At 68.2% G+C, this 56,200-nt stretch carries 51 protein-coding genes, 1 tRNA gene and 2 pseudogenes (2 of these 54 running past the window's edge); 34 read left to right on the top strand and 20 right to left on the bottom strand.

All coding sequences use genetic code 11. The features are described from left to right. Positions 1-5 carry the 5' portion of a 6,7-dimethyl-8-ribityllumazine synthase gene (gene ribH / locus NOW55_RS11840; RefSeq protein ID WP_256400298.1) on the bottom strand. Its footprint begins 397 nt before the window's first position, so only the first 5 of its 402 coding nucleotides appear in the window; the start codon lies at positions 3-5; the stop codon falls past the left edge of the window. A 403-nt stretch (positions 6-408) separates the two neighbouring features. On the opposite strand from ribH, the gene NOW55_RS11845 reads away from it, so the two are divergent. From NOW55_RS11845 to NOW55_RS11915, 15 genes and pseudogenes are all read left to right on the top strand, one after another. Further along, a complete protein-coding gene (locus NOW55_RS11845) occupies positions 409-2,487 on the top strand; it encodes a flippase activity-associated protein Agl23 (protein WP_256400299.1) in 2,079 nt (692 codons plus the stop codon). A gap of 27 nt (positions 2,488-2,514) precedes the next feature. Further along, on the top strand, positions 2,515-3,669 hold the full coding sequence (locus tag NOW55_RS11850; protein WP_256400300.1) for a 5-(carboxyamino)imidazole ribonucleotide synthase: 1,155 nt from the start codon (positions 2,515-2,517) through the stop codon (positions 3,667-3,669). A gap of 30 nt (positions 3,670-3,699) precedes the next feature. Further along, the gene (locus tag NOW55_RS11855) at positions 3,700-4,341 is read left to right on the top strand and encodes an AIR carboxylase family protein (protein WP_256400301.1); all 642 of its coding nucleotides are present in this window, start codon (positions 3,700-3,702) and stop codon (positions 4,339-4,341) included. A gap of 200 nt (positions 4,342-4,541) precedes the next feature. Further along, the gene (locus NOW55_RS11860; protein ID WP_256400302.1) at positions 4,542-4,952 is read left to right on the top strand and encodes an NADH-quinone oxidoreductase subunit A; all 411 of its coding nucleotides are present in this window, start codon (positions 4,542-4,544) and stop codon (positions 4,950-4,952) included. Further along, the gene (locus tag NOW55_RS11865; RefSeq protein ID WP_368407757.1) at positions 4,949-5,650 is read left to right on the top strand and encodes an NADH-quinone oxidoreductase subunit B; all 702 of its coding nucleotides are present in this window, start codon (positions 4,949-4,951) and stop codon (positions 5,648-5,650) included. The genes NOW55_RS11860 and NOW55_RS11865 overlap by 4 nt, the downstream gene beginning before the upstream one ends. Continuing rightward, positions 5,647-7,317, top strand: coding sequence for an NADH-quinone oxidoreductase subunit D (locus NOW55_RS11870; RefSeq protein ID WP_256400304.1), 1,671 nt, complete (start codon positions 5,647-5,649; stop codon positions 7,315-7,317). Before NOW55_RS11865 ends, NOW55_RS11870 begins: the two co-directional genes overlap by 4 nt. After that, complete coding sequence (locus NOW55_RS11875) at positions 7,317-8,387, top strand: complex I subunit 1/NuoH family protein (RefSeq protein ID WP_256400305.1); 1,071 nt, start codon at positions 7,317-7,319, stop codon at positions 8,385-8,387. Before NOW55_RS11870 ends, NOW55_RS11875 begins: the two co-directional genes overlap by 1 nt. Further along, entirely contained in the window at positions 8,384-8,845 is a 462-nt protein-coding gene (locus tag NOW55_RS11880; protein WP_256299415.1) for a NuoI/complex I 23 kDa subunit family protein, read from the top strand. Before NOW55_RS11875 ends, NOW55_RS11880 begins: the two co-directional genes overlap by 4 nt. A gap of 53 nt (positions 8,846-8,898) precedes the next feature. Then, positions 8,899-9,168 (top strand): NADH-quinone oxidoreductase subunit J, encoded by a 270-nt coding sequence (locus NOW55_RS11885; RefSeq protein WP_256400306.1) that lies wholly within the window; start codon positions 8,899-8,901, stop codon positions 9,166-9,168. After that, positions 9,165-9,296: pseudogene (locus NOW55_RS20800) on the top strand (proton-conducting membrane transporter); the annotation flags it as partial. The gene NOW55_RS11885 and the pseudogene NOW55_RS20800, both read left to right, overlap by 4 nt. 486 nt (positions 9,297-9,782) lie before the next feature. Then, positions 9,783-10,088 (top strand): NADH-quinone oxidoreductase subunit NuoK, encoded by a 306-nt coding sequence (gene nuoK / locus NOW55_RS11895; protein ID WP_256400308.1) that lies wholly within the window; start codon positions 9,783-9,785, stop codon positions 10,086-10,088. A gap of 2 nt (positions 10,089-10,090) precedes the next feature. Further along, positions 10,091-12,145, top strand: coding sequence for an NADH-quinone oxidoreductase subunit L (gene nuoL, locus NOW55_RS11900; protein WP_256400309.1), 2,055 nt, complete (start codon positions 10,091-10,093; stop codon positions 12,143-12,145). Next, complete coding sequence (locus NOW55_RS11905) at positions 12,145-13,707, top strand: complex I subunit 4 family protein (protein ID WP_390292972.1); 1,563 nt, start codon at positions 12,145-12,147, stop codon at positions 13,705-13,707. Before nuoL ends, NOW55_RS11905 begins: the two co-directional genes overlap by 1 nt. A 221-nt stretch (positions 13,708-13,928) precedes the next feature. Beyond that, complete coding sequence (locus NOW55_RS11910; RefSeq protein WP_256400416.1) at positions 13,929-15,383, top strand: NADH-quinone oxidoreductase subunit N; 1,455 nt, start codon at positions 13,929-13,931, stop codon at positions 15,381-15,383. A 60-nt stretch (positions 15,384-15,443) separates the two neighbouring features. Continuing rightward, complete coding sequence (locus NOW55_RS11915) at positions 15,444-16,913, top strand: DHH family phosphoesterase (protein ID WP_256400311.1); 1,470 nt, start codon at positions 15,444-15,446, stop codon at positions 16,911-16,913. A gap of 3 nt (positions 16,914-16,916) precedes the next feature. Here the strand turns inward: NOW55_RS11915 and NOW55_RS11920 are convergent, their stop codons facing one another. Next, positions 16,917-18,461 (bottom strand): ABC transporter permease family protein, encoded by a 1,545-nt coding sequence (locus NOW55_RS11920; protein WP_256400312.1) that lies wholly within the window; start codon positions 18,459-18,461, stop codon positions 16,917-16,919. Between the two features lie 102 nt (positions 18,462-18,563). On the opposite strand from NOW55_RS11920, the gene NOW55_RS11925 reads away from it, so the two are divergent. Continuing rightward, on the top strand, positions 18,564-19,364 hold the full coding sequence (locus NOW55_RS11925) for a CBS domain-containing protein (protein WP_256400313.1): 801 nt from the start codon (positions 18,564-18,566) through the stop codon (positions 19,362-19,364). A 1-nt stretch (position 19,365) separates the two neighbouring features. Here NOW55_RS11925 and NOW55_RS11930 read toward each other — a convergent pair whose 3' ends face one another. Continuing rightward, a complete protein-coding gene (locus tag NOW55_RS11930; protein WP_256400314.1) occupies positions 19,366-20,355 on the bottom strand; it encodes a DUF7351 domain-containing protein in 990 nt (329 codons plus the stop codon). A 111-nt stretch (positions 20,356-20,466) separates the two neighbouring features. Here NOW55_RS11930 and NOW55_RS11935 point away from each other — a divergent pair, with 111 nt between their 5' ends. From NOW55_RS11935 to NOW55_RS11950, 4 genes are all read left to right on the top strand, one after another. Then, positions 20,467-21,504 carry an ABC transporter ATP-binding protein gene (locus NOW55_RS11935; RefSeq protein WP_256400315.1) on the top strand — a complete coding sequence of 346 codons (1,038 nt, stop codon included), beginning with the start codon at positions 20,467-20,469 and terminating at the stop codon, positions 21,502-21,504. Further along, positions 21,501-22,313 (top strand): ABC transporter permease, encoded by an 813-nt coding sequence (locus NOW55_RS11940; RefSeq protein WP_256400316.1) that lies wholly within the window; start codon positions 21,501-21,503, stop codon positions 22,311-22,313. Before NOW55_RS11935 ends, NOW55_RS11940 begins: the two co-directional genes overlap by 4 nt. Positions 22,314-22,359: 46 nt before the next feature. Continuing rightward, positions 22,360-23,433 (top strand): PAS domain-containing sensor histidine kinase, encoded by a 1,074-nt coding sequence (locus NOW55_RS11945; protein WP_256400317.1) that lies wholly within the window; start codon positions 22,360-22,362, stop codon positions 23,431-23,433. Positions 23,434-23,556: 123 nt separating this feature from the next. Beyond that, complete coding sequence (locus tag NOW55_RS11950) at positions 23,557-25,257, top strand: methylmalonyl-CoA mutase family protein (protein ID WP_256400318.1); 1,701 nt, start codon at positions 23,557-23,559, stop codon at positions 25,255-25,257. Positions 25,258-25,281: 24 nt separating this feature from the next. On the opposite strand, the gene NOW55_RS11955 is transcribed toward NOW55_RS11950, so the two are convergent. Continuing rightward, positions 25,282-26,673, bottom strand: coding sequence for a UDP-N-acetyl glucosamine 2-epimerase (locus tag NOW55_RS11955; RefSeq protein WP_256400319.1), 1,392 nt, complete (start codon positions 26,671-26,673; stop codon positions 25,282-25,284). A 122-nt stretch (positions 26,674-26,795) separates the two neighbouring features. Between NOW55_RS11955 and acs the strand changes: the two genes are divergently transcribed. After that, complete coding sequence (gene acs / locus NOW55_RS11960; protein WP_256400320.1) at positions 26,796-28,775, top strand: acetate--CoA ligase; 1,980 nt, start codon at positions 26,796-26,798, stop codon at positions 28,773-28,775. 5 nt (positions 28,776-28,780) lie between these two features. Here acs and NOW55_RS11965 read toward each other — a convergent pair whose 3' ends face one another. The 4 genes from NOW55_RS11965 to NOW55_RS11980 form a co-directional block, all read right to left on the bottom strand. After that, positions 28,781-29,059: a DUF7520 family protein gene (locus NOW55_RS11965; protein ID WP_256400321.1), complete on the bottom strand. Its 279-nt coding sequence runs from the start codon at positions 29,057-29,059 to the stop codon at positions 28,781-28,783. A gap of 189 nt (positions 29,060-29,248) precedes the next feature. After that, positions 29,249-31,081: a cbb3-type cytochrome c oxidase subunit I gene (locus tag NOW55_RS11970; protein ID WP_368407758.1), complete on the bottom strand. Its 1,833-nt coding sequence runs from the start codon at positions 31,079-31,081 to the stop codon at positions 29,249-29,251. 131 nt (positions 31,082-31,212) lie between these two features. Beyond that, a complete protein-coding gene (locus NOW55_RS11975) occupies positions 31,213-31,599 on the bottom strand; it encodes a DUF6684 family protein (RefSeq protein WP_256400322.1) in 387 nt (128 codons plus the stop codon). A gap of 94 nt (positions 31,600-31,693) precedes the next feature. Next, positions 31,694-32,110, bottom strand: a complete 417-nt coding sequence (locus NOW55_RS11980; RefSeq protein WP_256400323.1) for a DUF7541 family protein — start codon at positions 32,108-32,110, stop codon at positions 31,694-31,696. A 160-nt stretch (positions 32,111-32,270) separates the two neighbouring features. On the opposite strand from NOW55_RS11980, the gene NOW55_RS11985 reads away from it, so the two are divergent. Together NOW55_RS11985 and NOW55_RS11990 are read left to right on the top strand one after the other, a co-directional pair. After that, positions 32,271-33,437, top strand: coding sequence for a thiolase domain-containing protein (locus tag NOW55_RS11985; protein WP_256400324.1), 1,167 nt, complete (start codon positions 32,271-32,273; stop codon positions 33,435-33,437). Then, a complete protein-coding gene (locus tag NOW55_RS11990) occupies positions 33,434-33,820 on the top strand; it encodes a Zn-ribbon domain-containing OB-fold protein (protein ID WP_256400325.1) in 387 nt (128 codons plus the stop codon). Before NOW55_RS11985 ends, NOW55_RS11990 begins: the two co-directional genes overlap by 4 nt. A 6-nt stretch (positions 33,821-33,826) precedes the next feature. On the opposite strand, the gene NOW55_RS11995 is transcribed toward NOW55_RS11990, so the two are convergent. Then, complete coding sequence (locus NOW55_RS11995) at positions 33,827-34,906, bottom strand: alpha/beta fold hydrolase (protein WP_256400326.1); 1,080 nt, start codon at positions 34,904-34,906, stop codon at positions 33,827-33,829. Between the two features lie 107 nt (positions 34,907-35,013). On the opposite strand from NOW55_RS11995, the gene NOW55_RS12000 reads away from it, so the two are divergent. After that, positions 35,014-35,952 carry an ABC transporter ATP-binding protein gene (locus tag NOW55_RS12000; protein WP_256400327.1) on the top strand — a complete coding sequence of 313 codons (939 nt, stop codon included), beginning with the start codon at positions 35,014-35,016 and terminating at the stop codon, positions 35,950-35,952. Between the two features lie 27 nt (positions 35,953-35,979). Here the strand turns inward: NOW55_RS12000 and NOW55_RS12005 are convergent, their stop codons facing one another. From NOW55_RS12005 to NOW55_RS12020, 4 genes and pseudogenes are all read right to left on the bottom strand, one after another. Beyond that, a complete protein-coding gene (locus tag NOW55_RS12005) occupies positions 35,980-37,062 on the bottom strand; it encodes a sugar ABC transporter permease (RefSeq protein WP_256400328.1) in 1,083 nt (360 codons plus the stop codon). Further along, complete coding sequence (locus tag NOW55_RS12010) at positions 37,059-38,015, bottom strand: carbohydrate ABC transporter permease (RefSeq protein ID WP_256400329.1); 957 nt, start codon at positions 38,013-38,015, stop codon at positions 37,059-37,061. The genes NOW55_RS12005 and NOW55_RS12010 overlap by 4 nt, the downstream gene beginning before the upstream one ends. Before the next feature lie 6 nt (positions 38,016-38,021). Beyond that, positions 38,022-39,353, bottom strand: coding sequence for an extracellular solute-binding protein (locus NOW55_RS12015; protein ID WP_256400330.1), 1,332 nt, complete (start codon positions 39,351-39,353; stop codon positions 38,022-38,024). A gap of 472 nt (positions 39,354-39,825) precedes the next feature. Further along, a pseudogene (locus NOW55_RS12020) lies at positions 39,826-42,201 on the bottom strand (glycoside hydrolase family 15 protein); the annotation flags it as partial. Between the two features lie 53 nt (positions 42,202-42,254). Here NOW55_RS12020 and NOW55_RS12025 point away from each other — a divergent pair. Further along, on the top strand, positions 42,255-43,376 hold the full coding sequence (locus NOW55_RS12025; protein ID WP_256400332.1) for an ABC transporter ATP-binding protein: 1,122 nt from the start codon (positions 42,255-42,257) through the stop codon (positions 43,374-43,376). A 69-nt stretch (positions 43,377-43,445) separates the two neighbouring features. Here NOW55_RS12025 and NOW55_RS12030 read toward each other — a convergent pair whose 3' ends face one another. Continuing rightward, entirely contained in the window at positions 43,446-45,479 is a 2,034-nt protein-coding gene (locus NOW55_RS12030) for a DUF7997 domain-containing protein (protein WP_256400333.1), read from the bottom strand. 230 nt (positions 45,480-45,709) lie between these two features. Here NOW55_RS12030 and NOW55_RS12035 point away from each other — a divergent pair, with 230 nt between their 5' ends. Further along, positions 45,710-46,768, top strand: coding sequence for a TrmB family transcriptional regulator (locus NOW55_RS12035; protein ID WP_256400334.1), 1,059 nt, complete (start codon positions 45,710-45,712; stop codon positions 46,766-46,768). Between the two features lie 65 nt (positions 46,769-46,833). Next, positions 46,834-47,607, top strand: coding sequence for an ABC transporter permease (locus tag NOW55_RS12040; protein WP_256400335.1), 774 nt, complete (start codon positions 46,834-46,836; stop codon positions 47,605-47,607). 3 nt (positions 47,608-47,610) lie between these two features. Here NOW55_RS12040 and nucS read toward each other — a convergent pair whose 3' ends face one another. Together nucS and NOW55_RS12050 are read right to left on the bottom strand one after the other, a co-directional pair. Continuing rightward, entirely contained in the window at positions 47,611-48,369 is a 759-nt protein-coding gene (nucS, locus tag NOW55_RS12045; protein WP_256400336.1) for an endonuclease NucS, read from the bottom strand. Between the two features lie 48 nt (positions 48,370-48,417). Next, positions 48,418-49,020 (bottom strand): DUF420 domain-containing protein, encoded by a 603-nt coding sequence (locus NOW55_RS12050; RefSeq protein WP_256400337.1) that lies wholly within the window; start codon positions 49,018-49,020, stop codon positions 48,418-48,420. Positions 49,021-49,179: 159 nt separating this feature from the next. Between NOW55_RS12050 and NOW55_RS12055 the strand changes: the two genes are divergently transcribed. The 3 genes from NOW55_RS12055 (at position 49,180) to NOW55_RS12065 (ending at position 51,130) form a co-directional block, all read left to right on the top strand. Beyond that, positions 49,180-49,596 carry a cobalamin B12-binding domain-containing protein gene (locus NOW55_RS12055; protein WP_256400338.1) on the top strand — a complete coding sequence of 139 codons (417 nt, stop codon included), beginning with the start codon at positions 49,180-49,182 and terminating at the stop codon, positions 49,594-49,596. Beyond that, complete coding sequence (meaB, locus tag NOW55_RS12060) at positions 49,593-50,627, top strand: methylmalonyl Co-A mutase-associated GTPase MeaB (RefSeq protein ID WP_256400339.1); 1,035 nt, start codon at positions 49,593-49,595, stop codon at positions 50,625-50,627. The genes NOW55_RS12055 and meaB overlap by 4 nt, the downstream gene beginning before the upstream one ends. A 71-nt stretch (positions 50,628-50,698) precedes the next feature. Next, positions 50,699-51,130, top strand: a complete 432-nt coding sequence (locus NOW55_RS12065) for a plastocyanin/azurin family copper-binding protein (protein WP_256400340.1) — start codon at positions 50,699-50,701, stop codon at positions 51,128-51,130. A 12-nt stretch (positions 51,131-51,142) separates the two neighbouring features. Here the strand turns inward: NOW55_RS12065 and NOW55_RS12070 are convergent, their stop codons facing one another. The 4 genes from NOW55_RS12070 to NOW55_RS12085 are packed head-to-tail and all read right to left on the bottom strand — an operon-like array spanning position 51,143 to position 53,667. Further along, entirely contained in the window at positions 51,143-51,802 is a 660-nt protein-coding gene (locus NOW55_RS12070; RefSeq protein ID WP_256400341.1) for a 30S ribosomal protein S3ae, read from the bottom strand. After that, positions 51,799-52,035, bottom strand: coding sequence for a KEOPS complex subunit Pcc1 (locus NOW55_RS12075; protein ID WP_256400342.1), 237 nt, complete (start codon positions 52,033-52,035; stop codon positions 51,799-51,801). Before NOW55_RS12075 ends, NOW55_RS12070 begins: the two co-directional genes overlap by 4 nt. After that, positions 52,032-53,198 carry an exonuclease RecJ gene (locus tag NOW55_RS12080; protein ID WP_256400343.1) on the bottom strand — a complete coding sequence of 389 codons (1,167 nt, stop codon included), beginning with the start codon at positions 53,196-53,198 and terminating at the stop codon, positions 52,032-52,034. The genes NOW55_RS12075 and NOW55_RS12080 overlap by 4 nt, the downstream gene beginning before the upstream one ends. Before the next feature lie 4 nt (positions 53,199-53,202). Next, positions 53,203-53,667 carry a 30S ribosomal protein S15 gene (locus tag NOW55_RS12085; protein WP_256400344.1) on the bottom strand — a complete coding sequence of 155 codons (465 nt, stop codon included), beginning with the start codon at positions 53,665-53,667 and terminating at the stop codon, positions 53,203-53,205. Between the two features lie 262 nt (positions 53,668-53,929). Between NOW55_RS12085 and NOW55_RS12090 the strand changes: the two genes are divergently transcribed. The 4 genes from NOW55_RS12090 to NOW55_RS12105 all read left to right on the top strand — a co-directional run. Next, positions 53,930-54,001, top strand: a tRNA-Ala gene (locus tag NOW55_RS12090). 154 nt (positions 54,002-54,155) lie between these two features. Further along, entirely contained in the window at positions 54,156-54,308 is a 153-nt protein-coding gene (locus tag NOW55_RS12095; protein ID WP_256400345.1) for a hypothetical protein, read from the top strand. Positions 54,309-54,399: 91 nt separating this feature from the next. Beyond that, the gene (locus NOW55_RS12100; RefSeq protein WP_256400346.1) at positions 54,400-55,161 is read left to right on the top strand and encodes a CehA/McbA family metallohydrolase; all 762 of its coding nucleotides are present in this window, start codon (positions 54,400-54,402) and stop codon (positions 55,159-55,161) included. Positions 55,162-55,272: 111 nt separating this feature from the next. Then, on the top strand, positions 55,273-56,200 hold the beginning of the coding sequence (locus tag NOW55_RS12105) for a PKD domain-containing protein (protein ID WP_256400347.1). Its footprint extends 2,570 nt past the window's final position; only the first 928 of its 3,498 coding nucleotides appear in the window; it begins with the start codon at positions 55,273-55,275; the stop codon falls past the right edge of the window.

Raw genomic sequence — 56,200 nt, forward strand, 5'->3', positions numbered from 1 at the left:
GTCATGCGAGAGTCGTCGGAACCGTCCGTCAAAGGTCTACCGTTATGGACAATGCGAGGCGGTAGCGAGGGGTTTGAATGGGGCCGGGCTTGGCGGTGTCGCGCCGACGGGAACGTGCCGGTAGCCCGGCCCAGGGTTTACGAGTATCGTAAACTACTGCCGGCCTCGACGGCTAGCCCAGCGGCTGGCCCGCGGCTGGTGAGACTGCACGAGCGGTGCGCGGTTCGAACAGCACAGCGAGTGAGGACCGCGACTGCGAACTGGGCGCGCCAGCGAGCGTGGGCTTTCGAGGAGGCGTTCCCACCCCTGGTGCATGGCGTTCGCACCCTGGGCGCAGCCGCGTGACACCCAGACAACTCGACACAGGAACGGAAAGCGTATGCCGGAGGGGTGGCCAGTTCGACAGCAATGGCAGACGCGGCGACGGCCTCGGCGACCGACGACGGCTCCGAACCCGGGGGCGACTCCGGACCGGAGTCCGAGTCGGTCGACCGTTCCCTCCTCGGTGCTGTCGTCGCCTTCTCCCTTCTCGCGACCGCCCTCCGGCTGGTCCACCTCGGTGTGCGGACCGCCCACTGGGACGAGGCTCGCCACGGCTACGCGGTGCTCCGGTACGGCGCGACGGGTGTCTGGGAGTACCGACCTATCCTCCACGGGCCACTGCTCGCGCACGCGAACGAACTGCTCTTCGGCGTCTTCGGGGCGAGTGACGCGGTCGCCCGGCTGTTCCCGGCGCTGCTCGGCGGGCTGCTCCCGCTGTCGGCGTGGCTGTTCAGAGAGCGGCTCCGCCGGAGCGAGGTCGTCGCGCTCGCGGCCCTGCTGGCGGTGAACCCCGCGCTGCTCTACTACTCGCGGTTCGCCCGGTCGGACCTGCTCGTGGCGACGTTCGCCTTCGTCACGGTCGGGCTGGTCGTCCGGCTGCTGGACACGCGCGAACCGGGCTATCTCTACGCCGCGAGCGTGTCGTTCGCCCTCGCGGTGGCGTCGAAGGAGAACGCACTGGTGTACCTCGCCTGCTGGCTCGGAGCCGGCGCGCTGCTCGTCGACCACCGGCTGTTCTGGAAGCGCTGGTCGCTCGTCGGCGACGGTGAGCGGCGGCTCGCCGCGCCGGACTGGCTCCGCGGGCGTGTCGACGAGGCCGTGGTCCTGTTCGCCGTGCTCAACCCGCTGGTCGTCGCACTGGTCCCCGGCGTCGGGCGGGTCGTCGCCATCGTGCTGTTGCTGGTCGTGTTGCGGTGTGCGCTCTGGGTCGTCCCCCGCGATGGGGAGGCGTTCCCGGCCATCGTGGGCGTCGGGGTCGCCGTGCTCTCGCTGCTCGTCTTCGTCGGCGACGCGGTCGTGGCGACGTATGCCGTCGCGTGGCTCGTCGCCGCCGCGTACGTGCTCGGGGTGCTCCTCCGGGGCACCGACGCGGGCCGGACGCTCGGCCTGTGGCGTGGGCCCGTACTCCTCTCCGGTGTCGTGTTCACCGTCGTCGTCACCGCGCTGTACCTCCCACGCGGTACCGGCGTCGGGGCGCTCGCGGGCGACCCGCTGCTGCTCGCCGACCTCGTCGAGTCGGCGCTGTTCGGGAGCTGGACCGCCGCCAGCGACCTCTGGTTCGGGTCCGTCCAGGACCAGTCCGTCCTCCCGTACACCATCTTCTTCGTGAAGACGCTGCTCGCCGGCGCGGCCGTGACCTGCGTGTTCGGCGTCGTCGGTCTCCTGCTCGACCGCTACCGCGACGGCGGTGCGCGCGACCTCGTCGCCTTCTGTGGCTACTGGGGGCTCGCGAGCGTCGTCGTCTACCCCGTCGTCATGTACGGGATGGGGCCGTGGCACGCGGTCCACGTCGCCGTCCCGCTCGCGGTGCCGGCCGCCGTCGCGCTCTCGCTGGTGTACCGCTGGGGCCGGGACGCTGTCGCCGACCGCCGCGCCGTCTCGGCCGCGCTCGCGGTGCTCGTCCTCACGGGTGGCGCAGGAACGGCAGTCGGCGCTGCGGTCGCGACCTCGTACCACTCGTCGGCGTCGCCTGACAACGGGCTCGTCCAGCCCGGCCAGCCCGGAACCGACCTCGACCCGGCGCTCGCCCACGTCTCGGCGGCCACCGCGGCCCACGACGACGGCCCCGACGTGCTCTACTACGGCGCGTACTTCGCGATGGACGACGAGTCCGCCGCCGACTCGCTTCCCGTGACCGACGAGTACGGCTGGCGCGACGACACCTACCGGCAGCTCGCCCGGAACGAGGCGTGGTACAACCGGCTGCCGCTGCCCTGGTACTTCGAACAGCAGGGCCTGGAGACGGCGAGCGCCCGGAACGCGACCGCGCTCCGCGCCGCGCTGGAGTCGCCGCCGCCCGTCGTCGTGACACGCGCCGCCCACCGGGACACCGTCGCCCGGGAGCTGGGTGGTGGCTACGAGCAGTACCCGGTACAGTTGACGGTGAACGGGACGAACACCGTCGTCTTCGTGAACGCGTCGGCCGGGCGAGAGAGCAAGCGTTAAGCGCGCGCCTTCGGAACCCCCGACCACATGCCCGCGAGCCTACCAGGCCCGACGGTCGGCGTGGTCGGCGGTGGCCAGCTCGGACGCATGCTCGGGGAGGCGGCTGCCCCCCTGGGCATCGAACTGGTCGTCCTCGACCCGACGCCGGACGCGCCGGCGGCCCAGGTCGCGACGGACCAGCTCGTCGCCGACTTCGACGACGCCGACGCCATCCGCGACCTCGCCGAACGGTCCGACTTCCTCACCTTCGAGATCGAGCTCGCAGACCAGGAGAGCCTCGACGAGGTCAGCGACGCGACCGGCGTCCCCTGTCACCCCGACCCGGCGACGCTGTCGCTCATCCACGACAAGCTCCACCAGAAGGAGGCACTCGCCGACGCCGGGGTTCCGGTGCCGCCGTTCCGCCGGGTCGACGACGCAGACGAACTGCGTGCCGCGCTGCACGAGCTCGGGACGCCGGCGATGCTGAAGGCCCGCACCGGCGGCTACGACGGCCGGGGGAACGTCCCGGTCGAGTCCGTCGACGACGCCGCCGACGCGATGGACGCCGTCGGCGGGCCGGCGATGGTCGAGGCGTTCGTCGACTACGAGCGCGAGATAAGCGTCGTCGCCGCGCAGGGCGACGGCGAGGTCTCGGTCTTCCCCGTCGGGGAGAACATCCACGAGGCGGAGATACTCCGCGAGATGGTCGTCCCGTCGCGCTCGTCCGACGCCGTGCTCGCGGCGGCCGAGCAGGTGGGACGTGACGTGCTCGAACTGCTCGACGGGCGCGGGGTCTACGCCATCGAGCTGTTCGAGACGACCGACGGGCGCATCCTCGTCAACGAGATCGCCCCGCGACCGCACAACTCCGGGCACTGGTCCATCGAGGGCGCACTCACCTCGCAGTTCGAACAGCACCTCCGCGCGGTCGTGGGCTGGCCGCTCGGTGCGACCGACCTCCGTGCGCCGACCGTGACGAAGAACGTCCTCGCCGACGGCGACGACTCCCGTCCCGCGCGGGTCGGCGGCGTCTCCGAGGTGCTCGCGACGCCCGGCGCGAACCTGCACTGGTACGGCAAACGGGAGGCCCGGCCGTTGCGGAAGATGGGCCACGTCACACAGGTCGCGACCGGCGACGAATCGCGCGAAGAGCTGCTCGCGAGCGCCCGCTCGCTCGTCGACGGCCTCGGCTTCGACTGACCACCTGCGACCCGCAACCACCGACATCACATGACCGACGAACTCGACGACCTCATCGACGACCTGCACGCGGAGGCACAGCGCGACCGACCCGACGAGGACACCCCGGACGTGGGCATCGTCATGGGCTCGGACTCCGACCTCGACGTGATGATGGGCTCGGAGACGGGCCGTCCCGGCGCGTACGACGCGCTCGTGGACGAACTCGGCTTCGCCGAGGTGACGGACTACGACGACCCGCCCGAGGAGCGGTTCACCTTCGAGACGTACGTCGTCTCGGCGCACCGCACGCCCGAACTGATGTACGCCTACGCGGAGACCGCCGAGGCCCGCGGCATCGACGTCGTCATCGCCGGGGCCGGCGGGAAGTCCGCCGACCTGCCGAACATGACCGCGTCCATCGCCTACCCGGTGCCGGTCGTCGGCGTCCCGGTGCAGGAGAAGTCCGTTGACTCGGTCATCGGGATGCCCCAGGGCGCGCCGCTGACCGCCGTCGACGCCGGGAAGTCATTCAACGCCGCGCTCTCGGCCGCACAGATCCTGGCACGGGAGCACACCGAACTTCGCGACCGGCTCGTCGACTACCACGAGGGGCTGAAGGGCGACGTGGCACGCACCTCGCGGGACCTCCACGAGCTCGGTACGCCCGGGTTCAAGGAACGGCGAGACTGACGAGGCCACTGCCCGACCCCGATTACTCTCCCGGCAGTCCGTCGGGGAGTTCCGCTGCCCGGAGCCTCACTTAAAAACTCCCGTACCCACTCGGCCGTGAACGTTTCCGGGACTGGAACCGGGGCAAACCTCGGGAAATCGCAAGAATCAACCCTTATATGGGTGCGCTTCAAAGCCCCGGATGTTACGGAGAATACGGCATGAATCCATGGATAGCCATTGGGGCGCTCGCGCTCGTCGGCGTGCTGATTCCGGTCGGCATGATGTCGGTCTCGGCACTGCTCAGGCCGAGCGTTCCTGAAGACAGCAAGCGCGCCACCTACGAGAGTGGTGAGGTCCCGACAGGAGGGACCCACATCCGCTTCAACATCCAGTACTACATGGTCGCACTGCTGTTCGTCATCTTCGACATCGAGACCGTCCTCATCTTCCCGTGGACGGTCATCTACGGCTCTGCACTCGAAGGTGGGACAGCACTCGGCCCCGTACTGGTCCCGATGCTGGTGTTCATCACCGTGCTCGTCGCTGGTCTGGCATGGGCCTGGCACAACGGCGCGGTGAAGTGGGCCAAGAGCGCGCGCTCGGAATCGCAGGTACAGGCAAAACGATGAGTAGCGACAACCCTATCGACGGCGGGAGTACAGACATGCTGACAGACACACGCGACGCCCGCATGGGCGAGGGGCTGGACGACCGCTTCAACTCGCGGCTCCGTGAGGCGTTCGGCTCGTCCCCGTTCATCCTCACCAAGTTCGACAAGTTCATGAACTGGGTGCGCGGGTCGTCGATGTTCATGCTGCAGTTCGGTATCGCGTGCTGCAGCATCGAGATGATCCACACGTACGCGATCAAGCACGACCTCGACCGCTTCGGGGCGGGCATCCCGCGTGCGTCGCCGCGACAGGCGGACGTCATCATCGTGCCGGGGACCATCGTCTCCAAGTTCGCCCCGCGCATGAAGCGCGTCTACGACCAGATGCCCGAGCCGAAGTTCGTCGTCGGCATGGGCTCGTGTACCATCTCCGGCGGCCCGTTCCAGGAGGGGTACAACGTCATCAAGGGCGCCGAGGAGGTCATCCCGGTGGACATCCACGTCCCCGGCTGCCCGCCGCGCCCCGAGGCGCTGGTCTACGGCGTCGCGAAGCTCCAGGAGCGCATCGCAAACGGCGAGTCCTCGCCCGTCGTGGTCAAGCCGTACGAGCTCGAACAGTTCGGCGACATGCCCAAGGACGAGGTCGTCGAGAAGCTCGCCGACCAGATCGACGAGGACACCCTCGCGATGCGGTACAACTGGGTTGATTCGCCATGAGCGTCGAGGAGACCGAGGAGACACCGGAGATCGAAGCCGGCTCCACCGTCGAGGACGAGGTGCTCGAGACGCTCGGCGACACCGTCCAGAACACCGAGGAACACCTGAACGCCGACGCGTCCGTTGTCGTCCGGCCGGACCAGGTGCAGGACGCGCTGTTCGCACTTCGGGACGACATGGGCTACGACCACCTCTCGTGTGTCACCGCCCAGGAGTACGAGGACCGCTACGAGTCCATCTACCACATGAAGCAGTACGACGACCCGACCCAGGAGGTCAGCGTCGTCGTCCCGGCCTCGAAGGACGAGCCAGTCAGCCAGACCGCGGAGCCGGTGTTCCGGACCGCCGACTGGCACGAGCGCGAGGCGTACGACCTCGTCGGCATCAACTACGAGGGCCACCCGGACCCGCGGCGCATCCTGCTGCCGGACACCTGGCAGGGCCACCCGCTCGGCCACGACTACGACCAGGACAGCCCGCAGATCGTCACGCTCGGCGAGTGGGACAACCCGCTCCGTGACGACCACATGGACAACGAGGCGGACACGATGTTCCTCAACATCGGCCCGCACCACCCGGCGACCCACGGTGTGCTGCACGTCAAGACGGTGCTGGACGGCGAGACCGTCGCGGACGTGGACCCGGACATCGGCTACCTCCACCGCTGCGAGGAGCAGATGTGCCAGAACGGCACCTACCGCCACCAGATCATGCCGTACCCCGACCGCTGGGACTACGTCTCCGCCGGCATCCTCAACGAGTGGGCGTACGCCCGTGCCGCGGAGGACCTCGCGGACATCGAGGTGCCGGAGTACGCGCAGGTCATCCGGACGATGTCCGCCGAGCTGTGTCGCATCGCCGCGCACATGCTCGCGCTCGGGACGTTCGCGCTGGACGTCTTCGGCGACTTCACGGCCATCTTCCAGTACTCGTTCCGCGACCGCGAGGTCATCCAGAACATCCTGGAGGACCTCACCGGCCAGCGGATGATGTTCAACTACTTCCGCCTCGGCGGTGTCGCCTGGGACCTGCCCGAGCCCCGCGAGGAGTTCTTCGAGAAGACGCGTGACTTCCTCGAGGAGATGCCCGCGAAGCTGGAGGAGTACCACGACCTCATCACGGGCAACGAGATCTTCCAGCTCCGCTGTGTCAACACCGGCATCCTCGAACCCGAGGTCGCAAAGAGCTACGGCGCGACCGGACCGGTCGCCCGTGGCTCCGGCATCGACTACGACCTGCGGCGCGACGACCCGTACGGCTACTACGACGAGCTCGACTGGGACGTCGTCACCGAGGACGGCTGCGACAACTTCTCGCGCGTCCTCGTGCGCATGCAGGAGGTCGAGGAGTCCGCGAAGATAATCGAGCAGTGCATCGACCTGCTCGAGGAGTGGCCGGAGGACGACCGGACCATCCAGTCCAACGTCCCCCGCACGCTCAAGCCGGACCCGGACACCGAGACCTACCGCGCCGTCGAGGCCGCGAAAGGCGAACTCGGCATCTACATCCGCTCGGACGGCACGGACAAGCCCGGCCGGTTCAAGATCCGGAGCCCGTGCTTCTCCAACCTGCAGACGCTGGGCGAGATGTCCGAGGGCGAGTACATCCCGGACCTCATCGCCTCGCTCGGTAGCCTCGACATCGTGCTCGGGGAGGTGGACCGCTGATGGTGACGGAGCAGATGCTCCCGGAGACACTCCGGACGATGATCGGCCTGCCCGACTCGGTGCTCGGCCAGGCCATCGCGGCGTTCATCGCCGCGTTCCTCGTCGGCAACGTGATGCTCGCGTACACGGGCGTCGCGGGCCCGTGGGCGAAGCGGAAGATCACCGCCGCGTTCACCGACCGCATCGCGGTCGACCGCATCGGACCGTTCGGGCTGCTCATCATCGTGGCCGACGCGGTCAGGCTCCTCGCGAAGGAGCTCATCATCCCCGAGAACGCCGACCGCCCGGCGTACGACCTCGCACCGGTCGTCGTCGCGGGCTCGGCGATGCTCGGCTTCGCGGTCATCCCGATGGGCGGACTCGGCCCGTTGAACATCCAGCTCGCCGACCCCGAGTCGGGGCTGGTGTACGTGTTCGCGGTCGCGTCCATCGCGACGCTCGGCCTGACGATGGCCGGCTACGCGTCGTCGAACAAGTACTCGATGCTCGGCGCCCTGCGCGCCATCGCACAGAACCTCGCGTACGAGATCCCGCTCGTCCTCACGGGCGCGTCCGTCGTGCTGTTCACGCAGTCGCTCCAGATGAGCGAGATCGTCGCCGTCCAGCAGGAGACGCTGGTGACCATCGCGGGGTTCTCGATCCCCTCGTGGTTCGCGTTCGTGAACCCGTTCGCGTTCGCGCTGTTCATGGTCGCGAACCTCGCCGAGGTCGGGCGTAACCCGTTCGACATCCCGGAGGCACCGACCGAGATCGTCGCAGGCTACCAGACCGAGTACTCCTCGGTCTACTTCGTCCTCATCTACCTGGGCGAGTTCCTGCACATCTTCCTCGGTGGCGCCATCATCGCGACGCTGTTCCTGGGCGGCGCTGCCGGCCCGGGTCCGGAGTCCATCGGCTTCCTCTGGTTCACGGCCAAGATCTGGGGCGTGTTCCTGTTCACGCAGTGGGCACGCTCGGCGGTCCCGCGTGTTCGCATCGACCAGCTCATCGAGATCGGCTGGAAGGGGATGCTCGTGCTCTCCTTCGCGAACCTGCTGCTGACCGCACTCCTTGTCGGGGTGATTGCATGATCGGCATACTCAAATCCATGGCGACCACGATGAAGCACGCGCTGGACGGTGAGACGTTCACCGTCGAGTACCCGGAGACACCGCCCGAGGTCTCGCCGCGGTTCCGCGGCATCCACAAGTTCAGCCAGGAACGGTGTATCTGGTGCCGTCAGTGCGAGAACGTGTGTCCGAACGACACCATCCACATCGTGACCGACGCACAGCGCAACGGCGAGGAGTACAACCTCCACATCGGCCAGTGCATCTACTGCCGGCTCTGTGAGGAGGTCTGCCCGGTGGACGCGATCCTGCTCACGCAGAACTTCGAGTTCACGGGCGACACGAAGGACGACCTCGTCTACAACAAGGAACAGCTCAAGAGCGTCCCCTGGTACAAGGACATCGACCCCCTCGAGTCCCGCGAACCGGACCGCGGTGCGTGGATCGGCGAGGGCGACGGCGAGGTCGATTACCAGTAGACGGTACGGCCGTCTCGAAATCTTCAACATACAGCGATAGGAGAACCCAAACAATGGCACTCGCAGAACTCGTCGCCTTCGCGCTCTTCGCCACCGTCACGGTGGCGAGTAGCGTCGGCGTCGTCCTCGTGGAAGACGTGTGGCACTCCGCACTCTTCCTGGGCGTCGCGCTACTCAGCGTCGCGGTACACTACGTGATGCAACAGGCCGAGTTCCTCGCCGCGATGCAGATTCTGGTCTACGTCGGCGGGGTACTCGTCCTGATCACGTTCGCCGTGATGCTCATGCGTGAAGACGACACGACGGAGGTGGTAGAGGCATGACAACACGCCCGGAACTACGACTCGGTGGCCATCTGGCCCCGGGACTCGTCGCGGTCGCCCTGTTCGTCATCATGGCGGTCGTGTTCGTCGGCGCGCCGCTCGGTGACCCCGTCGGCTTCGACGAGGCGACGGCGATCCAGAACGAGACGTTGCAGTCCGACTCGCCGACCGGCGACTACGGTACCGTCAGCGCCGGTGGCTCGACGTACGCGGTCGCGTACAACACGGAGGACGGCTCGGAGGCGGCGAACGTCTCCGTCGCGAACGACCCCGGTGTCGGGGTCGACTTCCGCGAGGTCGACACGAACGGTGACGGCGAGACCGACACCGTCTACGCGATCTCGCGGACGAGCATCACCGAGAACATCGGGTACCTGATGTTCGGCATCGACAGCGACCAGCGCTCGGCGCCCGGTGAGACGTTCCTCGTCGCGTTCGAGATCATCGACCTGGTGCTCGTCGCGGCACTGGTCGGCGCGGTCGTCCTCGCCCGCCGCGACGAAGGCGGCGAGGTCGTCACCGCACTCGGCCTGCGCGACGTGGACGAGCCGACCGGCACCGGTGCCGGACAGGTCGCCGCCGACGGCGGCACGGAAGACGGAGGTGACAACTGAATGGCAGTCGACACGACCTACTATCTCATCCTCTCGGCGGCGGTGTTCTGTACCGGCCTGTTCGGTATCCTGACCCGGCGGAACGCCCTGCTGTTCCTGATGTCGGTCGAGCTGATGCTCAACGCGGCGAACATCAACCTCGTCGCGTTCAGCCAGTACTACGGCAATCTCACCGGCCAGGTGTTCGCGCTCTTCACGATGGCACTCGCCGCCGCGGAGGTCGCCGTCGGTATCGGCATCATCCTCGTGCTGTATCGCAACTTCGAAGACATCGACGTGGCTGAGGCTGCAACAATGAGGTGGTAACGATGGCAGGAGAACTCGCATTCGAGCTCGCGCCCGCGATCGTGGCGCTCCCGTTCGCGTCGTTCCTCGTCGCGCTCGCCCTCGGCAACTACATGCCGAAGAAGGGGGCGTCGGCCGGTATCGCCGCGACGGGCGGTTCGCTGGTGCTCTCGCTGTTCGCGCTCGTGACTGTGTACGGCGGCGCAGCGCACCACCAGGACCTGTTCACGTGGTCCGGCGCCGAGGAGGTGCCGCTTCACTTCGGCATCCTCATCGACCCGCTGTCGGCGATGATGCTCGTCATCGTGTCGCTCATCGCCTTCCTCGTCCACGTGTTCAGTCTCGGCTACATGAACGACGAGGGCGAGACGGGACTGCCCCGCTACTACTCCGAACTGGGGCTGTTCACGTTCTCGATGCTCGCGTTCGTCATGGCGGACAACCTGCTGATGGCGTTCATGTTCTTCGAGCTGGTCGGGCTCTGCTCGTACCTGCTCATCGGCTTCTGGTTCCGTCAGGACGGCCCGCCGTCGGCGGCGAAGAAGGCGTTCCTGGTCACCCGCTTCGGTGACTACTTCTTCCTCATCGGCGTCGTCGGCATCGTCGCGACGTTCGGGACGGCCCGCTTCGTCGGGACCGAGGGACAGGAGTCCTTCCCCGTCCTCGCCCAGCAGGCGCTCGACGGCACGGCCGGTGCCGCGACGACGTTCCTCGGGTTCGGTCCCCAGGCGTGGTTCGGTATCCTCGGCCTGCTCGTCCTCGGTGGCGTCGTCGGCAAGTCCGCGCAGTTCCCGCTGCACACGTGGCTGCCGGACGCGATGGAGGGCCCGACGCCCGTCTCCGCCCTCATCCACGCGGCGACGATGGTCGCGGCCGGCGTGTACCTCGTCGCCCGGATGTACGGCTTCTACGCGCTGCTGCCCACCGTGCTCGCGGTCATCGCACTCACGGGCGGGTTCACCGCGCTCTTCGCGGCGACGATGGGCGTCGTCAAGCGGGAGATCAAGCAGGTGCTCGCGTACTCCACCATCTCCCAGTACGGGTACATGATGCTCGCGCTGGGCGGCGGTGGCTACGTCGCGGCGACCTTCCACCTGATGACCCACGCCTTCTTCAAGGCGCTGCTGTTCCTCGGTGCGGGGTCGGTCATCATCGCGATGCACCACAACGAGGACATGTGGGACATGGGCGGCCTCAAGGACAAGATGCCCGTGACCTACGCGACGTTCCTCGCCGGGTCGCTCGCACTCGCTGGCATCGTCCCGTTCGCGGGCTTCTGGTCCAAGGACGAGGCGCTCTACGAGACGCTCGTCCACGGTCTCGGCACGAGCGGCATGGTCGGCAACATGTTCCTCGCCGCCTACGCCATGGGCCTGCTCGCGGTGCTGTTCACCGGTTTCTACACCTTCCGGATGGTGTTCCTCACCTTCCACGGCGAGCCGCGGTCCGACACGGCTCGTGACCCCCACGGGGTCCGCTGGAACGTGAAGGTCCCGCTCGTCGTCCTCGGCGTGCTGGCCACCGTGGCCGGCTTCGTCAACGCCGTCCCGCTCGGCATCGAGGAGCTGCACCACTTCCTCGACAAGGGCGAGGAGGCACAGAACGAGGCCATCCACCTGCTGTCGGCGCACCACTACACCGGCAGCGAGAACGGGCTGCTCCACGAGTACGCCCACATCACGGCGGCGGACTTCCCGGTGTTCATCGCGGCCGGTGCGTCGCTGGCGCTCGCCGTCATCGGCGTCGGCGTCGCGTTCATGCTCTACACGGGTGAACCCGCAGAGCACACCGACAAGCTCGGGCCGCTGAAGACGCTCTGGTACAACAACTACTACCAGGACGAGTACCAGGTCTGGCTGGCCTCGGGACTGACGCTGCCCCTCGCGAAGGTGGCCGACCGGTTCGACCAGGGCATCGTCGACGGCGTCGTCAACGGCGTCGGTCGCACGAGTCTCACCGGTGGCTCGTACGTAAAGCGGATCCAGACCGGTGTCGTCACCAACTACGCCGCGCTGCTCGCGCTGGGCCTCGTCGCCCTGCTGCTCATCGTCGGCGTCACAGGAGGGTGGTTCGCATGATGAATGGAACGATAGAGGCGCTCATCGCAGTCACGCTGGTCGGATCGCTCGTCGTCATGGCTGGCTCCGACCGCTACGCGGCGAAGCTGGCGACGGCCTTCAGCCTGATTCCCCTCGTCGGGAGTCTGGGCATGTGGGCCACGTACGACGCAACAGGCAACGCGCTGCTCGGTGGCGACACCGCCTTCACGAGCCGGGAGACCTGGCTCGCGCTCGGTCCGCTGCCGGACATCGAGTGGTTCGTCGGCGTCGACGGCATCAGCATGCCGCTCGTCGTCCTGACGACCGTGCTCGTCACGCTCGCACTCGTGAGTGCGTGGACGCCCATCGACGAACGGCAGTCGCAGTTCTACGGGCTCGTGCTGTTCCTCGAGGCCGGGCTGCTCGGCGTCTTCACGGCGCTCGACTTCTTCGTCTGGTTCGTGTTCTGGGAGGCCGTCCTCGTCCCGATGTACATCCTCATCGGTGTCTGGGGTGGCCCGCGCCGGAAGTACGCGGCCATCAAGATGTTCGTCTACACCAACGTCGCCTCGCTGGTGATGTTCGTCGGCTACACCGCGCTCGTCTTCGGGCTCGGTGACGCCGTCTCGACGTTCGCGCTGCCGGAGACCGCACAGGCGCTCGTCGTCGACAACGTCCAGCCCGACGAGCTGGCGTTCGTCGGCGGCGAGACGCTGAAGGTCGCCGCGTTCGCGGCGCTCTTTGCAGGCTTCGCGGTGAAGGTCCCGGTCGTCCCGGTCCACACCTGGCTGCCGGACGCCCACGTCGAGGCACCGACGCCTGTGTCGGTGCTCCTGGCGGGTGTCCTGCTGAAGATGGGGACCTACGCGCTGCTGCGGTTCAACTTCACGATGCTGCCGGACGTCGCACGTGCGAACATCCTCATCATCGCCGCGTTCGCCGTCGTCTCCATCATCTACGGCGCGATGCTCGCGCTGGCACAGACGGACCTCAAGCGCATCGTCGCGTACTCCTCCGTCTCCTCGATGGGCTACGTCATCCTCGGACTCGCCGCCTACACGCTGTACGGCGTCGGCGGCGCGACGTTCCAGATGATCTCCCACGGCCTCATCTCGGGGCTGATGTTCATGGCGGTCGGCGTCATCTACAACACGACCCACACGCGCATGGTGACCGACATGTCCGGCATGGCGTCGAAGATGCCGTACACGGTCGGCATCTTCATCGCCGGCGCGTTCGGCTACATGGGCCTCCCGCTCATGTCCGGCTTCGCCGCCGAGTTCTACGTGTTCCTCGGCGCGTTCCAGGCCGGCGCGTTCGACGTGCCGAACTACGACCTGCTGCCGGCGTTCACCGCGGTGGCGATGTTCGGCATCGTCATCGTCGCCGGCTATCTGCTGTTCGCGATGCAACGCACGCTGTTCGGCGAGTACCGCCTCGAGACCGACTACGAGGTCGGTCGCGCACCGCTGCACGACATCGCACCGCTCGCGGTGCTGCTCGTGCTGATCATCGCGCTCGGCTCGCAGCCGGACATCTTCTTCGAGATGATCCGTGAGGCGAGTGGGCCGGTCGCGGACCTCGTCGGGGGTGGTGCCTGATGGCGGACACGACCTGGCTCACGCTGGCTCCGGCGTTCCTGCTCGGCCTGACCGGGCTGCTCGTGCTGTACGTCGACAGCATCGGTCGGTCGACGAAGGGCCCCATCGCCGCGCTGACGCTGGTCGGCTCGCTCGCGGTGGCGGGCGTCGCCATCGCGCTGCCCGACGCGCTCGGGCTCGGGCCCGCAGGCTGGTCGTTCGTCAGCTTCACGCTGCTCGCGATGTTCGGGATCGCGCTGTTCGTCGACCCGGCCACCGGCAACCGCCGCCTCATCGCGGGGCTGTCGACGGCGGGCGCGCTCGGCGCGCTCGGCGTCGCCGCCGCGTACCTGTTCACCTTCAGCGGTGAGGCCGTCCACCCGTTCGGCGACGCGCTCGTCGTCGACGGCATGAGCCTCCTGTTCGCGGTCATCGTCGCCAGCGTCACGGCGATGGTGACCCTCGCGAGCTACAACTACCTCGCAGAGCACAGCTACCAGGCGGAGTACTACGCGCTGGTGCTCCTGGCAGCGACTGGGATGACGCTGATGGCGTCGGCCAACTCGCTCGTCACCGTGTTCGTGGCGCTCGAGCTCGCGTCGCTGCCGTCGTACGCACTCGTCGCGTTCCTGAAGGAGAACAAGGGTAGCGTCGAGGCGGGGCTGAAGTACTTCCTCGTCGGCGCGCTGTCCAGCGCCATCTTCGCTTACGGTGTCAGTCTGGTGTACGCCGCGACCGGCTCGCTCCAGCTGACGGCGGTGCAAGAGGCCATCACCGGCGACTTCACGGGCCTGCTCGGCATGGGCGTGGTGATGGTCGTCGGCGGTATCGCGTTCAAGACCGCCTCCGTCCCGTTCCACTTCTGGGCCCCGGAGGCGTACGAGGGCGCACCCGCTCCCATCAGCGCGTTCCTCTCGTCGGCGTCGAAGGCCGCCGGCTTCGTCATCGCCTTCCGCGTGTTCACCGAGGCGTTCCTGCGCGTCGGCAGCGGCGAGTTCCTCGTGCTCGGTGCGGACTGGGTGCTCGTCTTCCAGATTCTCGCGGTCGTCACGATGACGCTCGGCAACCTCGCCGCCGTCACACAGGACAAGGTCAAGCGGATGCTCGCGTACTCCTCCGTGGGGCACGCGGGCTACGTCCTGATGTCGCTGGCGGCGCTCTCGGGTGGCGGCGCGTCCGCCACCGCGAAGATCGAGGCCGGCCAGTTCGTGCTCGCCGGCGGGATGATGCACCTGTTCGTCTACGGGTTCATGAACACCGGGGCGTTCCTGTTCATCGCGCTGGCGGAGTACTGGGACGTCGGCCGCACCTTCGAGGACTTCACCGGCCTCGGCCGGCAGGCACCCGTCGCCTCCGTCGCGATGACGGTGTTCATGTTCTCGCTGGCCGGGCTGCCGCCGTTCGGTGGCTTCCTGAGCAAGTACCTGCTGTTCGGTGCGGCCGTCAACAGCGGGTTCGTCTGGCTGGCCGCCGTCGCCATCGTCAACAGCGCCGTGAGCCTCTACTACTACTCGAAGCTCGTCAAGGCGCTCTGGTTCGACGAGCGGCCGGCGGACAAGAAGCCGCTCGAGATCTCGAGTCGCCCGGTCGGGCTGTACGCGGCCGTCATCTTCGCTGCGGTCGTCACGACCGCGATGTACGGCGTGTTCGGTCCGGTCTCGGACGCGGCCGTCGAGGCCGCCGCGGCCCTGCTGTAGGCCGGCCGACTCCTCTTTCGTGTCGATACGTTTTAGCCCGCGGAGTGGAACCACCGCAGTATGGTAACCCGGCTCTTCCTCGGTTGCGGGGCCGTCGGCCAGCGGTTGCTGGAGGCCACCGAGGGCTGGACCGGGACGGAGCGGGTCGTCTGCGAGGCCGAGAGTCGCGTCACCACGCTCCGCGAGGAGGGTGTCGACGCGACGGTCGGCGACCCGAGCGACCCCGAGACGCTGGCCGCGCTGGACGACGCGGGCGTTGTCGTGGTCGCGAGCGACGACGCTCGACAGAACCAGCGCGTCGCCGTCGCCGCACGGCGGCGCTTCCCCGGTGCCTTTCTGCTGGCGTACGCGGGCCCCGAGGGTGATGCCGAGGCACTCCGGTCGGTCGCCGACCGCGTCGTGGACCCGACCGATGCTGTGGCGACCCGGGCGGTCGACCGGGTCTCGGGCGAGGCGGCCGAGGACTCTCTCCGGCTCCGGCAGGTGCTCGCGGAGATCGACGGCACGCTCGCGGTCGTGATGCACGACAACCCGGACCCGGACGCGATCGCGAGCGGCGTCGCCATGTGTCGGCTGGCCGAGGCCACGGGCACCGACGCGGAGGCGTGCTACTACGGAGAGATCTCCCATCAGGAGAACCGCGCGATGGTGAACCTGCTCGACCTGGACCTGCGGACGCTCGGCCCCGATGACGACATCGGGGAGTTCGGCGGTTTCGCGTTGGTCGACCACGCACGTCCCAGCGTCAACGACCAGCTGCCCGAGGAGCTCCACGTCGACATCGTCATCGACCACCACCCGCCACGCGGGCCGGTCCAGGGCCGCTATCAGGACCTCAGGACGGACGTGGGTTCGACAAGTACGCTGCTGACAGATCACTTCAGTCGGCTGGGCGTCCCGCTCGACGAGTCCACCGCGACCGCGCTCCTGTACGGCATCCAGGTCGACACGAACGAGTTCAGACGGGAGGCCTCGCGGCTGGACTTCGAGGCCGCGGCCCGGCTGCTCCCGTTCGTGGACGAGGCGGTGCTCGACCGCATCGAGTCGCCGAGCGTCGACGGTGAGACCCTGGATACGCTGGCCCGGGCGATCGAGAACCGCGAGGTGCGTGGTTCGGTGCTCGTCACCGGCGTCGGCTCCATCTCAGACCGGGACGCGCTCCCCCAGGCTGCGGACAAGCTGTTGACGATGGACGGCATCACCTGCACGCTGGTGTACGGCTTCATCGACGACACGACCTACGTCTCGTCACGTGCCCGCGGGACCGACGTGGACCTCGGGGAGACGCTCCGGGCCGCGTTCGACCAGATCGGCAGCGCGGGCGGGCACGCCGACATGGCCGGCGCGCAGATTCCAGTGACACAGGCCTTCGGCGAGTTCGACGGCGACGACGAACGCGACGAGGCCATCCGCGACGTCATCACCGACCGCTTCTTCGACGCGTGGTACGAACGGCCGCGGGACAGCCCCCTCGTGACCGAGCCGAAGCCGGGTGGCATCCCGCTGGAGCCGGACGACGGCGGCGATTGACCGTCACGCGGTCGGCTCGTACCGGCGGAGCCCCTCGCCGAGCAGGAACAGCGTGACCGCGGGGACGGCCAGGACGCCGAGCCAGCTCCAGAGCCGTGACTCCAGGGTGACGTCGGTCGTGTTCAGCCAGAGGTCGCCGAGTCCGTACCCGAGGAAGCTCAGCTCGGTGACGGTGAAGACGACGAGTGCCGCTCCGCTGATCGCCACCCCTGTCGCCGCCAGTACGGCGGTCTCGCCCCGCCCCTCAGTCGCCTCGCGTTCGAACCGTCGGGCGACGATGGGGGCCACGGCCAGGCCGCCGACACCACCGAACAGGAGCTGTGTCACCAGGCGGTCGGGCGACTCCAGGTAGATGAGCCAGGCGACGAAGAACACCGCGAAGGGGAGGTTCGCGACGGGGTCGAGCACCCGATTCAGGTGGCGAGGGAGCGACGTCCCTGTTGCGAGCAGGCCGAGTCCGACGCCGACGGCCGCCGCGACCAGGAACACGATGACGGCGGTGAGCGTGACGGCGGCGAGGGCGTCGAACAGCTGGTACGGTTGGACCGTCTGCTTGTTCGCCCATCGGTCCGGGCGGCTAGTGAGCTGTGACCCGACGAGGCCCACCACGGAGAGCAGGCCGAACAGCCCGAGGGCCGCCTGCGTGACTCGGCTGTGGCGGACCGCGGAGAGGAGTGGTGGCAGTACCGAGGTGGTGCCACCGTCTGCAGCGACGCTCCGTGTGGGGGTGGACGACGTGCTCTCCGGAAGGATGACCGCGAGGAGGACGTCTCTCACGAACGCACAGAACAACACCGGCGCGACCAACACGGAGGAGAGCAGCGTAAAGAGCGGGAAGTCACCCTGGACGAGCGCCTGGAACCAGAGGTAGAAGACGCCGTTCACCGCGAAGACGGTCTCGACCACCACGAGTGCACCGGGAATCCAGACGACGTACAGCCATCCGTCGAGCAGGACGTCGCGGACCATCGTCCTGACATCGGTTACGTCGTAGCGGCTCACGATGCGTGTGAGTCCGAGGCCCAGCGGAATCGCCAGTGTCGCACCCGGCACGAGCATCTCGGCGTACGTCCGAGGCATGATGTGGCTGCCAGGGTGTTTCGCGAAGTCGAGCGCGAAGAGACACCAGATGAACGTCGGGATGCCACCGAGGAGACTGAAGCCGGCCACGGCCCGTCGGCCCACGTCCACCTGTGACAGCACGACGAGCGGAACGGCGATCAGGAGGGCGAGCACCAGCGCGACGACCACGAGTTTCATCGTCCGCCCGGCGGACTGGCCGACGAGTTCCCATCCAGGCGCTCCCTGTTGGATCACCCAGGACTGACGGCCGTCGAGTGTGAGCGTCCGCACGAACGTCCCCCAGTACCCGGGTATCTGTGGCCCGACGCGGTCGTACATCGCGGGCGTGGAGTTCGGCCCGAGTATCGCGGCTGTCGCCCGGTCTCCCGAGAACAGCGCCATCGTCGCGGAGAACACGACCCACGACCACAGCGTGGTGACGAACGCGACACCGACCCCGACGATTCTATCGTCTATATCAGACATGAACTTACGCAATGCAATGTGCAATATAATTGTTGTGGAAGGGTGACGTGAACGCCGTCGCGAGGACGCAGGTTTTTGCCCACGGAACGGTTACCGGGTGCTATGGACGAGGAGTCGAGTGAGCACGGGAAACCCCGGGTCAGGGACTACATGACCCAGGACGTGGTGACGGTGTCGCCTGACGCGACGGTACGGGAGATCGCCGAGCGGATCGACGAGAGCAACGAGCACAGCGGGTTCCCCGTCTGTGAACGTCGTCGAGTCGAGGGGTTCGTGAGCGCCCGCGACCTGCTGCTTGCCGGCGACGACGAACCGATCTTCAAGGTGATGACGACGGACCTCATCGTCGCCCACCCGGAGATGAAGGTGACCGACGCCGCCCGGGTCATCCTCCGGTCGGGCATCCAGAAGCTACCAGTGGTCGACGACGCGGGCAACCTCGTCGGTATCATCTCGAACGCGGACGTCATCCGCAGCCAGATCGAGCGCGCGACGCCGGAGAAGGTCGGGAAGCTGCGACGCACGCTGGAGAACATCCACGGCGTGACGCTGGACCAGAAGCACAGCCGGGTCGAACTCGACCGGCTCATCCCCACCCAGAAGAAGGTGTACGCCGACGAGCTGGAGGGACGCCGCTACGAGCTGGAGCGCGGGCTGGCAGAGCCGCTGGTGGTCATCGACAACGACGGCACGCTGCTGCTCGCGGACGGCCACCACCGCGTCATGGCGGCGGAGCGCCTCGACATGACCGAGATGGACGCCTACGTCATCGTCGTGGCGGAGGCGCTGGAGCTGGGCATGGCCGAGACGGCGCGCAAGGAGGGGTTGGAGTCGCTGGCAGACGTGCAGGTCGTGGACTACGCGCGACACCCGCTGGTCGAGACGACGAAACGGCTCCAGTGAGTCAGCCGGTCGGGGCGAGCCGCTGGTCGACGACCTCGGTCGCGGCGTCGAGCGTGAGCACGAGTCTCTCGTCGGCGTCGTCGACGACGACCTCGACCTCGATTCGGACTGGATTCTCGGAGACGACGGTGCCGTTCGAGCCGGTGGCGTGTGGCATGTCGAGGTAGCTGGCGTCCATCTCGACGCCGTGGTCGTGGTAGTACGCGACGACGGCGGGGTGGTGGGCCACGCAGACCGACACGGGAAGCCAGAACCGCATTCCGCAGTCCTCGCAGGAGCACTCGGCGAGGACGGCGTCCTCGTCGGGGTTGTGCTCGTAGTCGGCCGCATCCGCACAGTCGTCATCGTCGCCGACGACCGTCCGGAGGTACTCCTCGCTCGGGACCGCCGGCGCGGTCACGGTGCTCCGCCCCCAGCAGTGGGGGCACGCACCCGCGCGGACCCGCTGGACCTGGTCGCGGGTCCGGGCGTTGGCGAGGTCCACGACGGTCGACAGCTCGCGACCCCTGACGGCGGCCGGTGGAAGCGTCGTCGTCAGTATCCGTCCGTGATCCGGACACAGCACCCTGAGGTAGCCGTGTTCGTAGACGGCGTCGAGCGAGTCGGCGCAGATCGGACACGTGTGGTCGAGTTCGGCCCGGCGCTCGACCTGTCCGGCGGTCTGGTCGAACGTCCCCGCCCGGAGCGCCCCGGCCAGTTCGAAGCCGGCGTTCGTGAGGACGTACTCGTCGCCGAACTGGCTGACGAACGAGCCGCGGAGCTGGTCGAGGTGGTAGTTGAACTGTCCCGTGTCTCGAACCCCGACCGCCTCGCGGAGCTCCGAGAATCGCAGCCCGTGTGGGAGCCAGGACTCCCGGCGCTGTTCGGCCAGCGCCTCGATGGTCGCGAGGCGGATCTCGTGGCCGAGCCGCTCGAAGGCGTCGGCCGGCGGCGCGGGCTCGTCCGGTGGCACTGGCCGGTCGCCGGGGTCGGACTCGTCGGACTCTCCCATGGTTCCGTACCCGTGTTGCCCACCCCAAAACGTTTCGACCAAACGTATACGATTTCCTACAGAAAGGTCCTTCTGAAAATCGTTAATGGGTGGGTTCCACAACGAAGAGCCATGAGCACGAACGCGTCCCACGAAAGACGGCGGGAGGGGACAGCGGCGGCCGACACCGACGGACCCGAGTCCACGCCTGCCATCGCCGTCGAGGGTCTGACGAAGGTGTACGGCGACGGCGAGGACGCGGTCCGGGCCGTCGACGCTGTCGACCTCACCATCGAACGCGGAACGACGGTCGGCATCCTCGGCCCGAACGGGGCGGGAAAGACGACGACGATCAAGTCGCTGCTCGGACTCGTCCTCCCCGACGCAGGCACCGTCGAGATCGCCGGTATCGACGCTCACGAACAGCCCCGAGCGGTGTACCGCCACGTCGGCGCGATGCTGGAGGGCGCACGAAACGTCTACTGGAAGCTCACGGTGCGGGAGAACCTCGAGTTCTTCGCCGCTCTCGGCGGGCAGTCCGTCGCCGGGACACGGGACCGCCACGACCGGCTGCTCGACGCCTTCGACCTCGCCGGGAAAGCCGACCAGCCGGTGAACGGCCTCTCTCGCGGCCAGAAGCAGAAGGTGTCGCTGGCCTGCACCCTCGCCAGGGGGACCGACGTGGTGTTCCTCGACGAGCCGACCCTCGGTCTCGACGTGGAGGCGTCGCTCGAACTCCGACGAGAGCTCCGTCGCCTCGCCGACGAGGAGGACATCACCATCGTCCTCTCCAGTCACGACATGGACGTCGTCGAGGACATCTGCGACCGCGTCGTCATCCTCTCCGAGGGGTCGGTCATCGCCGACGACTCGGTCGACGACCTCGTGCAGGTGTTCGAGACACAGGCCTACCGGGTCACGGTCGAGGGGACGGTCAGCGGGTCGACGCGCAGCCGGCTCCACCGGGAGTTCGATGCCGGTGACTGGACCGAGACCGGTGATCGGACCGGGTTCGACGTCACTCTCACCGACGGCGACGCCCTCTACGACGTGCTGGACGTCCTCCGGGACGCCGGGCTGAGTCTCGTCGACATCGACGGCCACGACCCCGACCTGGAGGAGGTCTTCCTGGAGGTCACCGGGCGTGCGGACGGAGGTGACGAGTCGTGAGCACCGTCACCGACACCGGGACCATCGACAGCGGGCTCCGCGGCTACCTCGGCTTCCTCCGGCAGTCCGCCCGGAAGCGCCTCGTGTTGCTGTGGCGCTACCCGGTCAACACGCTCTCGATGCTCGGGACCATCTTCCTCGTGTTCCTGGTGCTGTTCTTCGGCGGGCAGGCGCTCGCGCCGGCGGCGATGGAGGACACCACCGGGGGGCTCGTCGTCGGCTACCTGCTGTGGAGTCTGGCCATCTCGGCGTACTCCGGGCTCGCGTGGAACGTGACTCGCGAGGCGCAGTGGGGGACGCTCGAACAGCTGTTCATGTCGCCGTTCGGCTTCGGCCGAGTGATGCTCGGAAAGACGCTCACGAACCTCGCCGAGGCGTTCCTGTGGGGCACGGCCACGCTCGCGTTCATGCTGCTGGTCACCGGACAGTCACTCGCCCTCGATCCGCTGACGGTGCTTCCGCTCGGCGTACTGGCCATCCTCCCGGCGGTCGGCGTCGGCTTCGTCTTCGGCGGGCTGGCCATCCGCTTCAAGCGCATCGAGAACGCCTTCCAGCTGGTCCAGTTCCTGTTCATCGGGCTCATCTCCGCCCCCGTCGGGGAGTACCCGCTGCTCAAGTGGCTCCCGCTGGCGCAGGGCAGCTACCTCCTCCGGCGCGCGATGGAGGACGGCATCCCCCTCTGGAACCTGCCTGCCGACGAACTCGGGGTGCTCGTCCTCACCGCCGCCCTCTACCTCGGGCTCGGCTTCGCCGCGTTCACCTACTGTCAGCGGTGGGCACGTCGCGAGGGCGTGATGGGTCACTACTGACCCGCCGGGCCGATACTTCTTACAACGGGAGCTACATGGAGGTGGTATGACCGACGGGATCGAACACCGCGTACTCGACGACCTGTACGATGCGCTGCAGGACACGGTGTACATCTTCGACGACGACCGGGTTCTGATAGACGCGAACGCTCGGGTCGGGGATGTGAGCGGGCGACCGCGCGAGGAGTTCATCGGTCGCCCCTTCGAGGACCTTCAGGAGCGCTACGTCGCCCTGGAGGACCACGAGCGATTGGCGGCCGCCTTCGACCGTATCGAGAGCCAGGACTCCGAGTCGGAGCGTCTCGACATCACACTGAAAGGCGAAGACGGGCCGGTCCCGGTGGATGCTCGGTTCGTCCGGTACGAGGGGAAGACGGTTATGGTGGTCCGGAACCTCACCGAACAGAAGGCACGCGAGCAGCGCCTCACCGAGCTCTCCGAGGAGCTCGACGTGCTCAACCGCGTGCTCCGTCACGACATCCGGAACGACATGAGCGTCGTCCTCGGCTGGGCCGAGGAGCTGGAGCCCCACGTCGACCCCGAGGGTCGCGAGGCCTTCGAGAACATCGTCGACGCCGTGGAACACACCGTCGAGCTCACGAGGGAGGTCCGCGACCTCGTCGAGGCGATTACCCGCGGCGAGGAGTTCCCGACCCGACCGACGCAGCTCGATCACGTGCTCGGCGACCAGCTCGCCAAGAACAGGAAGAAGTTCGGACACGTCACCTTCACGGTGAACGGCGACGTGCCGGCCGTCACCGTCAGCGGGAACGAGATGCTCTCGTCCGTCCTCGACAACCTCCTCAGCAACGCCGTCATCCACCACGACGACGACCACCCGACTGTCACGGTCCACGTCGAACTCGACGACGATGCCGCCATCGTCTCCGTCGCAGACGACGGCCCCGGCATCCCCGACTCGCGGAAGACACACGTCTTCGGTCGGGGTGAACGCGGCATCGACAGCCCCGGCACCGGCATCGGCCTCTTCCTCGTCGACAGCCTCGTCACCGGCTACGGCGGCACCGTCGCTATCGAGGACAACGAGCCGCGGGGCTCCGTCTTCGTCGTCACGCTGCCGCTGGCCGAGGCGGAGCGGGCCGAGGACGCCGGCGCGTAGCACCGCTGACGCTCCGGGCGGTCACGTCGGAACGGACTTCGAACCCGACTCCGGCACGGGCCGCGCCGACTGCGGGTGGCCGGGACCGAACCATTATTGCCCGGTCCGGCAAAAATTACGCGCATGTACGACGACGACGACCTCGCCGAGATCCGCGAGGCCCGGGAAGACTGGGAGTCCGAGACGCTGGACCCGGTACTGGACCGCTTCGGGGAGCGCAAGGACCGGTTCGCCACGGTGTCGAACATGGACGTCGAACGGCTGTACACGCCGGACGACGTGGCCGACCTGGACTACGAGGACGACCTGGGCTTCCCCGGCGAGGAGCCGTACACGCGGGGGCCGTACCCGACGATGTACCGCGGGCGGACGTGGACGATGCGGCAGTTCGCCGGCTTCGGCACCGCCGAGGAGACCAACGAGCGGTTCCACTACCTCATCGACGAGGGACAGACGGGGCTCTCGACGGCGTTCGACATGCCGAGCCTGATGGGGAAGGACTCGGACGACCCGCTCTCCGACGGTGAGGTCGGCAGGGAGGGCGTCGCGGTCGACACGCTGCGTGACATGGAGATCCTGTTCGACGGCATCGACCTGAGCGAGATCTCCACCTCCTTCACCATCAACCCGTCCGCACCGGTCATCTTCGCGATGTACGTGGCTCTCGCCGACCAGCGCGGCGTCCCCCGGGACGAGATCAGCGGGACCATGCAGAACGACATGCTGAAGGAGTTCATCGCGCAGAAGGAGTGGGTCATCCCGCCGGAGCCGAGCCTCGACGTGGTCACCGACACCGTCGAGTTCGCCACCGAGGAGACCCCGCGCATCCACCCCATCTCCGTCTCGGGCTACCACATCCGGGAGGCCGGCTCGACCGCGGTGCAGGAGCTCGCATTCACCCTCGCCGACGGCTTCGCCTACGTCGAGGACGCGATGGACCGCGGGCTCGACGTCGACGAGTTCGCGCCGCGGCTCTCCTTCTTCTTCAACTCCCACAACGCCATCTTCGAGGAGGTCGCGAAGTTCCGCGCCGCACGGCGCATCTACGCTCGGGTGATGGACGAGTGGTACGACGCCGAGAAGCCCGAGTCCAAGCGCCTGAAGTTCCACACGCAGACGGCCGGCCAGTCACTGACCGCCCAGCAGCCGCTGAACAACGTCGTCCGCGTCACCATCCAGGCGCTCGCTGGCGTCATGGGCGGCACGCAGTCGCTGCACACGAACAGCTTCGACGAGGCGCTGGCGCTGCCCTCCGAGCGCGCGGTCCGGGTCGCGCTGCGCACCCAGCAGATCATCGCCGAGGAGTCCGGCGCGGCCGACATCGTCGACCCGATGGGCGGGAGCTACGCCATCGAGGCGCTGACCGACCAGGTCGAACAGCAGGCGATGGAGTACATCGACGAGATTCGGGAGATGGGCGACGGCTCGGTCCGCGACGGCGTCCTCGAGGGAATCGACCAGGGCTTCTTCCTCCGCGAGATCCAGGAGGCCTCCTACGAGTACCAGGAGCGCGTCGAGGCGGACGAGGAGATCGTCGTCGGCGTGAACAAGTACACCATCGAGGAGGACACCGAGCCGGAGATCCTGAAGGTCGACGAGGAGACACAGCAGCGCCAGCTCGACCGGCTCGCGCAGGTCAAAGCGGAGCGCGACGACGAGGCAGTCGAGGACGCACTCGGCGACCTCGAAGCGGCCATCCAGTCCGACGAGAACGTCATGCCGTACATCGTCGCCGCCGTGAAGGAGTACGCGACGATGGGCGAGATAATGAAGGTGTTCGAGGCGGAGTACGGGGCGTACTCCGAGCAGATCGGTCTGGCCTGAGCCGGGCGGGTCTGCCAGCTGTTCTCAGAGGTAGTCTATCCCGGTCGTCTCGCCGAGCTCGAAGCCGGCGCGCTCGTGTGACCACTCCACGGGCTCGTCGCGGTGGTCGTCCATGAACGAGACCAGCTCCTCGCCCACGTTCTCGCCGTAGAGTGCGGGCCCGTCGCGCATCGTCTCCAGCAGCGCGTCGTCCTCGCAGACGCGTCGGATGGCGGTGGCGACGAACTCGCCGGAGACCGGCGGGACGAGCAGGTTCGTCTTCGCCTCGAACACCGTCTCCGGACGGTCGGTGTTGAAGCGCGCGGTGAGACAGGCCGTCTCCGTGATGTGGTTCAGCTCCTCCTGCATGCTGCCGGAGTCGGTGAACTCGGCGAGACACTGCCCGGATTCGAGGAACTCGTAGACGTGGGCGTGCTTCTTCCAGAGACCGGTGAACAGGAAGTTCTCGCGTGCTTCGTCGAGTTCGAGCAGCGTCTCGCGCAGCCCCGTCGCCTCCAGCGCGTTCCGGGTGGCGTTCAGCTCGACGAAGTTGACGTTGTAGCCGTCCTCGACGAGCGAGACGACGCCCTCGACGATGGCGCGGAACCGGCCGGGGAGCAGGTTCGCCCGGCGGTGGATGTCGACGCGGAGCCAGTCGTCGCGGGCTTCGAGTGCCGGGTACACGTCGAAGACGCTCTCGTCCAGTTCCGCCTCGCGCTTTGCCTCGATCGCGTCGACGACGCTGTTGCCGACGACCGGGATGCGCTCCTCGGGGTAGCCCTCGCGGACGAGGTGTTCACGGTTCAACTCGACGGGGGCGAAGTGATAGAGCGACGCTGCCGAGCCGACGAACGTGTCGTACTGCTCGGGGAACGGCTCGGAGCGGTCGACGTGCCAGTCGTCGTTCCACTGGGCGTCGACGAAGGCGTCGACGGCGTCCGCGTCGCCGACGGCCAGCGCGTCACGGTCCACGGCGTCGTAGTCGGGAGCCATGCCCCGAAGGCCGGCCTCGTTGTGGGCGACCTGCTGCCCGGTTGCGAACGCCCAGGCCTGGGGCACCGTCGCGGCGGCGTGCGTGTCGCCGTGGACGAGGGGGACGACCGTGGTGTCGGGGTAGTGCTCGTCGAGGTAGTCGGTGAACCGGTCGATGCGGCTGGTGACCTCGGCGGTCTTCTGGGAGAGGCCACCGCGGACGCCGAGGTCGACGCCGATGTGGTCCTCGACGCCGTACTCCGCCAGCCCGTGGCCGAGGAGGTCGTCGTAGTGCTGGCCGGTGTGGAGGATGAAGCAGGGTACGTCGAGTTCGTCGGCGGCAGTGACGACCGGGGCCTGCTTGTAGAAGTCGGGTTTCGTCGCCGTCACGACCGCGATGGCGAACTCGGCGTCGGCGAGGCGGGCGTCGAGTCGGTCCCCGTGGACCGTGTACGCTGAACTCATTGCGAGTTGCTCGTCGGTGGAGCACCGAGTAGCTGTTCTTTTCCACCGGGGAACCCGGCTAACCGGCCACCGGCACCGGGGGAACGCTTATCCCGGTTATGGTCGTCGGTCTACAACGAACTATGGCAGACGATACCGAGGACGGAGAGGTGGAACTGGAGGCCCGACTGGCGGAACAGGACACCTTCGAGCCCTCGGACGCGTTCGTCGAGCAGGCGAACGTGTCGGACGAGGGCATCTACGAGGAGTTCGAGGACCCGGAGGCGTGGGAGCGCGCCGCTGACCTGCTCGACTGGGACGAGGCGTACGACCAGGTGCTCGACGAGAGCGACGCACCGTTCTACGAGTGGTTCACCGACGGGAAGCTCAACGCCTCGTACAACTGCGTCGACCGCCACGTCGAGAACGGGCGCAAGAACCAGGCGGCCATCCGCTGGGAGGGCGAACTCGGCGAGACGAAGACGTACACCTACCTCGACCTCTACAACGACGTGAACGAGTTCGCGGCCGCACTGCGCGACCTCGGCGTCGGCGAGGACGACGTGGTCACCATGTACATGCCGATGGTGCCGGAGCTCCCCATCGCGATGCTGGCGTGTGCCCGCATCGGCGCGCCGCACTCGGTCGTGTTCGCCGGCTTCTCCGCGGACGCACTCGCCACGCGGATGAACGCCGCGGAGTCGGAGTACCTGGTGACCTGCGACGGCTACTACCGCCGCGGGGACGCGCTGAACCACAAGGAGAAGGCCGACGAGGGGCTCCGTGGCGTCGAGCACGACGTCGAGACGGTCGTCGTCGACCGCCTCGGCGACGAGCTGAAGGTCTTCCTCGGCGAGCACGCCCACGACTACGGCGAGCTGGTCGACGCCCACGCAGGCGAGCGGGTCGACCCCGTTCCACGTGACGCCGAGGACATGCTGTTCCTGATGTACACCTCCGGCACCACTGGCGAGCCGAAGGGCGTGAAACACACCACCGGCGGCTACCTGAGCTACGTCTCGTGGACCAGCCACGCGGTGCTCGACATCAAGCCGGAGGACACGTACTGGTGCTCGGCCGACATCGGCTGGATCACCGGGCACTCCTACATCGTCTACGGGCCGCTCGCGCTCGGGACGACGACGCTGATGTACGAGGGGACGCCGGACTACCCGGACCGCGACCGCATCTGGGAGATGGTGGACCGCTACCAGGTCGACCAGTTCTACACCGCGCCCACCGCGATCCGGGCGTTCATGAAGTGGGGCACGAAGTTCCCGGAGCGCCACGACTTATCGAGCCTGCGGCTGCTCGGCACGGTCGGCGAGCCGATCAACCCCCGGGCGTGGAAGTGGTACTACAAGCACATCGGCGACGAGGAGTGTCCCGTCGTCGACACCTGGTGGCAGACCGAGACCGGCGGCATGATGGTCACCACCCTGCCCGGGATCGGCGAGATGAAGCCCGGTTCCGCCGGGCCGCCGCTCCCGGGTATCTCCGCGGAGGTCGTCGACGTCTCCGGCGAGCCCGTCGGTGCGGGCGAGGCCGGCTACCTCACCGTGAACAGGCCGTGGCCCGGGATGCTCCGGACGCTGTACAACAACGACGAGCGGTTCGTCTCCGAGTACTGGAGCGAGTACTCCGACGAGGAGTCCAACCGCTGGGTGTACTTCCCGGAGGACGGTGCGAAGCTCGACGAGGACGGCTACATCACCGTGCTCGGGCGTGTCGACGACGTGCTCAACGTCTCCGGCCACCGGCTCGGGACGATGGAGATCGAGAGCGCCATCGTCGGCGTTCCCGGTGTCGCGGAGGCCGCCGTCGTCGGCGGCCACCACGACGTGAAGGGCGAGGCCGTCTACGCCTACGTCATCACCGAGGATGGCTACGACCCGAACGACGAACTCCGCGGGAAGATCATCGAGGGTGTCGAGGACGCCATCGGGCCCATCGCCCGCCCGGAAGCGGTCATCTTCACGCCCGAGCTGCCGAAGACCCGCTCGGGCAAGATAATGCGGCGGCTGCTCGAAGATATCGCGAACGGCGACGAGCTCGGGGATACGTCGACGTTGCGGAATCCGGATGTCGTCGAGGACATCGCGTCGCGCGTCGGCGGGGACTAGTTCTCCTAGACCGCTTCGTCGTCGAAGCGGGAGACGAACCGCACCGCGAGGAGGAGGAGGCCGAGACCGACGCCGACCATCACGATACCGTAGATGGCGAAGTTCAGCGGCGTCACCGCGAACTCGATGCCGGCGAAGCTCGCCTGCTGGATGTCCCGGCCGGACTCCACGGGCAGCAGCACGCCCACGGCCGCACCGAAGACTCCCGCGAGGGCGACGACGGCGAGGTAGATGCCGACGACGACGCGCCTGCCCCGGAGCCGGTCGCTGACGGTTGCTGTCACGTACGGGACTGGGGACCGGCCAACGATTAGCCTTTCCCTCTGTGCTCCATAGGGCTGGATATGAGCGAGAAGGAACTGATCGGTCTCGTCCTCGGCAGCATCGTCGTGCTCATGTTCGTCACCGGGTTCGTGCTCGTCCTGAGCTGACGCTCGACGTTCGGGAAGACGACGAAGGAGAGTCGAACCGCGTTACGCGTCTGCTTCTGTGTCCTGGGGCTCGCCGCCGTCAGTCAGTGCCGTGTCGAGGCGGTCGTCGAACCAGTCCCACTCGCGGGAGTCGACGCCGTCCTCCTCGAGGTTCCACGGGTCGGGACCGACGCGCGGGCCCTCCATGTAGGACTGGACCATGTTCCAGAGCCAGATGATCTGGGCGACCAGCAGGATGAACGCGCCGACGGTCGCGAGCACGTGCATCGTCTGGATGAGGTCGATGGGGCCGACCGTGATGAGGTCGTACGTCGCGTAGCGACGCGGCATGCCGGCGTAGCCCATCAGGATCATCGCGAAGAAGGTCAGGTTCGTCCCGACCATCGTGAGCCAGAAGTGGGCCTTGGCGAGCGTGACCTGGTACATCCGCCCGGTGACGAGCGGGAACCAGTAGTAGACGCCCGCGAACACCGCGAAGGCGATAGCGCCCATGATGACGTAGTGGAAGTGGCCGACGACGTAGTATGTGTCGTGGAGCAGGAAGTCGACGGGGATGGACGCCAGGAAGACGCCCGTGACGCCGCCGATGATGAAGTTGCCGACGAAGCCGATACAGAACAGCATCGGCGTCGTCAGGCGGATCTTCCCGTTCCACATCGTCGTGATCCAGTTGAACGTCTTCACCGCACTCGGGATGGCGATGGCCAGCGAGACCGCCATGAACGAGGCGCGGATGCGCGGGTCGATGCCCGTCGCGAACATGTGGTGCGCCCAGACACCGAATGAGAGCACACCGATGGCCAGCGTGGAGTAGACGACGAACTTGAAGCCGAACAGCTTCCGCCCGGAGAACCGGGGCAGCACGTAGCTGATGATACCCATCGGGGGCAGCACGAGGATGTACACCTCGGGGTGGCCGAAGAACCAGAACAAGTGCTGGTAGAGGATGGTGCCACCGCCGTCGGTGGTGAAGAACGTCGTCGCGAAGTTCCGGTCGAGCAGCAGCATGACCAGCGCGCTCCCCAGGAGCGGGAACGAGAACAGGATGAGCGCGGACTGGGTGAGGATGGTCCACGAGAAGATGTCGAGCTTGTCCCAGCCGACCTCGGGACCGCGCTCTGCGAAGATGGTCGCGATGAAGTTGATCGCACCCATCGTCGCCGAGACACCGGTGAGGTGCAGGCCGAGCAGCATCAGGTCCGTCCCGGCGTTGAGCTGGGCGATGCTCGACGCAGCGCCGCCCTGTGCGGTCTGGGAGACCGACTGCGGCGGGTACATCGTCCACGAGGCCATCGACGGCGCGACGCTGTCGACGAATGGAGCGATGAAGAAGCCGGCCCAGATGAGCACCGCGCCCGGCGGGAGCATCCAGAACGCGATGGCGTTGATGCGCGGGAACGCCATGTCGTCCGCGTCGATGAGGAGCGGGACGAGGTAGTTGGAGAAGGCGGCGAGGATGGGCGTCCCGAACAGGAACAGCATCGTGATGCCGTGACTCGTGAGAAGCCCGTTGTAGAGGTTCTGCCCGTTGCTGACGCCCATGGAGGACGCGAGCGCTTGCGTCACGTCGATGCCGGGCGTGATTAGCTCGGCCCGCATGATGATGACGGCGATGCCGCCCCACGCGAACGCGAGAATCGCGTAGACGCCGTAGAGGATGCCGATGTCCTTGTGGTCGACGGTGGTTAACCACCGGAATATCCCGGCTGGTTTCTCAGCGTGTCCGTACCCGCCCTCGCGGCTGACGATGCCGGAGCCGGCACCAGCCAGCGGCGTGTATGTGCGCCAGTCCGTGGCCCGTGCCAGAAACAGCACGACCCCGAACAGGAACACCGCCATGAGGGCTGTCAGCACTATCTGTCCGCTAATATCCATATGAGTCCCTCAGGATTACTCCCTAAAGAAACGTTCGGGATGGAGTTTATACAGTGGGCGTTCGGGTATGGGAATCACACGCACGAACGGTCACGAAAGGGCGAGACGAACGAACCGGGGGTCGACGACGACTACTCCTCGTCGACGGTCTCGGTCTTCACGTCGGCGTCGGCGTCAGGGTCGGCGGTGTCGGCCTCCGCGTCGGCTTCCTCGTCGACGGTCTCGGCCTCCGCTGCTGCCTCGGCCTCCGCGTCGGCTTCGGCCGCCTCGCGCGCCTCGGTCTCGTTCGCGTCGCCCTCGATGGCGACCGCGGAGAAGTACGTCAGGATCGCCAGCAGCCCGAAGGGAACGAGGATGAGCCCGATCTGGAGCAGCGAGTACGTCGAGTCCCAGCCGAAGGGGCCGTACACCATCGGCAGGAACAGCACGAAGAAGAACGCCATGATGAACAGCGGGATCATGTTCACCGTCAGGTCGAGGAACGTGTCCTTGTCGAATATCGTCCGGTCTTGCTCCATCGTTGCCGGAGGCTTCGGACGGGCGACCAAATAGGTTGTCGTTTCCCGACCGCGCGGGAGTAAGGCGTACGGTCCGCGGGCAGCCCGGGCGCGGTCAGCGGGCGCGGGCCGGCTGGATCTCGAGCCGGAGGCGACCGTAGAGCGCGAGGAGCAGCCCGAGGACGCCGGCGACGGCGATGGAGATGCCCCGGTAGGCGACGCCGTTCGGGACCGCGATGACGTCGCCGTTCTGCAAGATGCCGCCACCGTTGCCCGCGAACAGCGCGCCACCGACGGCGACGAAGACGAACGCGAGCCCGGCGAGGGTGGGCCACGGCTGGTCGACGTAGCCTGTCTCGGTGACGATGCCAGCGATGCCGCCCACGAACAGCAGGATGCCAAACACCGACAGGGGGAGCACGGCGAACAGCACCCCCACCTCCGAGATAGCCAGGCCGAACGCGATGAGCATCGGCCAGACGCTCGCCTTCGGACGGGGTGGTGTCGCGGCCTCCGATGACTCGTCTGCCATGTGCGCGGCTAGGGAATCGAGCTATAAACACGTCACGAAGCCTGCCCGTCCCGTCCGGGTGACGCCCGGAAACGGATGACTCGGGCGTCCCGGCCCGGTCGTGCGCGAGTTGACCCATTAACCACGACATATTAAACCGTGTGTGGACAATCTCTCCCTGATGACCGACGTACGAATCGCCGGTGTCGGGCTGACAAAGTTCGGTGCGTCACCGGAACGGACCGGTCGGGACCTCTTCGCGGAGGCCGGACTGGACGCGCTCGACGACGCCGGTGTCGACCAGGACGACGTCGAGGCGTTGTTCTACGGGAACTTCATGGGGGAGCTCGCCGAACACCAGGGTCACCAGGGGCCGCTGATGGCCGAGGCCGTCGGCGTCGACGCGCCCGCGACCCGGTACGAGGCGGCGTGTGCCTCCTCCGGGGTGGCGGTGGCCGAGGCGGTGAAGAACATCCGCAACGGCGAGCGAGATGTCGTGCTCGTCGGCGGCGCGGAACGGATGACCAACCTCGGGACCGCGGGCGCGACGGAGGCGCTCGCCATCGCGGCCGACGACCTCTGGGAGGTCAAGGCCGGGATGACGTTCCCCGGCGCGTACGCGCTGATGGCGAACGCGTACTTCAGCGAGTACGGCGGGGAGCGGGAGGACCTCGCAGCCATCGCGGTGAAGAACCACGAGAACGCCGTCCCGAACGAGAAGGCACAGTACCAGCGGGAGATATCGATCGAGGACGTCATCGAGGCGCCGATGGTCGCGGAACCACTCGGGCTGTACGACTCGTGTCCCATCTCGGACGGTGCGAGCGCGCTGGTGCTCACCTCCGAGGAGTTCGCCGAGGAACACGACCTCGATGCGCCGGTCTCCATCACCGGGACCGGACAGGGTGGTGACCTGATGGCGCTGCACGACCGCGACTTCCTCGCGCGCTCGCCCGCTGCGGACAAGGCGGCCGCAGAGGCGTATGCGGACGCCGGAATCTCGGCCGACGACGTCGACTTCGCGGAGGTGCACGACTGCTTCACCATCGCGGAGGTGCTCGCGATGGAGTCGCTCGGCCTGTTCGAGGTCGGCGAGGGCATCTCGGCGGCCCGCGACGGGAAGACGACCCGCGAGGGCGAGCTGCCGGTGAACCTCTCCGGCGGCCTGAAGGCGAAGGGCCATCCGGTCGGCGCGACCGGCGCGTCTCAGCTCGCGGAGATGGCCTCGCTGCTCCGGGGCGACCACCCCAACAGCGAGTACGTCGAGGGAGCGACGACCGGCGTCACCCACAACGCGGGTGGCACGGTCGCGAGTGCAGTGGTTCACGTGCTGGAGGTCGAACAATGAGCGACGACGAGACCTACGACGCAGGCTACGACGACTGGCTCGACGCGGTCGAAGACGGCGAGGCGTACTACCTCGAAGGCCCCGAGGGCGACGGCTGGCTGCCGCCGCGGCGGGTCGACCCCGCGACGGGTTCGCGCGAGCTGACCGAGAAGCAGCTGCCGGAGACGGGCGAGGTGGAGACGTTCACCGTCGTCCACGTACCGACGCCCGCCTTCGAACAGGACGCACCGTTCGCGACGGCCATCGCGCGGTTCGGGCCGGCGCGCATCACCGGTATCGTCGAGGCCGACCCCGGCGACGTCGAGGTCGGGATGACGGTCGCTGTCGGTGTGATGGAGACGGAGACGACGGGCGACCGCGCGGTCGTCTTCAGACCGCAGTAAGGGAGTTCAGTTCTCCGAGCCGGTGTCCTCGACGTCGATCTCGACGGCGTCGTTGTCGTGTTCGGCCTCGACGGAGACGTTCGGGTCGGGCTCGTGCCCCTCGGCTCGCTCGCGCTCGAGGCTCTGGCGGCGCTCCTCGGCGAACACCTCGCTGCTGATCTCGGGGAGGTCGTCCTCGATCGCCTCGACGAACTTGTCGGGGTGTTCGTCGTGGGGGAGCAGCCGGGCGTAGTCGATGACGACCAGCTTCGCGCCCGTCGAGTCGGCCAGCTTTCGACCCTCCGCGAGCGGGGTGGTGTCGCTCTCGCGGCCCCAGACGAGTGTCACGGGGATGTCGAGGCTCCCGAGCGTCGTCTCGAGGTCCGTGTCTGGGTCGAGGTAGCCGCTGATGAACGACGCCGGGGCGAAGCGGGCGCCCGCCTGGTGGGTTGTCTGCCACTGGTAGGACTGCTTCGAGCGGCTGTAGCCCGTCATGTCGTAGTAGCCGTGGTCGGCGCTGAAGTACTCGAGCGACGGGTTCGAGGCGATGCCGTTGAAGATGGCCTCGCCGAGCAGCGGCGAGCGGACGGCGCGCTTGAGCAGCGGCTTCCTCCCGCCGGGCATCGAGGAGTCGGTCGGGCAGACGAGCACGAGCCGGGAGACGTCGGTCCGGCTGGCGGCGGTGGCGGCGTACGCGCCCGACAGTGAGGCGGCGATGATCTCGGGGCTGTCGGTGACGTCGTCGACGAAGTCCGTGAGGAAGTCCTCGTACAGCGCGGCGGTGTAGTCGATGGGTGGCCGGTCGGAGCGGCCGAAGCCGGGGAGGTCCACGGCGACGACGTGGTACGCCTTCGAGAGCGGCTCGAAGATCTCGTGCCACTCCTGGCTGGAGCCGGCGGCGTTGACGCCGTGGACGAACAGCAGGTCCGGGGCCCCGGGGTCGCCGGCCTCCGTGTAGGCCACGTCCATCCCGCGCCAGCGGTAGGTCCGCTGCTCGCCCTCGAGTGCGGGCTCCAGTGGCTCGGCGCGTCGCGACAGTAGCTCGTTGGTCGCTGCCACGGCACCGACGGCGATGCCTGCCGACGCGAGCGCCCTCTTGAGGTTCATACGTGAACTTCGGCGCGCTGTAACTTAATCTTGCCGACAGTTGGAATTTTCCGGGCGGGTCGCGGGAAGCCGGAGGGTCTTACCCCGTGGGAGACGAAGCCGGTGACATGACGACGGTACTCGCTGCCGATGGCGTCCGAAAGACGTACGGGGGGACGACCGCGCTCGACGGCGTCTCGCTGTCGGTCGAGGCGGGCGAGGTGTTCGCGCTCATCGGCCCGAACGGCGCGGGGAAGACCACGCTCGTCCGCTCGCTGACCGGGACGGTCGAGCCGGACGAGGGGACGGTGGAGCTGCTCGGGACGGGTCCCCGAGACGCCGCCGAGTCACGTCTCGGTGTGCTCCCGCAGTCGTTCTCGCCGCCGGGGCGGCTCACCGCACGGGAGGTCGTCGCCTACTACGCCGGCCTGTACGACGACGCCCGCGACGTGGACGACGTGCTGGCGGAGGTCGGCATCACCGACGCCGCGGACACCTGGTACGAGAACTGCTCGGGCGGCCAGCAGCGCCGGGCCTGTCTCGGGGCGACGCTCGTCAACGACCCGGACGTGCTGTTCCTCGACGAGCCGACGACCGGCATCGACCCGGCCGGCCGCCGCACCCTCTGGGAGCGCATCGAGGAGCTCGCGGCGGGTGGGACCACGGTGTTCCTGACGACTCACGACATGGTCGAGGCAGAGCGTCTCGCCGACCGCGTGGGTCTGCTCGCCGACGGCGACCTCGTCGCGGTCGGTAGCCCGGGCGAACTCGTCCGCGAGCACGGGGGCGACCGGCGGCTCACCATCACGGTCGACGGGAGCCCGACCGCCGCGGCCGACGCGCTCGGACGTGAGACGCGTCTCGACGGCGACCACGTCGTCGCCGAGGGCGTCGAACCGGGTGAGATCGGCGGCATCGTCGACGCGCTCGACCGTGCCAGCGTCGACTACACCGAACTGGCGTGGGCGGAGCCGTCGCTGGAGGACGTGTATCTGGCACTCGCAGGGGAGCGGTTCGAGCCGAGACGCCGGGAACCGGTGGCGTCGGAGCCGACGACGGACGACTGAGACCGAACGGGAGGACGGGACGTGCCCTTAGCCCTCGACGCCGCCGAACGACAGCCCGTCCTCGATGTACCGCTGTGCGAGCAGGTAGACGAGCATGATCGGCAGCGCGAAGGTGAGCGCGAACGCCGAGAACTTAGGCCACGGCGTCGAGTACTCGCTGACGAGCAGGTACAGCCCCACCGGGAGCGTGTACTGGTCGGTCGTCAGCACGGTCTGGGCGACGACGAACTCCGTCCATCCCGCGAGGAAGGTGAAGATGAACACCGTCGCGAGCCCCGCCTTCGACAGCGGGAGGATGACCTCCCAGACGACCCTGAGCGTCGACGCGCCGTCGACGTAGGCGGCCTCCTCGTAGGACTTGGGGATGCCGTCCATGTACGTCTTCAGCAGCCACGTGTTGAACGGCACGGCGGTCGCGGCGTAGTAGAACGCCAGGGCGAACTTGTCCGCGGTCAGCCCGTACTGCACGAACAGCGCGTACAGCGCGATGAGGCTCGCGATGCCGATGCCGCCCCCGACCTGCGTGAACAGGACGTAGCCGTACAGCAGCTTCCCCCGGCCGATGAACTCCCGGCGCGACAGCGCGTAGGCGCCGGGGACGATCATACACATCGCGAGGACGACCGTCGGGACGGCCACGGTGACGCTGTTCCAGAGGTACTTCTGGAACCGGCTCGGATACTCGACGCCGTGGGCGCTGGCGTCGAGTACCACGAGCTTCGGCGTCTGCAGGAACACCTCGGAGCCGGTTCCGGGGATGGCGAGCGTGATGCGGTAGCTCGGCAGGATGAGGTCTCCGAGGACCCAGACGAACGTCTGGAACGTCGGGTCCGTCGGCAGCAGGTTGATGCCGGTCGTCGCGAAGAACGAGCCGGTCCCGCCCGAGAGCGCCAGCTTGAACACCCAGTAGATGGGGAACAGCAGCAGCGACACGACCAGCAGCGCGCCGACGGTCGAGACGGCTGACCACGCAACGTCGCGTGGCCGCACGTCGCCGGTGCGCAGGCCAGCGACCGTGTAGCGCAGCTCGTCGAAGGCGCGTTTGGGGGCGGTCATGACGGTCCGCACGTCGCCGCCGACGCTGCGAGCGACCGAGCGCAACAGGCTCATCGCTCGTCCACCCCCTCGGCGAGTTTGCCTTTCTTCACGTTCAACCACATGAACGCGCCGATGAACAGGAGCGTGAGCATCATGATGGACGCCGCACGCCCGTACGCCGGCGGCGTCTGGCCGAACGCCTCGGTGTAGCCGTAGTGGATGAGCAGCGAGTTCGCCGAACCAGGGCCGCCGTCGTTGAAGATGAACGGGATGAGGAACTGCTGGAACGACGCCGCGGAGGTGAGGATGCCGCCGAACATCACCGGCCGCCTGATCGCGGGCAGCGTGACGTGCCGGAACCGGTGGACGTAGCCCGCGCCGTCGACCTTCGCGGCGTCGTGGAGCTCCTCCGGCACGTCCTGCAGGGCGCTGACGGTGATGATGACGATGAACGGGTACGCGAGCCACACCTCCGTCACGTTGTACGTGAAGAAGGCGAGCCAGCGCTCGGTCATCCAGTTCGCCTTCTCCAGCCCGAGTTCGAGCAGGAGCTTGTTCGAGAGGCTGTAGCGTGCGTTGTCGAAGATCTTCGACCAGACCGTGATGGAGAACACGGCCGGCAGCCCCATCGGCAGGATGACCAGCGAACGCAGGAACCGCTGACCGCGCACGCGCTCACCGGTGAGGACGAGCGCGATGACGATACCGAACGCGAGCTTGAGCACGACGCTCGTCGCCACGAACAGCCAGGTCACGCCCATCGAGTTCCAGAAGCTCGGGTCCGCGAGGATGGAGACGTAGTTCTCCAGGCCGATGAACTGCTCGTTCCCGCTGTGGATGCTCGCCGGTGGTGCGTTCGTCGCCTTCGTAAAGGACAGGTACAGCAGGTACAGCACCGGGTAGAACATGAACGCCGAGAACAGGAACAGTCCGGGGAGCACCAGGAACAGCCCGACGTTGTCGCGAACCCAGGGGGTAACGCTGGACTCGCGTGCGCGCTGTGCGAGGCGGTTGGCGGTGGACATCGCGTATCAGCTGTTCCAGTTGTCGCGGACCTCGTCCGCGGCGGTCGAGAGCGCACCCGCGGGTTCGGCCTGGCCGTTGTAGACGCGGGTGATGGCGTCGCCGACGGGGCCCCAGACGCCCTGCATCTTCGGGTTCGTCGGCATCGCGTAGCCCTGCTGGACGGCCGCGGCGTAGCCGCCGACGGTGTCGGGCAGGTCGTCGCTGTCCGCCAGGTCACGGTGGACCGGGATGTACGAGTGCTCCTCGGCGAGCGTGCGGAGCACGTCGGTGTTCGTGGTGTACCACTCGGCGAACTCGCGGCTGGCGGTCGCGTCCGCGTCGGCGCCACTGCCCATCTTCTTCGAGAAGAAGAGGAGCTTCACACCCGTGTAGGGCGAGGGTTCGCTCCCGTCGGCGGCGGGCAGCGGTGCGACGCCCGTGTCGATGCCGGCGTCGGCCGCGCTGCCGAGGAACCACGGGCCGTTGATGGCGAACGGCGCGCGGCCCTGCTTGAACACGTCGGCCTGTGCGCCGTAGTCCGGCGAGTCCGGCATGTACGGCGCGAAGTTGTCCATGTAGTACTGGAGTCCCTCGACCGTCGCGTCGTTCTCCAGCCCGAGCTCGTCGTTCGCGTCGTCGTAGTAGAACCCACCGAACGCGTGGACCCACGCGCTGACGAAGTAGGGGTCGACGGGGTAGCTGAGCCCGTAGGTCCCCTCGCTGGGTGCGTGGTGCTCGTCCATGATGGACCGCATCTCGGAGACGGTCTCCGGCGGTTCGTCGACCATCTCGGTGTTGTAGACCAGCCCGACTGTCTCGGCCGCGTAGGGCAGGCCGACGGTCGCGCCGTCGAACTGCGCCGCCTGTGCGGCGACCTCGGTGAAGTACTCGGAGAGGTCGAGCCGGAGCGAGTCGCTCTCGTCGACGACCCAGCCGTTCTGGTAGTACTTCCCGGCCCAGTCGTGCGCGTGGTCGAACGAGTGCGGCCCCTGACCCGCCGGGATGGCGGTCTCGGTCCGCGTGCCGAGCTCGGCGACCTCGTCCGCGCTGACGGACTGGTCGTAGTCGTCGTTGAACCGGCTCACCTGGTCCTGCAGGCTACGACGCTCCGCCTCGCGGCGCGCGTGCCAGAGCGTGGCCGACCCGCCCGAGTTCTCGGGTTCGAGCATCGGGAGGCTCTCCTGCTCGTTCGAGCCGTCGCTGTCGTCGCTGTCACCCGAGGTGGTCGTCTCCGTCGACTCGTCCGGTTCCTCGGTGTTCGATTCGCCCGATTCCTGGACGCCCAGACATCCTGCAACGCTCCCGAGCGCCGCCGTGGCCGCCATCTTCGCAAGCAGCTTCCTCCTGTGCTGACTCATGTCTGAATCTATGATGAAATATGTGTTCGTGTATTTAGTTCTTCGGGTGTGACTGTGTATCACCCGTCCCCTCGGCCCCCTCACGGCCGCTGTCGACCACGGAGACGGTTCGCTGTCGCGCTGCGAACTCGCGGTCCGGCAGCGCCCCGTCGAGCGCCTCCTCGGGGGACCCGTCGGTGGCGGCGACGACCGTGACCGGGTTCCGGCCGTCGGCGAGCGACAACGGGACGGAGAACTCGCCGTCGGTCGGCTCCACGCGCCGGGTCCCGTCCGGCGTCCGCACGAGCACCAGCGCGGCGTCGGTCGTCCCCGACACCGTCACCTCGGACGCGTCGACGACGCTCCCCGGCCACGAGACCGAGAGCGTCGGCGGCTCGGGCGCGCCGCCGTCCGCGCTCTCCGTGCCGTCCGTGCCGTCGACGTACCGGTCCGCGACGAACGCCGGCGTCTCCACGGGCGCACCCGCGTCGATCGAGTGCGCGAGGCGGACGTACTGTGCCATGCTCCACGCCAGCGGCGTCGCGCTCGCGGTGCCCTCGCCGAACCCCCAGCCGAACGCCGTCGGTTCGGGCCGGTCCCACACCTGCTCGGGGATCATCCGGCCCTCGTTGGCGAAGTCGGCCATCGCACGCAGCAACGCGTCGGGCGCGAGGGGACCGGACTCCGTCCCGGCGAGCAGCTCGTACTCCGCGCGCTCCCCCGTCAGGAGCGGCCAGAGCCTGCCCTGGCCCTGGTGGGTGATGGACCAGGGCGCGCCCGCGCCGACACCGCTGTCCGGACCGAGCTCGCCGTAGCCGTCGCCGTTGTAGCGGTACCACGCTGGCCCGTTCGGCGTGTCCACGCGGATGGTGTCGTCGACGACCGCCAGCGAGTTCTCGACCACGGAGTCGTCGGGCGGCATCACCCCGAGACGCACCAGTTCGAGGAACCCCGCGTCGACGATGCCCCGCTCGTCGAACGTCGCGCCGCCGTTGGCGAGCGAGCGGACCGCGCCGTCGTCCGGGTCCGCATCGTCGGTCACGCGCAGGAAGTACGGCGTCGGCCCGAGGTCGTCGGTGCCCGTGCTCGTCGCGCACCACTCCGTCACCGAGCGGGCCCAGTGGTCCGCCAGGCCCAGGTAGACGAGTGCGTCCTCGTCCTGCCCGGTCGTCGCCGCGAGTCGGGCTGCGGAGACCAGCCCCGCGACCTCGGCCGCGATGGTGCTCGGGGAGTAGCCGTCCTCCTCCTCCCAGCGCTCCTGTTCGGTCCGCGGGCCGCCGTGGACGAGATATTCGGCCAGTGCGCGCACCGACTCGTAGTCGTAGCCGGCGTCGTCGAAACCGTAGCCGTGGCGCGCGTCGAGCTGGGCGGCCATCACGAGCGGGAAGGCGATCTCGTCGAGCTGCTCGCCGCCCCAGCGCGTGCGTCCGTCGAGGAACGTGTTCTGCGGGAGGAACCCCTCGCCGTCGTGCTGGTGGTCGAAGACGTACTCGAGGTGGTCGACCGCGCTCTCGACGTCGCCCATCGCGTCGAACGCGGTGAACACCTGGTAGAGGTCCCGGGCCCAGACGAAGTTGTAGCCGTGGTCGCTGGACTCGCGGGCGCTCACCGCCGAGCCCCAGGGGACGGACGGGCTGGCGATGCCCGCGCCGGCGAACGTCTTGTCCTCGACGGCCTTCAGCACCATCGCGGCAGCGCGGTACTGGTCGGCCAGGAAGCCGTCGTCGGCGACGGACGCGGGCAGTTCGACCGGCGCGAGGTACTCCCGCCACGAGTCGACGTAGCCCGCGTGGGCGGTCTCGTAGCCGTCGGCAAGCGCGTCGCGTGCGGTCCGGAGTGCCGCGTCGGCGTCGCCGTCGGTGGCGAACCCGAGCGCGACGGTCCGGGAGGCGGACTCGGCTCCGGACGCGAGCTGTCCGACCAGCGTGAGCACGCCCTCGGCGGCGGTCGCGTCGGCCGGGAGGGTACCCGTCTCGAAGAAGTGCTGCATCCCGGGCGCGGCGGACTCCGCGACGGCGATGTCGTCGAACCCGCGGTCGGCCGCGAGCGCGAGCGCGACGACGACCGGCTCGCCGTCCGCATCCTGCGTCACGATGCCGTCGGCACCGGTGTCGGCGGCCGTGAGCGCGTCGTCTGGAGCGTTGCTGTCACCGAGAGACCGACCTTCCCCCGTCGTGTGTTCGGCGCGCCCCGACGGCGTGGGTGTTGCGACGACGGAGCAGTCGAGCGGTGCGTCGGCCTCGAAGGTCACCTCCAGCAGGAGCGCGTCGCGGGCCGGGTCGGCGACGTGTTCGACGGTGAGCGTCCAGTCGTACTCGTCGGCCGTCTCCGTCACGGTCTGCCGGAACGTCAGTGCGTCCGACGCGGTCGGCTCGACGGTCCGTTCGAGCGAGTCGTCCTCACCGGGCGGCGAGTGGGTGCGGGCGACGTAGCCTTCGCCGTCGGTCACGTGGAAGCCGACGTGGCGGGCGTCGAGCGTGTCGATGCGGGGGAACCGGGGCTCGGTCAGCGCGCCGTCGGTGAGGGTGAACCAGACCCTCGACGGGTCGTCGACGTGGTGGTCGGCGACCGTGCCGACGCCCCGCTTCGCACCGGTCGTCCAGTGTGGGTCGGCACGCCGGGGCTCGGCTCCCTCGTCGGTCGTCACCGTCCCTCCGTCGGTCCGGGTCCGGGGTCCGTCCATCGTCTCCTGCGTTGACAGCCCCTCGCCACGGATATCGGTTCTGCCTCCGCAGCCCGCGAGTCCGGCGAGGCAGCCCGCCGTGAGCGCCGAGAGCAGCGTGCGCCGTTCGTGTCCACCAGCGGTCCGTCGAGTCATGCAGTGGTACGCAACCCCACGCTCGAAAAAGATTACGAAATAATCAATCATAGATTCACAGATTTGGGAAAGAGTTATGTGTTGGCACGCACCCACACAGTACAATGGCCAGTCTTCGCATCGACAACCTGCGCAAGGAGTACGACAAGGGCTCCATCGTCGCAGTGGACGGGCTCTCGCTGGACATCGCGGACGGCGAGTTCGTCACGGTCGTCGGTCCCTCGGGCTGTGGGAAGACGACGACGCTGCGGATGATCGCCGGGCTGGAACGCAGCACCTCCGGCAGCATCCACATCGGCGACGACGACGTGACCGACCAGTCCGCCCGCGAACGCGACGTGGCGATGGTGTTCCAGAACTACGCGCTCTACCCGCACAAGACCGTGGCCCAGAACATGGGCTTCGGCCTGCGGATGAGCACCGATCTCTCGAAGGAGGAGCGCGACGAGAAGGTCCGGTGGGCCGCCGAGATGATGGACATCGAGGAGCTGCTGGAGAAGAAGCCGGGCGAGCTCTCCGGCGGGCAGAAACAGCGCGTCGCACTCGGCCGTGCCATCGTGCGCGAGCCCGCCGTCTTCCTGTTCGACGAGCCGCTGTCGAACCTCGACGCGAAGCTGCGGACGACGATGCGCACCGAGATACAGCGCCTCCAGAACGAGCTGGACATCACCGCCGTCTACGTCACGCACGACCAGGAGGAGGCGATGACGATGGGCGACCGGATGGTCATCCTGCGCGACGGCCGGCTCCAGCAGGCCGGCGCACCGAAGCACGTCTACGAGAACCCGGCCAACCGGTTCGTCGGCGGCTTCGTCGGTTCGCCGAGCATGAACTTCGTCGACGTCACCGCGAGCACGACCGGCGGCACGACCACGCTCGCCAGCGACGACCTCACCTGTGAACTGTCCGGAGCAGTCGCGGACGACCTGCCGGCCGACGACGAGTTCGTCCTCGGCGTCCGGCCCGAAGACGTCGCACCGGCCAGCGGGGACACGGGCACGGGCCTCACCGCGACGGTCGAGGTCGTCGAACCCGTCGGCAGCGACAACTACATCTACCTCGACGTGGCCGACCAGTTCATCGCCCGTGTCGACTCGACGGTCGAACCGGCCCCCGGCGAGTCGATGGCCGTCGCCTTCGACGAGTCGGCACTCCACCTGTTCGACACCGACACCGGCGAGGCGGTCGCCGTCGGAGAACGCCGCGCCGAAGCACACACCGTCTAGAACAGCGTCGCCCCCTTCTGCGTTCCGACACCTGCCGTTTCCTGCCACTGCCGTCGACTCTCCCCGGGGTCAGTCGTCCTCGCCCACCGTTGCCGATGTCTGTGCCGTCCGCACGTCCTCCCGAGCGGCGGCAACGAGCCGGATGGCGTGCGGCCAGCCCAGCGGCGTCGCGCTGTCGGGGGTGCCGTCGTCGAACACCTGCTCTGGCAGGTACCCGCCAGCCGTGCAGAGGCTCCCGCCGGGTGAGAGCTCCGCGAGCAGCGCCGCCGAAAGGGTGGCGAACTGGTCGCCATCCCGCCGGCCCTGCGCGTCGAGCAGCCCTGCGAGTTCGGCCGCCGCATGGGCACCCCACGCCGTCGCGACGGTCCAGACCTTCGGGTCGTCCTGCTCGCGAGCGCGCCAGTCGTCACCCTCGTAGCGGACGAGCCCGTACACGTCGTCCGTCCGGCGGGCGAGCCCCGCGACGGCGTGTTCGGTGTGGCTGGCGAGCCGATCGAGCCGGTCGTCGGTGACCACGCCGAGCGCGGCGGCCGCCCGATGGGCCTCGACCAGCGCGAACGAACTGGAGTCGAACCGCGCGTCCAGGTCGCCGTCGACCAGTCGCAGGCCGTACGCCTCCCGCTCGCGGCTCCAGAGCGCGTCGAGTCCGTCGAACACCTCGCGGGTCCGCCGGTCCGCGTGGTCAGCGAGTTCGCCAACCGGGGCGCGGGCGACCGCCGCGTACGCCTGGAGGTACGTCGCGGCGGTGTGCGTGAACCGGCCGGTCATGTCCTCCCAGGCGTTCTGGCAGGCGACCGGCAGCCCGTCGTCGCCGAGCCAGTCGTCCAGTGCGTCGACGCCGGCGGCGAGCGCGTCGTCGAGTGCATCGATGGCGGGCGCGTCGGCCGTCGCGAGGTCGTCGGCGGCGAGCCGCCGGCGGTAGGCCGCGAGGAACGCGACGACGCTCGCGGTCTGGTCGGCCTGATAGTCGTCGCCGCCGCCCTCGAGGGTCGCGTTCGCCCACCCGGGCGCGAGCGACCCGTCCGACGGCCAGACGCGGTGCGGCCAGCTCCCGTCGTCGAGCTGCGTGTCGAGGTAGAAGCACGCGCTCCGGTGGTGTTCGGCGTCGAGTCCGAGGTCGAGTTCGGCGTCGGCGTCCAGCAGGTAGCGGGCGATCTCGGCGTCGTCGCGGAACCAGGTGTAGCCGTAGCCGCCGGAGTTGGCGTAGTTCGGGTCGAAGTCCGGCCCGGCGACGCGGCCGCCGCCCGGCGCGGTGAGCAGTCGGAGCGCCCGCAGGTCGGCGGCGACGGTTTCGGGTCCCCCCGTCACCGGCGGTTGAAGCTGCTCGCGGGCGACGGCGGCGAGCCCGTCGGGGTCGTGGTCCGTGGCGAGTCCGGTGACCCGCTCGATGGCCGTCTCGCGGTCGGTGTCCCCCTCGGTGAGCAGGCTCGCGACGGTCGCCGCGCCGTCCACCAGCGGGACGACGACGAGGACGTTCCCGCCGAGTTGTCCGGACTCGTACGGCTCGTCCTCGCCGATCTCGGGGCCGGGGGGCGGGCCCTCGGCGAGGAGCTCCTCGAAGTCCGCCGGGCGGCGGCCCTCGACTTGCTCGAAGCCGGTGTCGGCGGCGAGGAAGTCGTGCTCGGTGCGGTGGTAGGCCTCGACGACGTTCCGGTCGCGGTGGGCGAGCTGGCCCACCTGGGTCTCCCTGCAGTCGGGGACGAACGAGGCGTAGCAGACGAGCGCGTCCGCCGGGCCGTCGACGTCGACGTGCGTGACGTGCCCGGTGCCGGCGGTCAGGTCCCGCCGGTCGACGCGCACGTCGCCGTCGTCGAACGTCGTCTCGACCAGGGCCGTGTGGTCGTCGTAGCGCTGCTCGCGGGCGTCGAAGCCGTCCAGCCAGCGCGTCTCGCCGTCGACCCGGACGCCGAAACGCGCCCGGGCGAGCCCGCCAAGCGTCGAGAGCGGCGCGGAGAAGTCCGCGAGCCGGCCGTCGCGGCCGACGTAGACGAGCCGGCCGTCGACGCCGGAGAACCGGCCGTCCGTGGTCCGGAGTTCGCCGGGGAACCGGGTCGGGTGGTCCCGGGTCCGCCTGTAGTCGCGGATCGAGGCGCGGAGATTCATTGCTTCGTGGTTCCCGTCCCGAATCATAAATCTTGTTGTAATTGTATTTCATAGATTCAGTCCGGTGCGGCGGCGGCCCGTCACGCCACCACGGACGGCCGCCGTCACCACCGCGGGTCGACCGACGCGTGGGACAGCTCGGTCGAGCCGAACGTGGGTGACCGGGTCGATACTCTCGAAAGCGGTAAGGGCTGGAGTGCCGTGGTGTCGAGACACACCCGGGAGACACCATGGAGGACACCTCACTGACCGACCGGCTGGAGCGACTCGGCCTCTCCGAGAAGGAGATCGACACGTACCTCGCCATCCTGGACCACGGCGAGGCGAAGGCGAGCACCATCGCTGACGACGCGGGCGTCTCGAAGCGCTACGTCTACAGCGTCAGCGAGAAGCTCGCCGACCGGGGGTTCGTCGAGGTGAACGACCATGCGGTCCCGACGCTCATCCAGGCCCACCCGCCGGACGAGGTCGTCCAGCGCCTCACCGCGGAGCTGGAGTCGCTGGGACCGGACCTCTCGGCGCGCTGGAACCGCGTCACCGAGCAGGAGCGTGAGTTCGAGATCCTGAAGGCACGAGCGACGGTCATCAAGCGCCTCCGGCAGTTCCTCGCGACCGCCGAGGACGAGGTGACCCTCTCCATCCCCGCCAAGCTGCTCCCCGAGATCGAGGACGAGCTCCGCGAGACCGTCGAGCGCGACGTGCTCGTCTTCCTCATGCTCACCGGCGAGGAGTCCGCCAGCGCGAACCTGGACCGGGAGACACCCGTCGCGAGCGTCGTCCGCGTCTGGGCGGAGCGCGCCCCCGTGCTGTTCACCGTCGACACCCGGCTCGGGCTGTTCGCGCCCTACGAGCTCCTCGCGCGCTCGAACACCGGCACCCAGGCGGTGACCATCGCGCAGGAGCAGCTCGTCCCCATCCTCGTCGGCTCCTTCTTCGGCAACTACTGGCCGATGGCCGAGGAGGCCGTCGTCGCCTCCCCGCCGCCGCTCCCGCAGTCGTTCCAGAGCTTCCGGCACGCCGTCTTCGCCGCGACGCGCCACCGGAACCAGGGGACGGAGGTCGTCGCGACCGTCGAGGCCCGACCGGTCCACGACGGCAGCGAGTTCCGGAGCCTGACCGGCCGCGTCGTCGAGGTCCGCCAGTCGCTCGTCGACCCGGTCCGGAGCACCTTCGCCGTCGAGAACGCGCTCGTCCTCGACATCGACGGCGAGCGCGTCTCGGTGGGCGGTCCCGGCGCGTTCATCGAGGACTACGAGGCCCGGTCGGTGAGGCTCGACCCGCTGGAGTAGCGCTCCCGAATCCAGGTCGTGCCGAAACCGGTGGGCCTTAGCGCCCCCGGACCCGAGCCCCGCCCATGACGACGACGAGACGCGTCCGGTCCGAGTTCGTCGCAGCCTGGCACTCGTTCCTGCGCCGGCGGGTCGCCGTGTTCTTCACGTTCTTCTTCCCGGTGCTGCTCGTCGGCATCTTCGGCGCGCTGGTCCAGACGAACCCCACCGGTGGCGGCCTGTTCGCCGAGGACCCGGCGTACTACGTCCCCGGCTACCTCGCGACCGTGGTGCTCCAGACGCCCCTCTCGCGCATGGGCTCGGAGGTCGCCCGGCACCGCGAGGGCAGCCGCTTCGAGAAGCTCGCGACGACGCCGCTCTCGCGGGCCGAGTGGCTCCTCGCCCACACGCTCGTCAACACGGTCATCATCGCCATCGCCGGCTTCGCGCTGCTCGCGCTGACCGTCGTCCTGACCGGCGCGAGCATCACCTTCTCGCCGCTGCTCCTCCTGTACGTGCCGGTCGGCGTGGTCTGCTTCTGCGGCGTCGGCGCGCTGCTCGGCGCGCTCGCGGACTCCCAGGACGGGGCCATCACGGCCGCGAACGCTATCGGGCTCCCCCTGCTGTTCCTCTCGGAGACGTTCGTCCCGCCGTCGATGCTCCCGGACTGGTTCCACCCGCTCGTTGCACTCTCGCCGCTGACGTACTTCGCACACGGGCTCCGGCAGGCGATCTGGTCCGGTGCCGACCCGGGAACCGTCATCCTGGGGCTCGACGCCATCGAATCGCTGGCGCTGCTCGCGGTGCTCGCGGCCGTGTTCTTCGCGCTCGGCGCACGGGCGATTCCCGTGACGGACTGAGCTTCAGAGGAAATCGGAGAGCGTCTTCTCGCTGGACTCGCGCTTCTCGACGGCGAACTCCGACAGCTCGACGAACTCCAGCCCGTCGTCCCTGAGCGTTCGCCGCACCCGGTCGCTGGCGGACGGCGCGACGAGGATGCCCCGCACGTCCGGGTTCGACTCCCTGTAGAGCTCCATGTACCGCTTCAGCTGGTCGACGTTGTTCAGCGTCGCCTGCCGCCGTTTCACCTCGACGACCACCGGCCGACCCTCCGCGTCCTTCCCGTAGAAGTCGATGTAGCCGTAGACGCTCTCGCGCTCGTGCTCCACCACGCGAAAGCCCTCCTCGATGGCCGTCTCGGGGTTGCGCTCGATGTACTCGTGCATCTCCGCCTCGGTCCCACGCTCCTGGTACGTCGCCGGGTCGTCGGCGTCGAACCGCGTCAGCAGGTACGGCTCGTGGAGGTACACCCGCAGGTACTCGTTCGGGTTCGAGCGACGCGCGTACAGCAGCGGCGCGCCCTCGTCCTCCTCCACCTTGATTGTCGCGCCGGCGGGCATCCAGTTCACCGGCTGGTGCCCCGAGGGCCGGTGGACGAGGAGGGTGCCGTCGGGTTTGGCCACGACCAGCCGGTCGCCCGGCCCGAGGTAGCCCCCGCTGCGGCCGTCGTACTCCACCTCGCACTCCGCGAGACAGGTGACCATCGCGCCGTCGCGCTGGCCCGCCCTGACGACGCGTTCGATGGTCTCGGCGTCCGGTGAGTCGTGTCGTTCTGTCGGCACTGCCAGTCGGTACCGAGGTGGTCGTCAAAAGTCGGTCGGTCTCGGCGCTCAGACGAGCAGGCTCACGAGTCGCATCTCGGCGCTGTAGATGTGGTTCAGCATGACGTAGGTGACGACGCCGAGGGTGAGCGAGAGGATCCACGAGCCGGCGGCGATGCGGCCGATGCGCTTGTGCGCGGTGTCCCGGAGCTCCGCCGGCGAGTGCGTGAGCCCGAGCAGCAGCGCGTACAGCACGACCGGCACCGAGACCACGGAGAGCACGATGTGGATGGCGAGCATGAGCAGGTACGCACCGTAGACGAGGTCCGGTGCGCCGACGATGGCCTTCTCGCCGCCGCCGCCGACCTTCGTGAGGTAGAGCACGAGGAAGACGAGGATGAGGCTGAACGAGGTCAGCATGGCGGCCCGGTGCTTCCTGACGTCGCCGTTGCGAATCCAGTACCAGCCGAGCGCGAGCGACACCGTCGCAATCGTGTTGACGACCGCGATGGCGTGCGAGAGCAGGTCCGTCGTTTCCCTGCCGATCTCCGGGTAGATGGGAAAGAGCCCGGCGAACGTGCCGAGGACGAGCGCGTAGCCGAGCGCCGAGAGGACGACCGTCGTCGTCAGCACGTTCTCCCGGACCAGCCCGCGTGCGTTCGAGGTAGCCATTGTCGGGGGTTAGGAGCGGGGTTTCATCGGCCTTGCGCTTCCGGCGGGCCGTCCGAACTGCCACTCTCGTTGATTTACTACAGATTTAGTTGAAAAACGGGCGCTGGCGGCGGCGTGAGTTCCGTTAAAGTAAAACGCGGGCGTGGGGAACGTGGATGTATGAGTACCGACCAGTCGCAGCGGTCGATTCGGTGTCTCGTGGCCAAGGTCGGGCTGGACGGCCACGACCGCGGCGCACACGTCATCGCGCGGGCGTTCCGCGACGCCGGCTTCGAGGTCATCTACTCCGGGCTGCACAAGGCTCCCGACGAGATCGTCCAGGCGGCGGTCCAGGAGGACGTGAACGTGCTCGGCATCTCCATCCTCTCCGGTGCCCACAACACGCTCGTCCCGAAGATCGTCGCCGGCCTGAAGGAGTACGACGCGTTCGACGACACGCTCATCCTCGTCGGCGGGGTCATCCCCGACGACGACAAGGCCGAACTGAAGGAGCTCGGCGTCTCCGAGGTGTTCGGCCCCGGCACGCCGATGGAGGAGACGGTCGAGTACGTCCGCGAGAACGCGCCGGAACGATGAGCGAGTCGGCGGGACTGCTCGAGGACCTGCTCGCCGGCAAGCACCGCGCGCTCGCCCGTGTCATCACGAAGATAGAGAACCACGACCCGGGCTACCGCGAGCTCGTCTCCGGCCTCTACGAACACACCGGGCACGCCGAAGTCATCGGCATCACGGGCAGCCCCGGCGCGGGGAAGTCCACGCTGGTCGACAAGCTCGCAGAGCACTACCGCGAGCAGGGCGAGACCGTCGGCGTCGTCGCCATCGACCCCTCCTCGCCGTACACCGGCGGTGCGGTGCTGGGCGACCGCATCCGGATGGCGTCGAACGTCGGCGACATGGACGTGTTCTTCCGGTCGATGTCCGCCCGGGGCAACCTCGGCGGGCTCTCCACCGCGACGGCTGACGCCGTGAAGGCGATGGACGCCTTCGGCAAGGACAAGGTCATCATCGAGACGGTCGGCGCGGGCCAGAACGAGATCGACATCGTCGGCGCGGCGGACACGGTCTGCGTGCTCGTCCCACCCGGCGCGGGCGACAACGTCCAGATGCTCAAGGCTGGTATCCTCGAGATCGCGGACGTGTTCGTCGTGAACAAGGCCGACATGGACGGGGCGGACCGGACGGTGCAGGAGCTGACCGAGATGGTCCACCTCGGCCAGGGCTCGACGACGGTCGACGCGGGCCACCACGGCTTCGACGAGGTCGAGATGGACCTCGACATGCCCACCGACACCGACCCGTGGAAACCACCTATCGTGGAGACCATCGCCATCGACGGCGAGGGCGTCGTCGACCTCGTCGAGACGTTCGCCGAGCACCGGCAGTTCCTCGAGGACTCGGGCGAGCTCACCCGCCGCCGTCGCCAGCGCGTCGCCGAGGAGATACGGACGCTCCTGCGCGACGACGCGGCCGGGCTCGTCGCGGCCGAACTCGAGGACCACGGCGGCGTCGGCGCGTTCCTCGACGACGTGATGGCCGGCGACACCGACCCGTACACCATCGCCGACGACGTGATGGGGCCGATCCGCGACTGCGTCGAGGAGCAGTAGCCGTTCGCTCCGTTTCCCACTTCGCTGGACGAACCGTGACGCCTATGCGTGGGTCCTCCCTACCCGCGCGTATGGACCGCCGGACACTCCTCGCGTCGGTCGGCACCGCCACCGCAGTCGGGCTCTCGGGCTGTCTCGCTCTCTCCTCGACGAGCCGGACGAACTGCGGCGAGGCCTGCGACATCGGCATGTCGGCGAGCGCCTTCCGCCCGGGCGAACTCGAGGTATCGGTCGGCGACACCGTCGTCTGGAAGAACACCTCCAGCAAGGCCCACACTGTGACTGCCTACGAGGGGGCCATCCCCGAGGACGCCGCCTTCTTCGCCTCGGGCGGGTTCGACGGCGAGCAGGCCGCACGCGACGCCTGGTTCGACAGCCGCGGCGGCGCCATCCCCGTCGGGGAGACGTTCGAACACACGTTCGAGGTGCCCGGCGAGCACAACTACGTCTGTATCCCTCACGAACGCGGCGGCATGACCGGAAAAATCGTCGTGACGGAGTAGTCCGTCGAACGCTTACTCTTCGTCGTCCTCGTCGGCTGCGACGTCGACGTCCTCCTCGTCGACGTCGACTGCGGCCTCCTCCTCCGCGGCGACCTCTTCGGGACGGGCCTCGAGGGTCGCCTTCTTGATCTCGACGCGGCGCAGCGGGTAGATGGTCTTCGCCTCGCCGTAGATGGCCGAGGAGAGACGCCCCTCGACGACGGAGTCGACGAGCTCCGCGAAGGTGCGCTCCGCGGCGGCCTCCTCGACGATGTCGATCATCGTCTCGCGGATGGCGCGCTCCTGGCTGTGGTCCGCCTTCTTCGTCGTGAACGCGACGGGCTGGATCTGGACGCGGTAGTCGTCCGTGGTCAGCACGGTCACGTACGCGTCGATCTTCGACGCGCCGCGGCGGACCAGGCTGCGCAGGTAGTCACGCGTGAGCTCCTGCTTCACGAACTCGGTGTACGCGGCATCGGAGCCGACGTCGGTGATCTTGAAGGTCAGCTTGGTGTTGTTCTCGCTGGCGTTGTCGGTCAGGTCGCCCAGCGTGGTTTCGATGGTGCGGTCGAGCACCTTCTCCGGTTCGTCTGCGGGTGTGCTACCGAGCTCGGCCCGGTCGAACTGCTCCGGGGCGTGCACGGTGTACCACCGCTTCTCTTGCTTCTTGCGGGAAACGGATCGTTCGCTCATGGTTTGGATTTGTTGTGTCGGTATGCGTGCTGTACCACTCTGTCCGCGACGTCGACGTTCACGACGTAGTCGTCGACGGTCGACTGGAGTCCACCGGTCGTCTCGCGCTCGATGTGCGTGACGACCGTGTCTCCCTCGACCTCGCTCTGCATCTCGTCGGTGTTGTCCGGGCGGAGCGCTGCCGCGATCAGCTGCGGGCGCTCGTGTTCTGTCCGGACCGTCGCTCGTCTCATAGTGCCTCCCTGAACGCGTGGATGAACTCCTTCGTCTCGCACTCGTAGGTCGCGTACCCCGTCGTGGCGGTGCCGTCGTAGCTGCCGCCGGTCTGCGTGACCGTCCGGGCCATCGCGCCGGCGATACCACGGTCGTCGACCGCTGCTGCGGCGGCGTCGTCGTCCGCGAGCGCCAGCGCGACCGGCTCCGGCGACCGGAAGTCCCGGAGCAGCCGCGCCACCACCGGCGCGGGCGCGTCGTCGTCGACGCGGGCGACGAACAGGCCGTCGTACCGGCCGGTCGTCGCCGTCGCCAGCGCCTCGTGGGCCCGGGTGGCGGTGTCCCGCCACGCCCTGACGGCCGCGTCGGCCACGTCGTGCCCGAGCGCCAGCGCGATGCCGGTCCCGGGCGCGCTCGCGGCCGTACACGAGAGTACGTCGGCGAACCCGCCGACCGACGCGGTCGGCGAATCCGGCGTCGCGTACGGTCGCAGGCCGCGCTCGACGGCGGTGCCGGCGCGGTCGGTCACGTCGGCGTCGGTGACGGTCTCGACCGCGGCCAGCGATGCGAACCGCCGGCGGGCCGACTCGTCGGCGTCCGGCCCGAGTTCGGCGGCCACGTCCGTCAGCGTCGACTGCGCGTCGACACCGGCCGAGAACGGGCCGTGCAGCCACGTCGAGTGGGCCACGTCGGCGGGTTCCTCGGTCGGCAGGACGGCGCCGGGACGGCGGACCACGCGGCCCGTCGTCTCCGCCGCATCGAGCAGGCGTTCGGTCGCGCCCGTGCCCGGTGCCGCACCCGCCGCGACCGCGCCGGCCAGCGCCAGCACGGCGTCGGGTGCGCCCCCGAGGTCGTTCGCCAGCCGCCAGGCAGCCACGCTCGCCGGCTCGTCGGCCGGGTCGAGGTGGACGGCATCGGCGTCGGAGTCGCCCACGACGAGCGTCCGTCCGTCGCGGTCGTCGACAGCCCCCGCGCGCTCGGTGCGCTCGGCGACGGTGCGCCCGACGCTCACCTGGAACGGGATTCCATCGTCCGCCAGTGCGCGTGCGACCAGCCCCGCCGCTGCGAGACTGTCGCCGTCGGCACGGGGGACGAGGTGGACGAACGGGGCGCTCGCGAGGTCGGCGGCGACGTCGCTCGCCGACTGCGTGCCCCCGTCCGTGATGCGACCCGTGTGCGACATTCAGTTACTCGAGGAGTTCGACGGCCACGTCGTAGGAGTACGTGAAGTCCTCGTCGAGCTCGTCGCCACGGTAGTAGGACACCAGGCGACGGACCTTCGACTCGGTGTTCTGCAGGGCGCGCTTGTTCTGATGGTCGAGCGGGTGCTCCTCCATGTGCTCGCGGAGGCGCACGGCGCGCTCCATCAGGTTGGCCAGGTCCTCGGGCAGGTCCGAGCCAGCGTCGTGCTCGTCGAGGATCTCGGTGACCTTCTTGCCCGTGGCCAGCTTCACGTCCGGGACCGGCGTGCCCGTGACACCTTCGTCACGCAGCTTCATGCCGATCTGGGACGGCTCGTAGTCCTGCTCTGCCAGTTCGACGACGCGGGATTCGATCTCCTCTGCGTCGACGTCGCTCCACTCCGGCGGCTCGTCCGCCACGGGTCTGTCCGAACCGGACTGCCCACGACGGCGTGTATGCATTCGTGCCATAGTCTGAGGATAGGAACAACAGACCGCGCGAGACGAATCCGGTCGCCTGTCTGTCGGCACTGGCGACCGGGAGCACCTCCGCAATCCCAAGCCATCGAAGCCGATGGCGAGTCAGATTTGCGGCCGTGCTGTTCCCGAACACTGGTTTCGGCGTCGCGAGTAAAAGGATTGCTACTCGCGTTTGTGTGCGAGACCGCCACTCCCTCGCCGGAGTTTCGAGGGGTTTATCAATACCTCCCGGTCTACGTTGTACTGCCTTCGAGGGCTTGTAGATCAGCGGTAGATCACTCCCTTGGCATGGGAGAGGCCCCGGGTTCAAATCCCGGCAAGTCCACTCACTCCTTCCGTCGCTTCACCCCGTCACGGGTTCGTTTCCTCGCCGTCACTCCCTCGAGGAGCGCACCGACCCCCTGATCCTCTCGGGGCTGTACTGACATCACGGCGCTCCACGATACGTATCGGCACCGACCCGCCAGAGCGTCGCGACGATGACAGACAGCAGGGAGGCGTATCCCAGGAAGAGCAACACCATGAGCGGGATGCAGGCGAAGGTTCGGCAGGACGTAGACTGCCAGCAGGAGCACGAAGACGGCCCCCACCTCGCGACCGAGGAGGGTCCAGGACCGGTCGCCCATGAGTGATGGCGCTTCGCCAGCGAGTGACGTGCTTTCCGCTGCGGGCCAACGTCACACAGTCGAAAAGTATACTCGGCCCCGACACACCATTCGAACTATGGGCGGGAACACGGACCGAATCGCACTGGACCTCCACGTTCACAGCGACGCGTCCTACGACGGTCACGAACCCGTCGAACTCGTTCTCGAACACGCGGCCGACATCGGCCTCGACGGGGTGGTCATCACGGACCACGACCGCATCGAGGCGTCACGCAAAGCCGCGGAACTCGCCCAGGAGTTCGGGCTGGTCGGCATCCCCGGCGTCGAGGTGTCCACCGAGCACGGCCACCTCCTCGCCATCGGTGTCGAGGAACGCCCGCCGGCGGGGAAACCTTTCGACGAGACCGTCGAGCGTACGCGTGAGCTCGGCGGGGCTGCCGTCGTCCCGCACCCGTTCCAGCGCACCCGCCACGGCGTCCGGAAACGGAACGTGACCGACTGCGACGCCATCGAGACGTACAACTCGATGCTGTTCACCGGCTACCAGAACCGCCGTGCGAGACGGTTCGCCCGGGCACGTGACTACGCCGAGGTCGGTGGGAGCGACGCACACCACCTGATGAACGTCGGGCGCGCGGTGACGGTCATCGACCTCGACGACCCCGTCGACCGTGTCAGCGACGTCGCCGTCGCTCAGGTCGTCGACGCGCTCCGGACGGGCCGGACCCGCGTCCACGGGATGCGGACGCCCGTCCACCGGAGCACCATCCAGTACGGCGTCGGTGCCAGCCGAAAGGTGACCTATCTGGTCACGTCCCGGCTCCCCTACGTCCGACCGCGTCCCCGCGCTGTCGCCGAGTTCATGACCGACAACTGAGCCCGCCCGGTGCCTCACTCGACCCCAGCCGTCTCCACCTCGCCATCCCTCCCACTTCGGTAGCGATTGCTAGTCTTTATAATTGATGGCGAGTAAATTTTAACCCGAGAAATGAGAATTTATGCTGTCGCCCTGCTGCTCCTGACGCAGGCCGTCCTCCCCGGTGCGGTCGCCGCTGCGGACGACGAACAGACTCGGGCTCTCACGACGCCGAACGAACCGCCGCTGGCCGAGGCGGGACTGGATCAGCGCGTCCCGCACGGTCGAACGGTCCTCCTCGACGGCCGCGGGTCGCGAGACCCCGACGGAAACATCACCGGCTTCGAGTGGACGGTCACCAGGCCTGATGGCTCGCTGGTCACACCGGACTGCCCGACGTGTCCACGTACCACGTTCACTCCGAACGAGACGGGCACGTACCAGGTCGAACTGACCGTCAGCGACGACGACGGAGCCAGCACCTCGGACTCGCTATTCGTCGAAGTGACGGTCGGGAACGGGCCGACTGTCTCGCTCTCCGGGCCAACGACCACCACGGCCGGAGCCACGACCGAGTTCGTCGCCGACGCCCAGGCAGGGAGTGCCGAACTCGACCGCATCGAGTGGCGCGTCGACGGCACCGTCGTCGCCACGCGGGACCTCGACGGCGCTACCGAGAATGCGACCCTGGAAGGAACCTTCCCTAGCTCTGGAGCCTACACCGTCTCCGCACGCGTGTTCGACGCCTCCAACCGGTCGGATTCGGACACACGACCGATCTCGGTCACCGGAACCGCACCGCCGGGTAACGGAACCACTCCGAACGGCAGTGTGCCTGTCCTCCCCGGTCCAGGCAATCCCGGTGGTCCCAGTAGTCCCGGTGGTCCTGGGGCCCCCGGCGCCCCTGGAAACGGTGGCGGTAATGCCAGCACCCTCGCGGAACAGTACGACCCCGTCGTCCGCGGCCCCCAGGTCGTGACTGGCTCACGACCTCTCAGTGCATCCTACCGTCTTGGCAACTCCCCGTCAGCTGCGGCGCTCCAGCAGGTCGTCTGGTTCC

It is taken from the genome of Haloarchaeobius litoreus, from assembly GCF_024495425.1.
GTDB lineage: Archaea > Halobacteriota > Halobacteria > Halobacteriales > Natrialbaceae > Haloarchaeobius > Haloarchaeobius litoreus.

What these genes read in the sequence shown, in the direction of transcription:
- NOW55_RS11880 (WP_256299415.1), top strand. Translation starts at nt 8,384, where the DNA reads ATGATCGGCATACTCAAATCCATGGCGACCACGATGAAGCACGCGCTG.
- NOW55_RS12055 (WP_256400338.1), top strand. Translation starts at nt 49,180, where the DNA reads ATGAGTACCGACCAGTCGCAGCGGTCGATTCGGTGTCTCGTGGCCAAG.
- NOW55_RS11985 (WP_256400324.1), top strand. Translation starts at nt 32,271, where the DNA reads ATGACCGACGTACGAATCGCCGGTGTCGGGCTGACAAAGTTCGGTGCG.
- NOW55_RS12070 (WP_256400341.1), bottom strand. Translation starts at nt 51,802, where the DNA reads ATGAGCGAACGATCCGTTTCCCGCAAGAAGCAAGAGAAGCGGTGGTAC.
- NOW55_RS12015 (WP_256400330.1), bottom strand. Translation starts at nt 39,353, where the DNA reads ATGAGTCAGCACAGGAGGAAGCTGCTTGCGAAGATGGCGGCCACGGCG.
- NOW55_RS12005 (WP_256400328.1), bottom strand. Translation starts at nt 37,062, where the DNA reads ATGAGCCTGTTGCGCTCGGTCGCTCGCAGCGTCGGCGGCGACGTGCGG.
- NOW55_RS12050 (WP_256400337.1), bottom strand. Translation starts at nt 49,020, where the DNA reads ATGGCTACCTCGAACGCACGCGGGCTGGTCCGGGAGAACGTGCTGACG.
- NOW55_RS12085 (WP_256400344.1), bottom strand. Translation starts at nt 53,667, where the DNA reads ATGGCACGAATGCATACACGCCGTCGTGGGCAGTCCGGTTCGGACAGA.
- NOW55_RS11970 (WP_368407758.1), bottom strand. Translation starts at nt 31,081, where the DNA reads ATGGATATTAGCGGACAGATAGTGCTGACAGCCCTCATGGCGGTGTTC.
- NOW55_RS11885 (WP_256400306.1), top strand. Translation starts at nt 8,899, where the DNA reads ATGGCACTCGCAGAACTCGTCGCCTTCGCGCTCTTCGCCACCGTCACG.
- NOW55_RS11905 (WP_390292972.1), top strand. Translation starts at nt 12,145, where the DNA reads ATGAATGGAACGATAGAGGCGCTCATCGCAGTCACGCTGGTCGGATCG.
- NOW55_RS11910 (WP_256400416.1), top strand. Translation starts at nt 13,929, where the DNA reads ATGTTCGGGATCGCGCTGTTCGTCGACCCGGCCACCGGCAACCGCCGC.
- NOW55_RS11950 (WP_256400318.1), top strand. Translation starts at nt 23,557, where the DNA reads ATGTACGACGACGACGACCTCGCCGAGATCCGCGAGGCCCGGGAAGAC.
- NOW55_RS12080 (WP_256400343.1), bottom strand. Translation starts at nt 53,198, where the DNA reads ATGTCGCACACGGGTCGCATCACGGACGGGGGCACGCAGTCGGCGAGC.
- NOW55_RS11925 (WP_256400313.1), top strand. Translation starts at nt 18,564, where the DNA reads ATGGACGAGGAGTCGAGTGAGCACGGGAAACCCCGGGTCAGGGACTAC.
- NOW55_RS12100 (WP_256400346.1), top strand. Translation starts at nt 54,400, where the DNA reads ATGGGCGGGAACACGGACCGAATCGCACTGGACCTCCACGTTCACAGC.
- NOW55_RS11920 (WP_256400312.1), bottom strand. Translation starts at nt 18,461, where the DNA reads ATGTCTGATATAGACGATAGAATCGTCGGGGTCGGTGTCGCGTTCGTC.
- NOW55_RS11990 (WP_256400325.1), top strand. Translation starts at nt 33,434, where the DNA reads ATGAGCGACGACGAGACCTACGACGCAGGCTACGACGACTGGCTCGAC.
- NOW55_RS11975 (WP_256400322.1), bottom strand. Translation starts at nt 31,599, where the DNA reads ATGGAGCAAGACCGGACGATATTCGACAAGGACACGTTCCTCGACCTG.
- NOW55_RS11870 (WP_256400304.1), top strand. Translation starts at nt 5,647, where the DNA reads ATGAGCGTCGAGGAGACCGAGGAGACACCGGAGATCGAAGCCGGCTCC.
- NOW55_RS12025 (WP_256400332.1), top strand. Translation starts at nt 42,255, where the DNA reads ATGGCCAGTCTTCGCATCGACAACCTGCGCAAGGAGTACGACAAGGGC.
- NOW55_RS11860 (WP_256400302.1), top strand. Translation starts at nt 4,542, where the DNA reads ATGAATCCATGGATAGCCATTGGGGCGCTCGCGCTCGTCGGCGTGCTG.
- NOW55_RS12065 (WP_256400340.1), top strand. Translation starts at nt 50,699, where the DNA reads ATGGACCGCCGGACACTCCTCGCGTCGGTCGGCACCGCCACCGCAGTC.
- NOW55_RS11980 (WP_256400323.1), bottom strand. Translation starts at nt 32,110, where the DNA reads ATGGCAGACGAGTCATCGGAGGCCGCGACACCACCCCGTCCGAAGGCG.
- NOW55_RS11995 (WP_256400326.1), bottom strand. Translation starts at nt 34,906, where the DNA reads ATGAACCTCAAGAGGGCGCTCGCGTCGGCAGGCATCGCCGTCGGTGCC.
- NOW55_RS11845 (WP_256400299.1), top strand. Translation starts at nt 409, where the DNA reads ATGGCAGACGCGGCGACGGCCTCGGCGACCGACGACGGCTCCGAACCC.
- NOW55_RS11850 (WP_256400300.1), top strand. Translation starts at nt 2,515, where the DNA reads ATGCCCGCGAGCCTACCAGGCCCGACGGTCGGCGTGGTCGGCGGTGGC.
- NOW55_RS11935 (WP_256400315.1), top strand. Translation starts at nt 20,467, where the DNA reads ATGAGCACGAACGCGTCCCACGAAAGACGGCGGGAGGGGACAGCGGCG.
- NOW55_RS11865 (WP_368407757.1), top strand. Translation starts at nt 4,949, where the DNA reads ATGAGTAGCGACAACCCTATCGACGGCGGGAGTACAGACATGCTGACA.
- NOW55_RS12095 (WP_256400345.1), top strand. Translation starts at nt 54,156, where the DNA reads ATGACAGACAGCAGGGAGGCGTATCCCAGGAAGAGCAACACCATGAGC.
- meaB (WP_256400339.1), top strand. Translation starts at nt 49,593, where the DNA reads ATGAGCGAGTCGGCGGGACTGCTCGAGGACCTGCTCGCCGGCAAGCAC.
- NOW55_RS11955 (WP_256400319.1), bottom strand. Translation starts at nt 26,673, where the DNA reads ATGAGTTCAGCGTACACGGTCCACGGGGACCGACTCGACGCCCGCCTC.
- nuoL (WP_256400309.1), top strand. Translation starts at nt 10,091, where the DNA reads ATGGCAGGAGAACTCGCATTCGAGCTCGCGCCCGCGATCGTGGCGCTC.
- nuoK (WP_256400308.1), top strand. Translation starts at nt 9,783, where the DNA reads ATGGCAGTCGACACGACCTACTATCTCATCCTCTCGGCGGCGGTGTTC.
- NOW55_RS12030 (WP_256400333.1), bottom strand. Translation starts at nt 45,479, where the DNA reads ATGAATCTCCGCGCCTCGATCCGCGACTACAGGCGGACCCGGGACCAC.
- NOW55_RS12075 (WP_256400342.1), bottom strand. Translation starts at nt 52,035, where the DNA reads ATGAGACGAGCGACGGTCCGGACAGAACACGAGCGCCCGCAGCTGATC.
- NOW55_RS11930 (WP_256400314.1), bottom strand. Translation starts at nt 20,355, where the DNA reads ATGGGAGAGTCCGACGAGTCCGACCCCGGCGACCGGCCAGTGCCACCG.
- NOW55_RS11875 (WP_256400305.1), top strand. Translation starts at nt 7,317, where the DNA reads ATGGTGACGGAGCAGATGCTCCCGGAGACACTCCGGACGATGATCGGC.
- NOW55_RS11855 (WP_256400301.1), top strand. Translation starts at nt 3,700, where the DNA reads ATGACCGACGAACTCGACGACCTCATCGACGACCTGCACGCGGAGGCA.
- NOW55_RS11945 (WP_256400317.1), top strand. Translation starts at nt 22,360, where the DNA reads ATGACCGACGGGATCGAACACCGCGTACTCGACGACCTGTACGATGCG.
- NOW55_RS12035 (WP_256400334.1), top strand. Translation starts at nt 45,710, where the DNA reads ATGGAGGACACCTCACTGACCGACCGGCTGGAGCGACTCGGCCTCTCC.
- NOW55_RS12040 (WP_256400335.1), top strand. Translation starts at nt 46,834, where the DNA reads ATGACGACGACGAGACGCGTCCGGTCCGAGTTCGTCGCAGCCTGGCAC.
- NOW55_RS11915 (WP_256400311.1), top strand. Translation starts at nt 15,444, where the DNA reads ATGGTAACCCGGCTCTTCCTCGGTTGCGGGGCCGTCGGCCAGCGGTTG.
- acs (WP_256400320.1), top strand. Translation starts at nt 26,796, where the DNA reads ATGGCAGACGATACCGAGGACGGAGAGGTGGAACTGGAGGCCCGACTG.
- NOW55_RS12010 (WP_256400329.1), bottom strand. Translation starts at nt 38,015, where the DNA reads ATGTCCACCGCCAACCGCCTCGCACAGCGCGCACGCGAGTCCAGCGTT.
- NOW55_RS12000 (WP_256400327.1), top strand. Translation starts at nt 35,014, where the DNA reads ATGACGACGGTACTCGCTGCCGATGGCGTCCGAAAGACGTACGGGGGG.